58 protein-coding genes are annotated in these 53,007 nt (G+C 69.1%); 31 read left to right on the top strand and 27 right to left on the bottom strand.

The features are described 5' to 3' along the window. Positions 1-183: 183 nt before the first annotated feature. Entirely contained in the window at positions 184-1,650 is a 1,467-nt protein-coding gene (locus ACFWMR_RS22895; protein WP_378379801.1) for a neutral zinc metallopeptidase, read from the bottom strand. Positions 1,651-1,796: 146 nt separating this feature from the next. Here ACFWMR_RS22895 and glgP point away from each other — a divergent pair, with 146 nt between their 5' ends. Both glgP and ACFWMR_RS22885 read left to right on the top strand, forming a co-directional pair. Then, complete coding sequence (glgP, locus tag ACFWMR_RS22890) at positions 1,797-4,337, top strand: alpha-glucan family phosphorylase (RefSeq protein WP_378379800.1); 2,541 nt, start codon at positions 1,797-1,799, stop codon at positions 4,335-4,337. A gap of 115 nt (positions 4,338-4,452) precedes the next feature. Further along, positions 4,453-5,286, top strand: a complete 834-nt coding sequence (locus tag ACFWMR_RS22885) for a hypothetical protein (protein ID WP_378379799.1) — start codon at positions 4,453-4,455, stop codon at positions 5,284-5,286. Here the strand turns inward: ACFWMR_RS22885 and ACFWMR_RS22880 are convergent. Both ACFWMR_RS22880 and ACFWMR_RS22875 read right to left on the bottom strand, forming a co-directional pair. Then, positions 5,283-5,678, bottom strand: coding sequence for a rhodanese-like domain-containing protein (locus tag ACFWMR_RS22880; RefSeq protein ID WP_093935492.1), 396 nt, complete (start codon positions 5,676-5,678; stop codon positions 5,283-5,285). The two genes, ACFWMR_RS22885 and ACFWMR_RS22880, sit on opposite strands and share 4 nt — an antisense overlap. Continuing rightward, positions 5,675-6,223 (bottom strand): cysteine dioxygenase, encoded by a 549-nt coding sequence (locus ACFWMR_RS22875; RefSeq protein ID WP_378379798.1) that lies wholly within the window; start codon positions 6,221-6,223, stop codon positions 5,675-5,677. The genes ACFWMR_RS22880 and ACFWMR_RS22875 overlap by 4 nt, the downstream gene beginning before the upstream one ends. Before the next feature lie 341 nt (positions 6,224-6,564). Here ACFWMR_RS22875 and ACFWMR_RS22870 point away from each other — a divergent pair, with 341 nt between their 5' ends. From ACFWMR_RS22870 to ACFWMR_RS22845, 6 genes are all read left to right on the top strand, one after another. Then, positions 6,565-7,377 carry an ABC transporter ATP-binding protein gene (locus tag ACFWMR_RS22870; protein WP_093935494.1) on the top strand — a complete coding sequence of 271 codons (813 nt, stop codon included), beginning with the start codon at positions 6,565-6,567 and terminating at the stop codon, positions 7,375-7,377. A gap of 55 nt (positions 7,378-7,432) precedes the next feature. Continuing rightward, the gene (locus tag ACFWMR_RS22865; protein ID WP_005167845.1) at positions 7,433-8,212 is read left to right on the top strand and encodes an enoyl-CoA hydratase/isomerase family protein; all 780 of its coding nucleotides are present in this window, start codon (positions 7,433-7,435) and stop codon (positions 8,210-8,212) included. A gap of 5 nt (positions 8,213-8,217) precedes the next feature. Next, positions 8,218-9,180, top strand: coding sequence for a class I SAM-dependent methyltransferase (locus ACFWMR_RS22860; RefSeq protein ID WP_378379797.1), 963 nt, complete (start codon positions 8,218-8,220; stop codon positions 9,178-9,180). Further along, positions 9,181-10,350, top strand: coding sequence for a class I SAM-dependent methyltransferase (locus tag ACFWMR_RS22855; protein WP_378379796.1), 1,170 nt, complete (start codon positions 9,181-9,183; stop codon positions 10,348-10,350). 11 nt (positions 10,351-10,361) lie between these two features. Then, positions 10,362-11,123 (top strand): HAD family acid phosphatase, encoded by a 762-nt coding sequence (locus ACFWMR_RS22850; RefSeq protein ID WP_378379795.1) that lies wholly within the window; start codon positions 10,362-10,364, stop codon positions 11,121-11,123. Positions 11,124-11,243: 120 nt separating this feature from the next. Next, positions 11,244-11,462 carry a DUF427 domain-containing protein gene (locus ACFWMR_RS22845; protein WP_378379803.1) on the top strand — a complete coding sequence of 73 codons (219 nt, stop codon included), beginning with the start codon at positions 11,244-11,246 and terminating at the stop codon, positions 11,460-11,462. A 94-nt stretch (positions 11,463-11,556) separates the two neighbouring features. Here the strand turns inward: ACFWMR_RS22845 and ACFWMR_RS22840 are convergent, their stop codons facing one another. Further along, on the bottom strand, positions 11,557-12,276 hold the full coding sequence (locus ACFWMR_RS22840; protein ID WP_378379794.1) for a hypothetical protein: 720 nt from the start codon (positions 12,274-12,276) through the stop codon (positions 11,557-11,559). A gap of 76 nt (positions 12,277-12,352) precedes the next feature. On the opposite strand from ACFWMR_RS22840, the gene ACFWMR_RS22835 reads away from it, so the two are divergent. Both ACFWMR_RS22835 and ACFWMR_RS22830 read left to right on the top strand, forming a co-directional pair. Then, positions 12,353-13,129 carry a helix-turn-helix domain-containing protein gene (locus ACFWMR_RS22835; RefSeq protein WP_378379793.1) on the top strand — a complete coding sequence of 259 codons (777 nt, stop codon included), beginning with the start codon at positions 12,353-12,355 and terminating at the stop codon, positions 13,127-13,129. Between the two features lie 28 nt (positions 13,130-13,157). Beyond that, a complete protein-coding gene (locus ACFWMR_RS22830) occupies positions 13,158-13,583 on the top strand; it encodes an acyl-CoA thioesterase (RefSeq protein ID WP_378379792.1) in 426 nt (141 codons plus the stop codon). On the opposite strand, the gene ACFWMR_RS22825 is transcribed toward ACFWMR_RS22830, so the two are convergent. Continuing rightward, on the bottom strand, positions 13,584-14,105 hold the full coding sequence (locus tag ACFWMR_RS22825; RefSeq protein WP_378379791.1) for a GNAT family N-acetyltransferase: 522 nt from the start codon (positions 14,103-14,105) through the stop codon (positions 13,584-13,586). Between the two features lie 47 nt (positions 14,106-14,152). On the opposite strand from ACFWMR_RS22825, the gene ACFWMR_RS22820 reads away from it, so the two are divergent. The 4 genes from ACFWMR_RS22820 to ACFWMR_RS22805 are packed head-to-tail and all read left to right on the top strand — an operon-like array spanning position 14,153 to position 15,777. Continuing rightward, positions 14,153-15,022, top strand: coding sequence for an aminoglycoside phosphotransferase family protein (locus tag ACFWMR_RS22820; protein ID WP_378379790.1), 870 nt, complete (start codon positions 14,153-14,155; stop codon positions 15,020-15,022). A 21-nt stretch (positions 15,023-15,043) separates the two neighbouring features. Continuing rightward, the gene (locus tag ACFWMR_RS22815; RefSeq protein WP_378379789.1) at positions 15,044-15,514 is read left to right on the top strand and encodes a GNAT family N-acetyltransferase; all 471 of its coding nucleotides are present in this window, start codon (positions 15,044-15,046) and stop codon (positions 15,512-15,514) included. Beyond that, positions 15,480-15,683, top strand: coding sequence for a transglutaminase domain-containing protein (locus ACFWMR_RS22810; protein ID WP_378379788.1), 204 nt, complete (start codon positions 15,480-15,482; stop codon positions 15,681-15,683). The genes ACFWMR_RS22815 and ACFWMR_RS22810 overlap by 35 nt, the downstream gene beginning before the upstream one ends. Further along, positions 15,649-15,777, top strand: a complete 129-nt coding sequence (locus tag ACFWMR_RS22805) for a hypothetical protein (protein WP_378379804.1) — start codon at positions 15,649-15,651, stop codon at positions 15,775-15,777. The genes ACFWMR_RS22810 and ACFWMR_RS22805 overlap by 35 nt, the downstream gene beginning before the upstream one ends. A gap of 46 nt (positions 15,778-15,823) precedes the next feature. Here the strand turns inward: ACFWMR_RS22805 and ACFWMR_RS22800 are convergent, their stop codons facing one another. After that, the gene (locus tag ACFWMR_RS22800; protein ID WP_378379802.1) at positions 15,824-17,089 is read right to left on the bottom strand and encodes an HNH endonuclease signature motif containing protein; all 1,266 of its coding nucleotides are present in this window, start codon (positions 17,087-17,089) and stop codon (positions 15,824-15,826) included. Between the two features lie 479 nt (positions 17,090-17,568). Between ACFWMR_RS22800 and ACFWMR_RS22795 the strand changes: the two genes are divergently transcribed. Together ACFWMR_RS22795 and ACFWMR_RS22790 are read left to right on the top strand one after the other, a co-directional pair. Then, positions 17,569-18,420, top strand: coding sequence for a nitroreductase/quinone reductase family protein (locus tag ACFWMR_RS22795; protein WP_378379787.1), 852 nt, complete (start codon positions 17,569-17,571; stop codon positions 18,418-18,420). 448 nt (positions 18,421-18,868) lie between these two features. Then, positions 18,869-19,846 (top strand): acyl-CoA desaturase, encoded by a 978-nt coding sequence (locus ACFWMR_RS22790; RefSeq protein ID WP_378379786.1) that lies wholly within the window; start codon positions 18,869-18,871, stop codon positions 19,844-19,846. Here ACFWMR_RS22790 and ACFWMR_RS22785 read toward each other — a convergent pair. Genes ACFWMR_RS22785 through ACFWMR_RS22765 form a run of 5 tightly spaced genes read right to left on the bottom strand, consistent with a single transcriptional unit; the run spans position 19,826 to position 23,869 of the window. Beyond that, positions 19,826-20,632: an alpha/beta hydrolase gene (locus tag ACFWMR_RS22785; protein WP_378379785.1), complete on the bottom strand. Its 807-nt coding sequence runs from the start codon at positions 20,630-20,632 to the stop codon at positions 19,826-19,828. The genes ACFWMR_RS22790 and ACFWMR_RS22785 overlap by 21 nt on opposite strands. A gap of 16 nt (positions 20,633-20,648) precedes the next feature. Further along, the gene (locus ACFWMR_RS22780) at positions 20,649-21,497 is read right to left on the bottom strand and encodes a DUF4436 family protein (RefSeq protein ID WP_378275650.1); all 849 of its coding nucleotides are present in this window, start codon (positions 21,495-21,497) and stop codon (positions 20,649-20,651) included. A 58-nt stretch (positions 21,498-21,555) separates the two neighbouring features. After that, entirely contained in the window at positions 21,556-22,584 is a 1,029-nt protein-coding gene (locus tag ACFWMR_RS22775) for a sigma-70 family RNA polymerase sigma factor (RefSeq protein WP_378379784.1), read from the bottom strand. Between the two features lie 17 nt (positions 22,585-22,601). Then, positions 22,602-23,258 carry an enoyl-CoA hydratase-related protein gene (locus ACFWMR_RS22770; RefSeq protein ID WP_378379783.1) on the bottom strand — a complete coding sequence of 219 codons (657 nt, stop codon included), beginning with the start codon at positions 23,256-23,258 and terminating at the stop codon, positions 22,602-22,604. Positions 23,259-23,260: 2 nt separating this feature from the next. Further along, positions 23,261-23,869, bottom strand: a complete 609-nt coding sequence (locus tag ACFWMR_RS22765; protein WP_378379782.1) for a TetR family transcriptional regulator — start codon at positions 23,867-23,869, stop codon at positions 23,261-23,263. A 157-nt stretch (positions 23,870-24,026) separates the two neighbouring features. On the opposite strand from ACFWMR_RS22765, the gene ACFWMR_RS22760 reads away from it, so the two are divergent. Then, positions 24,027-24,374, top strand: a complete 348-nt coding sequence (locus tag ACFWMR_RS22760) for a DoxX family protein (RefSeq protein WP_378379781.1) — start codon at positions 24,027-24,029, stop codon at positions 24,372-24,374. A 2-nt stretch (positions 24,375-24,376) separates the two neighbouring features. On the opposite strand, the gene lexA is transcribed toward ACFWMR_RS22760, so the two are convergent. Further along, a complete protein-coding gene (gene lexA / locus ACFWMR_RS22755; protein WP_093935513.1) occupies positions 24,377-25,033 on the bottom strand; it encodes a transcriptional repressor LexA in 657 nt (218 codons plus the stop codon). After that, positions 25,011-25,472: a nuclear transport factor 2 family protein gene (locus tag ACFWMR_RS22750; protein ID WP_378379780.1), complete on the bottom strand. Its 462-nt coding sequence runs from the start codon at positions 25,470-25,472 to the stop codon at positions 25,011-25,013. Before ACFWMR_RS22750 ends, lexA begins: the two co-directional genes overlap by 23 nt. Before the next feature lie 128 nt (positions 25,473-25,600). Between ACFWMR_RS22750 and ACFWMR_RS22745 the strand changes: the two genes are divergently transcribed. Next, the gene (locus ACFWMR_RS22745) at positions 25,601-26,035 is read left to right on the top strand and encodes a hypothetical protein (RefSeq protein ID WP_093935514.1); all 435 of its coding nucleotides are present in this window, start codon (positions 25,601-25,603) and stop codon (positions 26,033-26,035) included. A 1-nt stretch (position 26,036) separates the two neighbouring features. On the opposite strand, the gene ACFWMR_RS22740 is transcribed toward ACFWMR_RS22745, so the two are convergent. After that, positions 26,037-26,486 (bottom strand): MarR family winged helix-turn-helix transcriptional regulator, encoded by a 450-nt coding sequence (locus ACFWMR_RS22740; protein WP_378379779.1) that lies wholly within the window; start codon positions 26,484-26,486, stop codon positions 26,037-26,039. A 53-nt stretch (positions 26,487-26,539) separates the two neighbouring features. Between ACFWMR_RS22740 and ACFWMR_RS22735 the strand changes: the two genes are divergently transcribed. Together ACFWMR_RS22735 and ACFWMR_RS22730 are read left to right on the top strand one after the other, a co-directional pair. Further along, positions 26,540-26,911, top strand: a complete 372-nt coding sequence (locus ACFWMR_RS22735) for a VOC family protein (protein WP_093935675.1) — start codon at positions 26,540-26,542, stop codon at positions 26,909-26,911. 167 nt (positions 26,912-27,078) lie between these two features. Then, complete coding sequence (locus ACFWMR_RS22730) at positions 27,079-28,206, top strand: FAD-dependent oxidoreductase (protein ID WP_378379778.1); 1,128 nt, start codon at positions 27,079-27,081, stop codon at positions 28,204-28,206. A 1-nt stretch (position 28,207) separates the two neighbouring features. On the opposite strand, the gene ACFWMR_RS22725 is transcribed toward ACFWMR_RS22730, so the two are convergent. From ACFWMR_RS22725 to ACFWMR_RS22715, 3 genes are read right to left on the bottom strand one after another with little or no spacing between them, the layout of a single operon-like run. After that, on the bottom strand, positions 28,208-28,738 hold the full coding sequence (locus ACFWMR_RS22725) for a hypothetical protein (protein WP_378379777.1): 531 nt from the start codon (positions 28,736-28,738) through the stop codon (positions 28,208-28,210). Positions 28,739-28,747: 9 nt separating this feature from the next. Next, the gene (locus ACFWMR_RS22720) at positions 28,748-29,881 is read right to left on the bottom strand and encodes a C40 family peptidase (protein WP_378379776.1); all 1,134 of its coding nucleotides are present in this window, start codon (positions 29,879-29,881) and stop codon (positions 28,748-28,750) included. Beyond that, entirely contained in the window at positions 29,881-30,840 is a 960-nt protein-coding gene (locus ACFWMR_RS22715) for a nucleoside hydrolase (protein WP_378379775.1), read from the bottom strand. Before ACFWMR_RS22715 ends, ACFWMR_RS22720 begins: the two co-directional genes overlap by 1 nt. Positions 30,841-30,893: 53 nt before the next feature. Between ACFWMR_RS22715 and ACFWMR_RS22710 the strand changes: the two genes are divergently transcribed. Then, the gene (locus ACFWMR_RS22710) at positions 30,894-31,652 is read left to right on the top strand and encodes an acyltransferase (RefSeq protein WP_093935520.1); all 759 of its coding nucleotides are present in this window, start codon (positions 30,894-30,896) and stop codon (positions 31,650-31,652) included. Positions 31,653-31,810: 158 nt separating this feature from the next. On the opposite strand, the gene ACFWMR_RS22705 is transcribed toward ACFWMR_RS22710, so the two are convergent. Then, on the bottom strand, positions 31,811-32,377 hold the full coding sequence (locus tag ACFWMR_RS22705) for an NADAR family protein (protein WP_378278476.1): 567 nt from the start codon (positions 32,375-32,377) through the stop codon (positions 31,811-31,813). 95 nt (positions 32,378-32,472) lie between these two features. Between ACFWMR_RS22705 and ilvA the strand changes: the two genes are divergently transcribed. Next, positions 32,473-33,729 carry a threonine ammonia-lyase IlvA gene (gene ilvA, locus ACFWMR_RS22700; protein WP_378379774.1) on the top strand — a complete coding sequence of 419 codons (1,257 nt, stop codon included), beginning with the start codon at positions 32,473-32,475 and terminating at the stop codon, positions 33,727-33,729. Between the two features lie 72 nt (positions 33,730-33,801). Here ilvA and ACFWMR_RS22695 read toward each other — a convergent pair whose 3' ends face one another. Together ACFWMR_RS22695 and ACFWMR_RS22690 are read right to left on the bottom strand one after the other, a co-directional pair. Continuing rightward, on the bottom strand, positions 33,802-34,626 hold the full coding sequence (locus ACFWMR_RS22695; RefSeq protein ID WP_378379773.1) for an NAD(P)H-binding protein: 825 nt from the start codon (positions 34,624-34,626) through the stop codon (positions 33,802-33,804). A gap of 77 nt (positions 34,627-34,703) precedes the next feature. Continuing rightward, a complete protein-coding gene (locus tag ACFWMR_RS22690) occupies positions 34,704-36,131 on the bottom strand; it encodes a short-chain fatty acyl-CoA regulator family protein (RefSeq protein WP_093935523.1) in 1,428 nt (475 codons plus the stop codon). 229 nt (positions 36,132-36,360) lie between these two features. Here ACFWMR_RS22690 and aceA point away from each other — a divergent pair, with 229 nt between their 5' ends. From aceA to ACFWMR_RS22675, 3 genes are all read left to right on the top strand, one after another. Next, positions 36,361-37,647 (top strand): isocitrate lyase, encoded by a 1,287-nt coding sequence (gene aceA / locus ACFWMR_RS22685; protein ID WP_007031644.1) that lies wholly within the window; start codon positions 36,361-36,363, stop codon positions 37,645-37,647. A gap of 105 nt (positions 37,648-37,752) precedes the next feature. Beyond that, a complete protein-coding gene (aceB, locus tag ACFWMR_RS22680) occupies positions 37,753-39,357 on the top strand; it encodes a malate synthase A (RefSeq protein WP_378379772.1) in 1,605 nt (534 codons plus the stop codon). 383 nt (positions 39,358-39,740) lie between these two features. Continuing rightward, positions 39,741-39,872: a hypothetical protein gene (locus tag ACFWMR_RS22675; RefSeq protein ID WP_378379771.1), complete on the top strand. Its 132-nt coding sequence runs from the start codon at positions 39,741-39,743 to the stop codon at positions 39,870-39,872. 304 nt (positions 39,873-40,176) lie between these two features. Here the strand turns inward: ACFWMR_RS22675 and ACFWMR_RS22670 are convergent, their stop codons facing one another. Continuing rightward, positions 40,177-41,430: a glycosyltransferase family 4 protein gene (locus ACFWMR_RS22670; RefSeq protein ID WP_093935525.1), complete on the bottom strand. Its 1,254-nt coding sequence runs from the start codon at positions 41,428-41,430 to the stop codon at positions 40,177-40,179. 107 nt (positions 41,431-41,537) lie between these two features. On the opposite strand from ACFWMR_RS22670, the gene ACFWMR_RS22665 reads away from it, so the two are divergent. Next, positions 41,538-43,304 (top strand): glycoside hydrolase family 2 protein, encoded by a 1,767-nt coding sequence (locus tag ACFWMR_RS22665; protein WP_378379770.1) that lies wholly within the window; start codon positions 41,538-41,540, stop codon positions 43,302-43,304. On the opposite strand, the gene ACFWMR_RS22660 is transcribed toward ACFWMR_RS22665, so the two are convergent. From ACFWMR_RS22660 to ACFWMR_RS22640, 5 genes are all read right to left on the bottom strand, one after another. Next, entirely contained in the window at positions 43,292-43,516 is a 225-nt protein-coding gene (locus ACFWMR_RS22660; RefSeq protein ID WP_378279605.1) for a hypothetical protein, read from the bottom strand. The genes ACFWMR_RS22665 and ACFWMR_RS22660 overlap by 13 nt on opposite strands. Continuing rightward, entirely contained in the window at positions 43,516-44,580 is a 1,065-nt protein-coding gene (locus tag ACFWMR_RS22655; RefSeq protein WP_378379769.1) for a serine protease, read from the bottom strand. The genes ACFWMR_RS22660 and ACFWMR_RS22655 overlap by 1 nt, the downstream gene beginning before the upstream one ends. Positions 44,581-44,857: 277 nt before the next feature. Further along, entirely contained in the window at positions 44,858-45,346 is a 489-nt protein-coding gene (locus ACFWMR_RS22650; protein ID WP_378379768.1) for a glutathione peroxidase, read from the bottom strand. Between the two features lie 14 nt (positions 45,347-45,360). Then, positions 45,361-46,872 (bottom strand): 1,4-alpha-glucan branching protein domain-containing protein, encoded by a 1,512-nt coding sequence (locus tag ACFWMR_RS22645; RefSeq protein ID WP_378379767.1) that lies wholly within the window; start codon positions 46,870-46,872, stop codon positions 45,361-45,363. After that, positions 46,869-47,642 (bottom strand): class I SAM-dependent methyltransferase, encoded by a 774-nt coding sequence (locus ACFWMR_RS22640; RefSeq protein WP_378379766.1) that lies wholly within the window; start codon positions 47,640-47,642, stop codon positions 46,869-46,871. Before ACFWMR_RS22640 ends, ACFWMR_RS22645 begins: the two co-directional genes overlap by 4 nt. Before the next feature lie 136 nt (positions 47,643-47,778). On the opposite strand from ACFWMR_RS22640, the gene ACFWMR_RS22635 reads away from it, so the two are divergent. After that, positions 47,779-48,201, top strand: coding sequence for a hypothetical protein (locus tag ACFWMR_RS22635; protein ID WP_378379765.1), 423 nt, complete (start codon positions 47,779-47,781; stop codon positions 48,199-48,201). On the opposite strand, the gene ACFWMR_RS22630 is transcribed toward ACFWMR_RS22635, so the two are convergent. Then, entirely contained in the window at positions 48,182-49,033 is an 852-nt protein-coding gene (locus ACFWMR_RS22630; protein WP_378379764.1) for a DegV family protein, read from the bottom strand. The genes ACFWMR_RS22635 and ACFWMR_RS22630 overlap by 20 nt on opposite strands. A gap of 243 nt (positions 49,034-49,276) precedes the next feature. On the opposite strand from ACFWMR_RS22630, the gene ACFWMR_RS22625 reads away from it, so the two are divergent. From ACFWMR_RS22625 to ACFWMR_RS22610, 4 genes are all read left to right on the top strand, one after another. Beyond that, on the top strand, positions 49,277-50,062 hold the full coding sequence (locus ACFWMR_RS22625) for an electron transfer flavoprotein subunit beta/FixA family protein (protein WP_093935532.1): 786 nt from the start codon (positions 49,277-49,279) through the stop codon (positions 50,060-50,062). A gap of 26 nt (positions 50,063-50,088) precedes the next feature. Further along, the gene (locus ACFWMR_RS22620; RefSeq protein WP_093935533.1) at positions 50,089-51,048 is read left to right on the top strand and encodes an electron transfer flavoprotein subunit alpha/FixB family protein; all 960 of its coding nucleotides are present in this window, start codon (positions 50,089-50,091) and stop codon (positions 51,046-51,048) included. 175 nt (positions 51,049-51,223) lie between these two features. Then, positions 51,224-52,006 (top strand): GNAT family N-acetyltransferase, encoded by a 783-nt coding sequence (locus ACFWMR_RS22615; protein ID WP_378379763.1) that lies wholly within the window; start codon positions 51,224-51,226, stop codon positions 52,004-52,006. Beyond that, the gene (locus tag ACFWMR_RS22610) at positions 52,003-52,908 is read left to right on the top strand and encodes a lysophospholipid acyltransferase family protein (protein ID WP_378379762.1); all 906 of its coding nucleotides are present in this window, start codon (positions 52,003-52,005) and stop codon (positions 52,906-52,908) included. The genes ACFWMR_RS22615 and ACFWMR_RS22610 overlap by 4 nt, the downstream gene beginning before the upstream one ends. The last annotated feature ends 99 nt before the right edge of the window (positions 52,909-53,007 follow it).

Raw genomic sequence — 53,007 nt, 5'->3', positions numbered from 1 at the left:
GATCCCGGGTGCCCCGAATGTGGCATTGGGGACACTCAATGTCCCCAATGCCACATTCGGCGCACGCCCCAACGACACGACCCCTTGCGCCCGGCCCGCCGAGTGTCATGAAAGGGGCGTTCAGGACGAAAAGTGTCCTGAACGCCCCTTTCATAGCACTTCAGGGAGCAGTGACCGGGCCGATCAGCCGTACTGGGTCGAGCACACCGACGAGCTCTCCAGGTAGCCCTTTCGCAGTGCCTCGATCCGCTCGAAACCGTTGTCCACGCGCTTGCCGTTGACGTCGGCCGAGACCAGGCTCTCCGGGCTCAGCAGGTCCGAAATGGCCTCGTCGAGGTCACCGGCGGAAAGCCGCAGCGTCGCGCCGGGCACCGAGCTGGCCTTCGCCCACGCACCGACCAGGCAGGCGGTGCGCAGTCCCGCGTTCGCGTTGTCGATCGACGCGCCGACACCCTTCTGGATGCCCATCGCGTAGCGGGACGCGATTTCGGAGAACGCGGCGAAGTCGCCCTTGCCCTCGCTGTGCCCGCTCTTCCACTCGGCTTCCTGGTCGACCGGCTGGGCGAGTTCGCGCAGTTTGGCCATGTCGATGCTGACCGTGTTGTTCGACGGGCAGTACGACGCGGGCGGGGTGCTGGGGCCGCCGGAGCAGCTGCCGTTGCCGTCCTCGGTGATCTCCGGGCCCGGGACACCGGCGCCCTTGAAGGCGTCGTCGAGGCTCTTCTTCAGGATCCCGATGATCTCCGCGTCGAGCTTCGAGTCGCCCTTGCCCTTGTCACCCTTGTCGAACGGGCGCTCGGTGATGCGCGCCTTGATGTTCTCCTCGTTCATCGCGGCGCATTCCTTCGGGCCCTTCTCGAACCCGACCTGAAACGCGTACGTGCGGTCGAACGCGGTGCCGTGCGCGCCCTGCTTCGTCGCGCTGGTGCCCGCCTGGTCGCGGATCAGGAACAGCGACGCCATGACCTGGTTCAGGCCCTCGGAGGTGGAGAGCCGGTAGAACTTGCTCTTCTCCTCGGCGACCCAGCGGAAGTAGCCGCCGGCGAAGCAGTCGGCCTGCTGCTCCTTGACGATCGACGGGGTGTTCTTCTTGATGTTGGCCTTCTCGCCGAGCCGGTACTGCACGGCGTGCCCGAGTTCGTGCGCGAGCACGACGGCGCTCGCCATCTTCCCGAAGCGCTCGCGCAGCATCGGCAGCAGCACGCCGCGGTCCCACGCCACCGAGTCGTCCGGCGGGCAGTAGAAGGCGTTGACCAGGCCCTTGACGCTGCCGCACTTGGTGTCTTCGTCGTCGGAGCGCGCGCTGTAGGACAGCAGCGACTTCAGCGGCTCGTACTGCTGGCCGAAGTCGCGCGGCATGACCTCGGTCCAGTAGGTCTGCGCGTCGGCGATCGCGGCGATGGCGAGCTGGTCGTCTTCGGAGCCGTCCTCGTTGCGGACCTGCAGGTCCGGCTTGGGGGCGTCCGGCTTCAGCCCGCTCTCGAAGTGGGTGACCGGCAGACCGGCGATGTCACCGGCTCCCGGCTGGCTGCCCTGCCGGCCCCCGGCGGTGCCGCCCTTGTCGTTGCAGGCGCCGAGCCCGAGAGCCATCACCGCCACGATCGCGATCAGAGCCGGGCGGCGAAAGCCCCGCAATCCCCCTTGGATCATCTTCACTCGCTTGTCGTCAGGGCCCCGACCGGGCCGCGCGTACACCGGCAAGCAGGGACCCTACCCAGCGCTTATGGCCCGCGTGCAGGTAATCCCCGAAGTGGGTCTTGAGCGGGGTGGGGGCGGTCCCGATATGGTCGCTCCTCATGAGAGCAGTCCGCCGGTTCACCGTCCGCGCGAGCCTGCCGGAGTCGCTCTCCGGCCTCGGTGACCTCGCCACGAATCTGCGCTGGACCTGGCATCCGCCCACCCGCGACCTGTTCGCGTCGATGGACGCGGAGCTGTTCAACCGGGTCCGCGATCCGCTGCGGATGCTCACCGCCCTGCCGCCTGCCAGGCTCGACGAGCTGGCCGTCGACGAAGCCTTCCTCGCCCACGCGCGCGAAGCGGTCGCCGACCTGGACCGGTATCTCGCCGAGCCGCGCTGGTACCAGAAGCAGGAAGACGCCGATCTCCCGCCGGCCGTCGCGTACTTCTCGATGGAGTTCGGCGTCACCGAAGCGCTGCCGAACTACTCCGGCGGCCTCGGCGTGCTCGCCGGGGACCACCTCAAGGCCGCGTCGGACCTCGGCGTGCCGATGATCGGCGTCGGGCTGCTCTACCGCGCCGGGTACTTCCGGCAGGCGCTGTCGCTCGACGGCTGGCAGGTCGAGCACTACCCGGTGATCGACCCCAACGCCTTCCCGCTGGAGCTGCTGACCGACGGCGGCGAACCGGTGGTGGTCGACGTCGCCATGCCCGCCGGGCGGACCCTGCACGCGCAGATCTGGAAGGCCCGCGTCGGCCGGATCCCGCTGCTGCTGCTCGACACCGACACCGAAGCCAACGACGAGGATCTGCGCGCTGTCACCGACAGGCTCTACGGCGGCGACGCGGACCACCGCATCCGGCAGGAGATCCTGTCCGGGATCGGCGGTTTCCGCGCCGTGCGGCGGTACTGCGAGCTGACCGGGCATCCGCAGCCGAAGGTGTTCCACACCAACGAAGGTCACGCCGGGTTCCTCGGGCTGGAACGCGCCCGCGAGATCATCCAGACCGACGGGCTGGCGTTCGACGAGGCGCTGCCCGCCGTCCGCGCCGGCACCGTGTTCACCACGCACACGCCGGTCAGCGCGGGGATCGACCGGTTCCCCGTCGACCTCGTCCAGCGGTACTTCACCGACGGCAGGCTGGTCCCGGACGTCGACCCGCGCCGCGTGCTCGCGCTCGGCGCGGAGGACAACCCCGGCCTGTTCAACATGGCGCACATGGGTTTGCGGCTCGCCCAGCGCGCGAACGGCGTCTCGGCGCTGCACGGCCGGGTGTCGCGGAGGATGTTCTCCCGGCTGTGGCCGGGGTTCGACTTCGACGAGGTGCCCGTCTCGTCGGTCACCAACGGCGTCCACGGCCCGACGTGGGTGGCGCGCGAACTGAGCGCGCTGCTCGGGCGCAACCACGAGGAACTCGGTCTCGACGGCGCGCAGGGGAAGCCGCTGCGGGACGGCGTCAGCGACGAGCAGCTGTGGGCGCTGCGGCGTGAACTGCGGGAGAAACTGGTCGCCGAGGTGCGGCGCCGGGTGCGGGCCGCGTGGATGCAGCGCGGCGCGTCCGCGCTCGAACTCGGGTGGACCGACACGGTCTTCGACCCGGACGTGCTGACCGTCGGTTTCGCGCGCCGCGTGCCGACGTACAAACGGCTGACACTGATGCTGCGCGACCCGGAGCGCCTGCGCGCGCTGCTGCTCGACGAGCGGCGGCCGATCCAGCTCGTCGTCGCGGGCAAGTCGCATCCGGCCGACGAGGGCGGCAAGCAGCTCATCCAGCAGATCGTCCGGTTCGTCGACGACCCCGAGGTGCGGCGCCGCATCGTCTTCCTGCCGGACTACGACATGTCCATGGCGCGCTACCTCTACCGCGGCTGCGACGTCTGGCTGAACACGCCGGTGCGGCAACTGGAGGCGTGCGGGACCTCGGGGATGAAGTCCGCGCTCAACGGCGGCCTCAACCTGTCCATCCGCGACGGCTGGTGGGACGAGTGCTACGACGGCAGCAACGGCTGGGCGATCCCGACCGCGGACGGCGTCACCGACCCGCTGCGCCGGGACGAGCTGGAAGCAGCGGCGCTCTACGACCTGCTGGGCCACCAGATCGCGCCGCTGTTCTACGACCGCGACGCCGGCGGTGTGCCCGGCGGCTGGCTGTCGATGGTGTGGCACACGCTGGAGACGCTCGGGCCGCGCGTGCAGGCCGCGCGGATGGTGCGGGAGTACGTCGAGTCCGGTTACCTGCCCGCCTCGCGGATGGTCGCGGAGGCGACGGGTGACGGGTATCGCGGCGCGCTTTCGCTGGCCGACTACCGGACCAAACTCGACGTCTCCTGGCCGCGGGTGCGGATCTTCGACACCGAACTGCTCGTCGAGGACGCCGCCCCGCTGGTCACCGGGACCGAGGTGACCATCCGGGCCCGGATCGACCTCGCCGGCCTCGAACCGTCCGAAGTGGACGTTCAGGCCGTCGTCGGGAAGGTGGGCGACGGGGACGAGCTGACCGAGCCGCTCACCGTGCCGATGTCCGGTGACGGGATCGGCGCGTTCGCCGCGCGGCTGAAACTGCCGCATCCGGGCTCGATCGGCTACACCGTCCGGGTGCTGCCGAAACACCGCCTGCTCGCCACACCGGCCGAACTCGCCCGGGTCGTCCACGCGTAAGCCTTCGTCAAGCCGGTACCGAACAAAAGAAACCGCCGATTCTCGATTTCCGCCGAACAATGCGGAACAGGCAGGTGAAATACACTTTGCCGGGCCGATCCTGAATCGCGGAGGAATGGTGGCTTCGGCGAAGGAAACGAAAACATCGCGCAGGGCCAAGGACCGGCTGCACCACATTCACGCCCGGGCCGGGATCCAGCAGGACGGGTTGCGCCGCGCGCTGGGGCCGGAACTGCGGGCGATCTGGGGAGTCGCCGACGACGCCGAACCCGGCCGGGTGCGCGAGATCGTGCTTTTACGGCTGAACCGCGTGCTCGAACGGTTCGCCGATCCGCTCATGCCCGAGATCGTCTGGACCGCCTACAACCTCGGCGTGGATCCGGTGAACGGCGGCGCGGGCATGGTCGGCCGGATCAGGACCATGGTCGGGCGCGGCCGGGTGGCGGTCTCCGAGCGGACCTGCACCCGCCGGTTCTACGACTTCCTGGGGACCGTCAAGAACAGCTTGGACGGTTTTCAGGAAGACCTCACCGGAGAGGACTTCAGGCTCGCGTCGCGGTGGATCGCCGGGAACGTCCGCCCGGAGCGGGAGGAGACCGACGGCGGTCTGCGCGATCCCGTTCCCTCGGTCATGCGGATGTTCCTCGACGGCACGGTGTGGGGCCCCGCGGACGAGGCAGGCGCGCCGGTCCCGGCCCGGCTCGGCGCGCACGGCGACTGGCTCTGCGTCTTCACCGACGAGCGCCTGCTGGCCGAGTACCGCGCGCTCACCGGCGCCGGCTGGGCGCGGATCCGTCCCCGGACAGGCCGCGAGGTCGTACTCGCGGCCGCCAGGCGTGAGGTGGCGACGGGCGTCCTGGTCAACCCCAGGCCGTCGCGGGGCGCCGGGATCCACGCGGCGCTCCCGCTCTCGCCGGACTCGATCGCCCGGCTGGCGGTCCGCCGCTAGGGAACCGCGGGGGTGCCGCCCTCTCGGACCGGCAAGCCCGCCGAACGCCAGGCGCGGAACCCGCCTTCGAGATCGGTGGCGCCCGGCAGCCCGAGCCGCCGCAGATCGGCGGCGGCCAGGCTCGACGAGTACCCCTCGTTGCACACGACGATCACCGTCGAGTCCGGTTTCACCTCCGGCAGCCGCCATTCGCTGTCCGGCGCGAGCCGCCACTCGAGGTGGATCCGCTCGACGACCACCGAACCCGGGATCTCACCCTCTTCGAGCCGGTTGACGTGCGGGCGGATGTCCACGATCAGGGCGCCGTCACGCTGCAGCCGTTGTGCCTGCTCGGGCTCCGCCCGGTTCAGTCCGGACCGGGCGGCGGCCAGCAGGTCGTCGATCGCGCTCATGCGCCCAGTATCGGGGCCAGCGAGGGGATCTCGGCGGGAACTTCGGCGAGCGTGCCGTATTCACGGGTCGCGACCAGCGGCGGCGAGTAGGCGTGGACGCTGGCGGCCGGCTCGGTGCCGATGCCGGTCACCTGGTGCGCGCGCCCCGCGCCGAAGCCGATGCCCTCGCCGGCGACGTGCGTGCGACGCCGGATCGGGCCGCCCGGGTAGCGGTACTCCTCGCCGAGCTCACCCTGGAGCACGGTGAACGAGCCGGACGCGCCGCCGTGGTCGTGCGGTTTGGTCTGCTGGCCGGGCAGCCAGGACAGCAGCCACAGTTCGACGCCGTCGGTCAGCGCGAGCCGCGCCCACCATCGGCGCTCCTCGTCGAACCGCAGCAGGCCGCGCAGGCCCCCGGTCAGTTCGGTGGTGACGGTGGAGGTCAGATCGGCCAGCTCCCGGGGTGTCCAGAGCAGGCGCTCGGGGTGCAGCAGCTCGGGCAGCAGCGGATCGGTCAGCTGCGGGTGGATCTCGAAGTCCTGGCGGGACGAGACGGACGTGGTCACGGTGAGGCTCCTCGTGAAGGTTCGCGGGCAGGGCCGAACGCGGCGCGACACGGGTCTTCCCGGCACTCGGGGTGCCGGGCAAGAGCGGGAAATCAGCCGTGTCGCGCGGTGGTACACCCGGACGAGGCGACGAGGAGCAGGTCGATGGTGCGACGGCGCCAGAAAGAGCCCCCGATGACGGGGAAGGCGGCGGCCACGGACCTGATCACGTCTTCGATGTTGCCACAGGCGCCACCGCGGCGGTTACTCCGGAGAGCTCTGTCTCACTCCCTGGACCTGCCGCTTTCCGCCGACCGGCGGCCCGGTGCACACGCGCGCGCGTGTCCGGACACAATGGGCGCGTGAGCGAGCCGATCCAGCCCAGCGAACTTGACGACCTCGTGGTGAGGATGACCGGTGTCGGGGTCCGCCGAACAGGCAACGACCTCCTCGCCGACCTCGACTGGACCGTGGAACTGGACGAGCGCTGGGTGGTGCTCGGCCCGAACGGCGCGGGCAAGACCACCCTGCTCCGGCTGGCCGCGGCCGAACTCCACCCGACCTCGGGAACGGTCGACCTGCTCGGCGACCGGATCGGCAAGGTCAACATCTTCGAGCTGCGCCCGCGGATCGGGTTCACCTCGGCCGCGATCGCCCAGCGGGTGCCCGCCGAGGAACGCGTCCTCGACGTCGTGGTGAGCGCCGGGTACGCCGTCGTCGGCCGCTGGCGTGAGGAATACGACAGCCTCGACACCGACCGCGCCCGCGAGCTGCTGGCCGCGCTCGGCATCCCGCACCTGGCCGAACGCACCTTCGGCACGCTGTCGGAGGGCGAGCGCAAGCGGACGCTGATCGCGCGTTCGCTGATGACCGACCCGGAGATGCTGCTGCTCGACGAGCCCGCCGCCGGCCTCGACCTCGGCGGCCGCGAGGACCTCGTCGCCCGCCTGTCCGAGCTGGCCCTCGATCCCGAGGCCCCGGCCATGGTGCTCGTCACCCATCACGTGGAAGAAATCCCGCCGGGATTCACCCACGCGCTGCTGCTGCGTGACGGCCGCGCGGTCGCGTCCGGTCTCGTCGACGACGTCGTGACCAGCGAAAACCTGTCCAAGACGTTCGACCAGGATCTCCTGCTCGAACGGTCCGGTGATCGCTTCTTCGCCCGTCGCCGCTGACGGGTCGTACTGACCGGTAGCCTGCAATCTGTCTTGGACGGTTAAGGAGGACGGCGTGGGAGAGTTCGTAAGTCTCGAGGTCGAAGGCGGGGTCGGGACGATCCGGCTGGACCGCCCGCCGGTCAACGCGCTGAACAACCAGGTGCAGGCCGAGCTGGCCGAAGCGGCCCGTGAGGCGTCCGAGCGCGACGACGTGCGCGCGGTGATCCTCTACGGCGGCGAGAAGACCTTCGCGGGCGGCGCGGACATCAAGGAGATGGCCGAGCGCACCTACCCCGAGATCGCGAAGTTCGGCGCGGCGCTGACGGCGTCGCTGGCCACCATCGCGAACATCCCGAAGCCGGTCGTCGCGGCCATCACCGGCTACGCGCTGGGCGGCGGGCTCGAACTCGCGCTGACCGCGGACCGCCGGATCGCCGGCGACAACGTCAAGGTCGGCCAGCCGGAGATCCAGCTCGGCGTCATCCCCGGCGCCGGTGGCACGCAGCGCCTCGCGCGGCTCATCGGCCCGAGCAAGACCAAGGACCTCGTGTTCACCGGCCGCTTCGTGAAGGCCGAAGAGGCGCTGGCGCTGGGCATCCTCGACGAGGTCGTGGCGCCGGACGACGTCTACGCCGCCGCGCACAAGTGGGCCTCGCAGTTCGCGAACGGCCCGGCTGTCGCACTTCGTGCCGCGAAGGCCGCCATCGACGGCGGTCTCGACACCGACCTCGCGAGCGGTCTCAAGCTCGAATCCCACCTCTTCGCCGCGCTGTGGGCGACCGAGGACCAGCGCAACGGCATGAAGTCGTTCATCGAAAACGGCCCTGGCAAGGCCACCTTCGAGGGGAAGTAAGCACGATGACCCAGGTGAACGACCCGGCGCCGAACCCCCACGCCACCGCCGAAGAGGTCAAGGCCGCCTTCGACGACCCCAAGCTCGCCAACGTGCTCTACCACGACTGGGAAGCCGGGACCTACGACGAGAAGTGGTCCATCTCCTACGACGAGCGCTGCATCACCTACGCGACGGACGTTTTCAACGCTGTCGCCGGTGAAGACGGCCAGCCGTACCCGACCGCGATGGAACTGGGCAGCGGCACCGGTTTCTTCCTGCTGAACCTGATGCAGGGCGGGGTGATCAAGAAGGGGTCGGTCACCGACCTCTCGCCCGGCATGGTCCAGGTCGCGCTGCGCAACGCCGAGAACCTCGGCCTCGACGTCGACGGCCGGGTCGCCGACGCGGAGCGGATCCCTTACGAGGACAACAGTTTCGACCTCGTCGTCGGGCACGCGGTGCTGCACCACATCCCGGACGTCCGCGCGGCGTTCGCCGAGGTGCTGCGGGTGCTGAAGCCGGGCGGCCGGTTCGTCTTCGCGGGCGAGCCGACGAAGGTGGGCGACTTCTACGCGCGCAAGCTCGGCCAGATCACGTGGTACCTCACCACGAACCTGACCAAGATCCCGGTGCTGAACAGCTGGCGCCGTCCGCAGGAGGAACTCGACGAGTCCTCCCGCGCGGCCGCGCTGGAGGCCGTGGTCGACATCCACACCTTCGACCCGTCCGACCTCGAGTCGATGGCCCGCGGCGCGGGCGCACAGGACGTCCGCGCGGTCACCGAGGAGTTCGCCGCCGCGCTCGCGGGCTGGCCGATCCGGACCTTCGAAGCCGCCGTGCCGCAGGAGAAACTGACCCTGCGCTGGCGTCTGTTCGCGTACCGGCTGTGGCTGCGACTGTCCGCTTTGGACAAGAAGCTGCTCGCGAAGGTGCTGCCGCGCGAACTGTTCTACAACGTGATGATCACCGGCACCAAGCGTTCCTAGGTGCCTTACGCGTTCACCCTCGACGACGTCGCCTTCCTGCGCTCCGGCGCGGGAAGCGCGGCGCTCGCCGAATGCTCGTCCCTGCCGCTGACCGACAAGACCCGCATCGCCGACGTCGCCGCCGTCCGCCGGATCGCCCCGGAGCACGCGGCCGCGGTACTGGAAACGGTGGTGCTGCGGCGGAAGTCGTCGGCAAAACTGGACTCCGCGGACTCGTGGCTGTTCACCGGCGACGCCCTCCAGCAGGCCAGCGCCACCCTCGTCGCCCGGCACCGGGCGTCGCGACTGGCGGGCCGCGACGTCCACGACGTGACGTGTTCCGTCGGCGCGGACCTGATCGAGATCGCCCGGGTCGCTTCCCGGGCGATGGGCTCGGATCTGGACGAGGTCCGCCTGGCGATGGCGCGTCACAACGCTTCCGAGGCCGGGGTTTCGCCGGTTCTGGCGCGTGCCGACGCGTTGCGGCCGGTCAGCCGGTCTTCGGTCGTCGTCGCCGATCCCGCCCGCCGCGACTCCGCCGGGCGCCGGGCGTGGAAGCCCGCCGATTTCCTGCCGCCGCTGGACGGCCTTGTCGAGGCGTACGCGGGCCGCGAGCTTTCGGTCAAATGCGCGCCGGGCCTGGATTTCTCCATCGCGCCCTGGGCGGACGAGGTCGAACTGGTCTCTTTGGACGGTCAGGTCCGCGAGGCGTGCCTGTGGCGCGGGGTGGGCTCGACGGTTTCCCGCCGCGCGACGGTGTTGCGTTCGGACGGTGCACAGTGGACGATCACCGACGCCGATCCCGACGAGATTCCCTCGCGTGAGCCGGGGGAATGGATCGTCGACCCCGACGGCGCCGTCGTCCGGGCCGGGCTCGTGCGGCATTACGCGGCGCGGCATGGCTTGTGGCAGCTCGACGAACGTATCGCGTATCTGACCGGGGACGTACCGCCTCCGGGAATCCGGGCGTTCCGGGTGTTCGAGTACGGACCGTACAGTGAGAAGAATCTTCGTGTACTGCTGAAAAAACACGATATCGGTCGGCTGGAGATCCTGGTCCGCGGTCTCGACATAGACCCGGATGCCTTGCGGCGCAAGCTGAAACCTCGCGGTGGTGAAGAAGCTACTTTGGTTCTGACCAGAATCGGCCGTTCTGGAGTAGCGTTCCTTTGCCGCGCACAGCTGACGTGAGGAGCACTTCCATGAGCCGGTTCACCGGTCTGCTGAAACTGGCCGCCGCGGCGGCCGCCGGAGCCGTCCTCGCGGGCGGTGCCACCGCCATCGCGAACCAGGACGACGCGGCCTGGCGGCGCGGGCACGAGCCCGCCAACATCGGCCAGGTCAAGCTCGACGTGAAGGCCTACTACGGCGACGTCGTCGTCGACGGCAAGCACCAGTACTCGGACGGCAGCCGGTTCGTCTCCGACACCAAACGCCAGGTCGCCGACGCCAAGCGCTATCTGCAGCGGAGGCTGGATCGCGGCGTGAAGAACCCCGCCGTCGTGTTCGACGTCGACGACACCGCCGAAGTCACTTATGGCTGGGAGGTCGACAACGACTTCGGTTTCGACCCGGTGAAGCAGCAGGAAGCGATCGACAAGGGCACGTTCGTCGCGAACAAGCCGGTGCTCGAACTGGCGAACTGGGCGGCGCAGCGCGGCGTGAAGATCTACTTCCTGACCGGCCGCAACGAGTTCCAGGGCCCGCAGTCGCTCAAGAACCTCGCGAACGAGGGCTACCCGGCGCCGGCGGGGGCGTTCTTCAAGCCGAAGACCACCGCGCCGGACTACCTGCCGTGCGGCCTGACCTGCACCACCGTCCAGTACAAGTCGGGCACGCGGAAGCACATCGCCTCGACCGGCGCGACCATCGTGGCCAACTTCGGCGACCAGTTCAGCGACCTCGAAGGCGGTTACGCCGAGTTCCCGGTGAAGCTGCCGAACCCGATGTACTACCTGCCCTGAGGGGAATATCCGCGCGGGCCGCGTCGCTGTGACGGGTAGCGGAGAAACCCCCGAGGGAGCTGATCCATGCCTGACAAGAAGGTGCTGAAGCCCAGCGCGAGCCACCCGCCGGCGTAGTACATCCCGCGTGCCGACGTCGACTTCGGCGTGTTGGAGCGGACGGAACACTCGACGTATTGCCCGTTCAAGGGCGACGCGTCGTACTACAGCATCCGCACCGGCGACGGCGTCGCCGAAAACGCCGTCTGGACCTACGAGGCGCCGCACGACGCTGTTGCCGAGATCAAGGACCACGTCGCGTTCTACCCGACGAAGGTGGACGCGATCGAAGAGCGCTGACCGCCGCCTCGCGCGTGCAATGAAGGGGCCTTTCATAGCAAAATTTGCTATGAAAGGCCCCTTCATTGCACGGGGGAGCTCTTCCGGAGCGCGGTCACACGAGGTGATTGATCCGGTCTCCGTCGGCGGCGAGAGAGGTGTCGGGCTCGATTCGCCAGGCGTCGAGGCCGGGAGTGTCGAGGAGCGCGTCGATCAGGGCCTCTTCGCCCGCGACCAGCGTCGAATCGAAGTCGACCTCGGTGGCCACGCACCACGCGCGGTCGTCCGGCCAGAACAGGTTGGGCGACTGCGCCTCGAACCAGCTCGGCCGCGGCCGCCAGCCGAGTTCCGTCGCCGAGGCCAGCGGCCCGGTGAACAGCAGGTAGTCGCGGCCGGGATGCCGCAGGCGCGGCGCGTCGAGGTGCTCGCGGGACAACGTCTTCTCGTCGGCCCAGCCGTAGCCCTCCCAGAGGCAGAACCAGGCGTCCGAGGCGGAAGTGTGGTCGCCCAGGACGGCCAGCAGGGCGATGAGGCTGTGCGACGGCAGCGTGCCGCGTCCCGGCGGTGAACCCCGCCAGAGCGATCCGGTGAGGTTCACCGGATCCGGGGAGCCGACGAGCGTGTGCCACTGCATGGCGCCGTGGGCGCGCCGTCCCGTTTCGGCCGCGGCGTCGCGCCAGCTCGCCCAGCCGCCGCGGTCGCGTTCGGCGGGGTGGCAGAGCCGGGCGTAGGCGGCGTAACCACGTGGGACGGTGCGGCAAGCAGCGCCGAACGCCCCGCCGAGCCTGGGGGAGATCCACTCGGCGGGGGACGGGTCGAGCACCGGCCGCAGCACGACGGCAAGTCTTCAGGAAGATCAAGTGACGCGCATCTTGTCGTTCTTGTCGGTGGGCGGGGGCATACTGCCGGGCGTGGGTGTTCCGCTGCGCCGCCGTTCGGGCCGTTCGGTGTACCGCGAAAGCACGCCGGTCGCGGAGGTGGCCGGCGTGGTCGAGAGCGCCTGGACGGGCTGGGTGGGGTGCCGTCGTCCGCTGCGGGTGTTCCCGGACGGTTGTGTGGACCTCGTCTGGGACGGGCGAGGGCTCGCCGCGGTCACCACGGTGCGCGGCGTGCTGAGACACGAGCTGCCGTCGGCGGAGTGGACCGTCGGGCTTCGTCTGAGGTGCGGTGTCGGCGGCGCGATGCTGGGGCTGCCGATGACGGACCTGACGGCGGAGGCCACTCCGCTGCGCGACCTGTGGGCGGGAAGGGCCCGTCGCGCCGAAGCCAGGCTGGCCGAGTGCGAGGCACCGGGCGAGGCGCGGTCGGTGCTGGAGGAGCTGGTCGCCGAAAGGCTGCGGGACGTCGAGCTGGACGGTCTCTCGATCGCGGCCGCTCGCGCGCTGCGTTCGCCGGGTGCCCGCGCCGATCGGGTGGCGGCGGCGCTGGGCGTGAGCGAGCGTGGCCTTCGGCGGCACGTGCGGCACGAAATCGGCGTCGGTCCCAAGGAATTGCAACGGGTGCTGCGGTTCCGCCGGTTCCTCAACCGGGTCGAGGCCGTCGCACGGGACCGTTCGTCACTCGCCGACGTCGCCGCCGAAGTGGGCTACGCGGACCAGTCCCACCTCGGGCGCGAATGCCGTCGGCTGTCGGACTCGTCGCCCGGCGCCCTCGTGCGATCGTGGACTGGCCGAAACGTTCCAGACTGAGCCGGGCCGCCGAGGCGAAGATCGGGAAGTGCCCGAACCTTTCCGCGTCACCATCGACATCCGGACCGACGATCTCGACATCAATGGGCACGTACGCGGCCCCGCCTATCTCGCGTACGCCGATCACGCGCGCTGGGAAAGCGTCTGGGCGGCCGGGGTGGACCCGCTGGCGCTCAAGGCCGCGAATCTCGGTCCGGTCAACCTCGAAACGACCATCCGGTTCCGCCGGGAACTCCGGGCCCGCGCGCGGATCGACGTCCTGACCCGGTTCGTCTGGGAACCGGGCAAGATCTCGCTGGTGGTCCAGGAGTTCGTCACACCGGACGGCACCGTGGTGGCCGAAGTCGAAAGCCTCTCCGGGCTGCTGGATCTCGAACGCCGCCGCCTGGTCCAGGATCCCGCGCTGCACTGGCGGAAGTACGCGGCGCGGCCGGAGATCCTCGGCCTGACGTGATCACCCGCCAGTTCTCCGCTGGTAAAGGCTGGTCGGCCAAGTCAGCTCGGGCGGATCCGCCACGTGCTCGAATCCCGCGCGTACGTAGAGCGCGCGCAAGGCGGGGTTGTCGCGCGTGGTCGCCACCCGGACGAAGGATTTGCCCCGCGCCGCCGCCCGCTCCCCGGCCCAGTCGATGATCCGGACCCCGAGCCCGGCTCCGGCCGCTTCCCGCGCCACCGCGAGGCGTCCCAGGTAGTAGGCCGGTTCCGTGTTTTCGCCCCAGAGGTCCGGCTCCGCTTTGGTGACCACGCAAGTCGCGATCGGCTTGTCGTGCCTGGTGATCAGCAGCGCTTCGCCCAGTGCGATCTGGCGATTCACCGATTCCCGGGGAAAACGTCGCGGCCATTGACGGATTCCGCGTCCGGTCAGCCACGCGGCGGCTTCGGCGAGGAGGTCGAGCACCGCGTCCTCCTCGCCGGGGCGGGCCGGGCGGATGGTGGCGTCCGGGGTGAGCGGCTCGGGGCCGGCGATGATCGGCATGGCTCGATAATGCCTCGTGGCCGGGCCGTGGTGGTTGGATATCTGTCATGGGGGATGTCATCGACGAGAACCTCGTACGGAAGTTGATCGCCGCGCAGTTTCCTCGGTGGGATGGGGCGCCGGTCGAACGATGGCCGTCCGGGGGCACGGTCAACGCTATGTTCCGGCTGGGCGACGACCTGGTCGTGCGGTTGCCGCTGACGGAAAGCGGCGCGGAGGACGTGGTGCTGGAGCGGACGTGGCTGCCCCGCATCGCGCCCCGGTTGCCCACGCGCATCCCGGAGTCGCTCGGGGCGGGGCAACCGGGCGAGGGCTACCCGTGGCCGTGGTCGGTCTATCGCTGGCTGCCGGGCGAGAATCCGCGGCCGGACGGCCCTTCGCCGTTGGCCGAAGATCTGGCCGAGTTCGTGCTGGCGATGCGGAGCATCCCTCTGGCAGGAGCGCCGAGGGCGTACCGCGGCGGGCCGCTCCCGGCGCTGGACACGGCCACCCGGTCGGCGATCGAGAGCCTGCGCGCCATCCCGGAGGAGAACGTCGACTGCGACGCTGTCCTTCGGCTCTGGGAGAACACGTTGCGAGCCGCAGACAGTGACGACGCGCGGGTATGGCTGCACGCCGATCTGATGCCGGGAAACCTGCTGGTGGACGGCGAAAGGCTTTCCGCGGTGATCGACTTCGGCTGTATGGGAGCGGGTGATCCGGCCTGCGATCTGTTCCCGGCGTGGAACCTGCTGTCCGACGAAGCGAGAGAAGTCTTCCGGGAAGCGCTGAAGGTGGACGAAGCCACCTGGAGCCGAGGCCGCGCGCGGACGCTTTCGCAGGCCCTGATCGCGTTGCCGTACTACCGGAACACGAACCCGGCGATGGCCGGCAACGCACGGCACGTGATCCGGACGGTGCTCCGGGAAATCACTTGATGCGCTGCTTACGGTTGCGGCATGACGAGGACGTTCCGGCTGGCCGAGGTCACCGCGGCCAACTTCGATGACGCGATCGGTGTGCGGGTTCGTCCTGACCAGAACCATCTGGTCGCGCCGGTCGTGAAGTCGCTCGCCGAGGCATACGTGTACCCCGGCACGGCCTGGCCCCGGCTCATTCTCGACGGTGACCGGCCGGTCGGTTTCCTCATGGCCTTCCTCGACATCGACTTCGCAGGTGACGGAACGGGCACCGATCTCCGTTCGGGTCTCTGGCGGCTCAACATCGCGGCCGGCGAGCAGGGCCGTGGCTGCGGCCGCTTCGCGGTCGAGGCTGTGGCCGCCGAGATCCGGCGTAGGGGCGGTAGCCGCATGACCACCACCTGGCATCCGGGCGCGGACGGGCCTGAAGGGTTCTATCTGAGGCTCGGTTTCGTCCCGACTGGAGAGACGAGCGGTGATCAGATGGTCGGTGAGTTGGCGCTGGACTAGCTTGCTCGCACCGGACCCGGCGCCGTTGACCGCCGCCCTCGAAGCGGACAAGCGCGTGGTGGGGGCCTGTCGGCACTTCGCCGTGCTTGGTTGCGCGCTGCTGCGCTATCGCGGAATCGCCGCTCGAGTCCACTGTGACCGGTGCGGACTACTATGCCCTGCTCGATGAGCTCGCGGGCGCGTGTGCCACCGACGATCCTGAGAACGTCACCGCGCTTTACGGTCATCAGGATCTACGCGTGCCGGAGAGCCTGATCCGCTGACGGAGTCGGATCAGATCACTTTGCGGGAGGGCTGGCGGGGTTCGGCCTATGTCCTGAGGTGCATCGTGTTGCGCCTCGGTTCTCCGGTGGGGTCGAGGTAGGCGGGAGCGGTGAATTCGGGGAGTCCGTCTTGGGCGATCTGGACTTTCCATTCGCTGTGGTGGATCAGCCGGTGGTGTTTGGCGCAGAGCAGGACGAGGTTGTCGATCTTCGTTTCGCCGTGGTGCCGCCAGAAAACAATGTGATGTGCGGTGCAGCGGGGTACGGGCATGTCGCAGCCCGGGAAGGCGCAGCCGCCGTCGCGGATCGTCAACGCATACTTCTGCGCTAACGACACTGTCCGTTTCGACCGCCCGATATCCAGAGGCTCGCCCGCTGTACCGAGAACACCCGGCCTCACCCGAGCATCACAGGCGAGGATCCGGGCGTCGGTCGCGCTGATCGGGCCCACGAGATCGAGGTGAGCTTCGCCGAGATCCCGGATCAGGTCCTCATAGGACATGGTGACCAGGATGTGGGTGGCCTCCCCTGCCTGGCCGGGCAGGTTCCGGCTGGTCGTCTTCAACCGCACGTAGTCGGTGAAAGCATCCCCGTAGCGTTCGTCCTGGGTGCGGGAGTCCCGGACCCCGTCGATCGCCTTGTGTGGTTTGGCCATCGGGTCGAGGTCGGACTTCAACCGCGCGTAGGTTTCCAGGTCAAGGGTGGCTTTCAAACCGAGCGTCCCGTCGCGGTGTTTGACGAACCGCAACTCCGGCCGCACATCCTTCGGGTCCTCATCGCGCGGCTCTTTCCCATCAGGATCGAACTTGTCTAGCAAACGCCGCCCGGCCCGGGCGATCGCACGAGGACCGGCACGGCGGGCGAGGTCGACCAGGATTTTCTCCCCGCCCCGCACCTCCTCCTCCGGAACGCTCGACGGGATCCGCGCCAGGGTGCGGATGATCGCGTCGATCTGTGACCCACCGATCGCGCCTTCCGCGGCGGCTTGAGCGGTCAATGGTGCCAACGGAGGCTCAGGATCCCCGCCGATCGACGGACCGGGATACAACGCCAGCACCCGATCCGCACGATCCTTGGCTTCCTTGTCCGACACCAGGAAATCCTCGAAAATCATCGCCGCCAACGTCGAATGACCACTGCATCCCCGCACCCCGCGAGCATTGATCTCCGCCAGGATCGCGTTCTGCTCCGCATCCGCCTGACGCTTGAGGACTTCCAACTCCTGTTTGCGGGCATGCAACGCAGCCGTGTCGACGCGCCACCACTCGGTGCGCGTCGTCTCGGGTCTCTCGCTGCCGGCCACGAAATCAATGATACTCCTGTTCGAACACCTGTGCTATCAAATATTAGGGGTAACTGTTCGAGTCCATTGTTTTTCGTTGGTGCGCCTTGGAATAATCTTGTTGTGGGAGAAGGGGGCGGCTGTCATATGGCAGGCTTGCGGCGTTGATTGCCGCGTAGGCGGTGGAACTCGCTCGTGCTCGTGAAGAAATCACTCGGCTGTAGGGCGAGGTTGCTCAGCTGAGGCGTCGGCTGAGGATGACGGCGCTGCCTGAACGGTCGACCCTGTGCTAACCTCGACCCCGAGCCCCGTATGGGCCTACGCATGGAGGTAGCGGCTACTCGGCCACCAGAGATCGGCACACACCGTCTCTTGTCTTCGCTCATCCCCTCGTCAGTGGGATGACGTCTCCATGCGTGCGCTCAGAACCCGGGCGTACCAAGACTTGTGCCCTTTTCCGGTGATCGTTCCGCGTCCTCCTGTCGATACAGCGATGGGAAAGGACCGCATTGACCGGCTTCAACGACCAAGTGATCAGTGAATTCAGGCAGAACAAGGGAAAACTCGGCGGCATGTTCGAGGGGTGGCGGCTGATCCTGCTGACCACCACCGGTGCCAAGAGTGGTGAGCGGCGCACGAATCCGTTGGGGTACCTCGAAATCGACGGCAAGACCGTCGTCGTCGCTTCGAACATGGGAGCGCCGAGGCATCCCGGCTGGTATCACAACATCCGGCACGATCATCGCGTCACGATCGAAACCGGGACCGAAAGCTACGAGGCGATCGCTGCCATCCCGCCCGCGGCGGAACGCGACACGTTGTTCGCGAAGGTTGTCGCCGAGGATCCCGGATTCGCCGAGTATCAAGCGAAAACGACGCGTGAACTGCCCGTCGTGATCCTGCACCGGATCGACGACCGGGTGCGGGGATTGGGGGACTTCCTGGTGGAGGTCCACGAGTGGCTGAGGGAGGAACTCAAGACAGTGCGCGCCGGGGTCGAAGACCTGGTGGCGGGCCGTGCCGATTCGCTCACCCTGGGGAAATCCTTGCGGGCACACTGTGTTTCGTTCTGCGAGGCGCTGACCAAACATCACACCGGTGAGGACATGGGCGCGTTTCCGATGCTGGCGCAACGGTTTCCCGCGCTCGCGCCGGTGTTGACGAAGCTTGGGGAGGACCACGTCCTCGTCGCGACGTCGCAGAAGCGGATCCGTGAGCTCGTCGAGGGTTACGTCCACGGCGAGAGCGACCCGATCCGGTTGCGCGACGACTTCGACGAGCTCGCAGGCAAGCTGGAAGCCCATTTCGCCTATGAAGAACGAACCGTCGTGACAGCACTCAACGTGACGGCACACGGCTGATCGGGTGGATGCCCCGGGGGCCGGCCCCGGGGCGTGTACCGTGGTAAACGGCGGCGCCCTCGGGCGCGACGCCGCGAGACGGTGGAATTCGCCCCTGGTCTCGCTGAAGACCGCGCGACAGCGGTCCCCTTTCGAAAGGTTTCATCGTCAGTACTCACAACACGAACAGTGCGCTGTTCAGTCATCCGCTCGAAGCCCAGGCCGAGCGATACGACCACAAGACCGCCCAGGGTGAGCGATACATGGATCTTTTTCGCGAACCCTCTTATCCCGCAACGGAACCTTCGGCCGACGCCGTTCGTTGAACAACCTGGTCCAACGTTTTGGGTGTCGTGTTGTCCAAGCACGCTCGCGCAGAATTCGTCGCGGGCATGCCTTTTCGTGCGCCGCGTCGTGCTCAGGCTCTCGTAGCTGACACAAGCCTCGGCCCTCGACAAGAAACGGCGACATGACCTCAGTTTTGAGACCCTCGGACACCGAAGAGCGGCGGACGCCGCAACCCTTGATGTCCGGGGAACAGTCCCGCACCGAAAACCTCCTCGTCAAGCTGTTCGCGGTGGTCCCTCTGCTGGCGCTGGCCGCCTCCGTCCCCTTCGCGTGGGGCTGGGGACTCGGCTGGGTGGACCTCGGCCTGGCCGTCGGGTTCTACTTCCTGACCGGTCTCGGCGTGACCGTCGGTTACCACCGCTACTTCACCCACGGCGCCTTCAAGGCCAACCGCGGCCTGAAGATCGCCCTCGCGGTCGCAGGCAGCATGGCCATGCAGGGCCCGGTCATCGGCTGGGTGGCCGACCACCGGCGCCACCACGCGTTCGCCGACCGAGAAGGCGACCCGCATTCCCCGTGGCGGTTCGGCACCACCCCGGCCGCGCTCGCCCGCGGCTTCTGGCACGCCCACATGGGCTGGCTGTTCGAACGCGAGAAGACCAACGCTCGAAGGTTCGCCCCGGACCTGCTCGCCGACCGTGACCTCGCGCGCGTCGACAGGCTGTTCCCGCTGCTCACCGTCGCGACCCTGCTCGCGCCCGCCGTCCTCGGCGGCGTGATCACCTTGTCGTGGTGGGGCGCGGTCACCGCGTTCTTCTGGGCGAGCCTCGTCCGGGTGGCGCTGCTGCACCACGTCACCTGGTCGGTGAACTCGCTGTGTCACCTGATCGGCGACCGCCCGTTCGCCGCCCGCGACAAGTCCGCGAACTTCTGGCCGCTCGCCATCGCCTCGATGGGCGAGTCGTGGCACAACTCCCACCACGCCGACCCGACCGGCGCCCGGCACGGCGTCCGCCGCGGCCAGCTCGACATCTCCGCGCGGCTGATCCGGCTGTTCGAGAAGGCGGGCTGGGCGACAGACGTCCGCTGGCCAAAGGCCGATCGTCTCGGCCGCAAGCTCAACCCCGGCCACACTCTGTCACTGCGGCGGAGCACCTGAGCCGTTCACGATGGCGTCGATCAGCTCCGGCCCGTCGGAGAACGCCGGGTCGTTGTGATCGGCGCCGGGAACCTCGACCACCGTGGCACTCGCCGCCCGCGCCACTTCGCGGCTCTGCTCGGCCGGGACGACCGAGTCCGCGGAGCCGAAGACGACGGTGACCGGCGCCTCGACCCGCGCGACGTCGCCCCGGGTCGGGAACTCGTCCCGCAGCAGCAACCGGACCGGCAGGAACGGGTAGTGCCGCTGCCCGACCGAGGCGAGGTCGACGAAGGGCGAGCGCAGCACCAGAGCGGACGGCGGACGTTCGACGGCCAGCTCGGCGACCACCGCCGAGCCGAGGCTTTCGCCGAAGTACACCAACGGCGCGCCGGCTTCGCGCGCCAAGAACTCCTGGGCGGCGCGGACGTCCAGCGCTAGCCCGTCCTCGGACGGGTCACCGGGATTACCCCCGTACCCGCGATAGTCCACGAGCAGCACCGACAGGCCGCGTGCGGTCAGCGCGCGGGCCAGCGGCGCCCGGTACGACCTGTTGCCGGCGTTGCCCGGCGCCACCAGGACGGCCGCCTTCGCGGAGACGACCGGGAAGTACCAGCTCGCGAGGTGTAGCCCGTCCGAGGTGGCGAGCGTGACGTCCCTTCCGCCGGGTAGCACGTCGGCCGCGCCGGGAAGCGGGCCGCCCTCGGGGAGATAGATCAGCTCGCGCTGAAACGCGAACGCGCCGCCGAAGACCACGCCGACGATGCTGACCGCCACCGCCGTCCCGATCGACACCCGCCTGCGCATACCTCCATCATGCTCGTCACGAGTCCGGTTTGCCCTGTTCGGTGATCGCGCCGGTCACCACCGAGACCACGACGCACAGCGCGATGACGACCTCGGCCCAGAGGAAGGCCGTGTAGTCCAGCAGCGACCCGATCGGTGGCGAACCCGGGGCCAGATTGCGGAATCCGGCGAGCGCGAACAGGGTCGCGGCCATGAACCCGAACGACGGCCAGACCAGGCCGCGCCGTCGCGCGATCAGATGCCGGGCGCCGAAGAACACCGCGATGGCGAGACCCCACATGGTGATCATCATGAACAAGGCGAAGACCAGCACACTGGTGGAGCGGCTGAACCGGACGTCGAGGCCGCCTTGGTCCTCCGTCGCGCGATAGTCCTTGACGGAGAAGGAGAACAGACTGTCCACTTTGTCCAAGGTGAACAGCACCGGCGCGGGTTCCCCGTTGTGGACGGCCGCGAACTCGATCCGCGCCTCGTAGCCGTCGAACGGGTAGTCCGTGACGGCTCCGCCGGTCAGCGCGATCGGGATGTCGAGACTGGAGATCCGCTGGTGCGCCGGGAAGACGCGGTCGTCGCGAAGGCTGGACGAAGACAGCAGACGCAGTTCGCCGGTCGGCGCCACCCCGTCGTCTTCCCCGAACCGCCCGAGCGGGACGACCAGCACGCGCAGCACGGCCTCCCGCGCGGCGGCGTCCACCTTGAGGACGGAGGCGTTGACCTCGACCCGGTCCGGCGCGTGCGACCCGGCCCAGTGCCCGGTGTCGCCCGCGGTCCGGTCCGCGCTGTACAGCCACAGGCCGAGAGCGGCGGCGATCACCACGGCGGGCACGACGGCGATGGCCTTGACCGCCGGAGTGATCTTTCGCATGGCGGCCATCGTGGCAGTCCGGAGCCGGTTCGGCCGCGATTGTCATGCCGAAGGGTGATCAGGGCTTCGTCATGGCGAGACCGAACCGGGCGAACAAGGCCGGGTCGATGAAGGAGGTGATTTCGCGGATCCTGTCGTCCCGCAGGGACAGCACGTTGATCGACCAGGCGTGGTGGACGGCGTCCGCCGATTCGCCGACGTAGCAGGCGAAAGCCGGCTGGCCGTTGGCGGTGATGATCTCGTTGCGCCAGCTCGGGCATCGCCCGAGTGGGACCTCGGCGGCGAAGTCGGAGACAGCCTCGATGCCGCGATACCAGTGCGCGAGCGGCGGCATGGACCAGGTGACGTCCTCGGTCAGCAACGCCACGAGCGCGTCGGCGTCGCCGCGTTCCAGCGCGGAGGCGAAGTCCGCGGCGATCTCGCGGATCCGCGCGTCTTCGAGCTTCCGCGGCGTCCGCTGCCTGCCCCGTGACGGGGCCTTCTCGGCCACGATCGCCCGTGCGCGTTGCAGCGCGCTGTTCACCGCCGCGGCCGACGTGTCCATTATGGACGCGATTTCGGCGGCGGAGAAGCCGAGGACGTCGAAGAGCAGCAGCGCCGCCCGCTGGTTCCCCGGCAGATGCTGGAGCGCGGCGACGAACGCCAGCTCGACGGCCTCACGCTGCTCGTACCGGGTGTCCGGCCCGGCCGGGCCCCAGCCGAGGCTCCCGTCGGGGTACGGGCCGAGCCACGCGACCTCGGTCACCGGGGCGTGTTCGAGCACCGCCCGTTCGCTCGACGGGCCGAGGTCCATCGGCAGGGCGCGCCTGCCGCGTGCGGCGGCGGTGTCGAGGCAGGTGCGGGTGGCGACGGTGTAGAGCCAGGTCCGCATCGAGCTCCGGCCCTCGAAGCGTTCCAGGCCCTGCCAGGCCCGCAGGAGCGCGTCCTGCAAGGCGTCGTCGGCGTCGTGGGCCGAGCCCAGCATGCGGTAGCAGTGGGTGTGCAATTCGCGGCGCAGCGGCTCTACCAGACGGTCGAACGCCGCGCCGTTTCCGTTGCGGGCTTCGGTGACGTCCGGGTCCTCGGCGCGCGGGAAATCTTCACTCACAGTCGACGATTGTGCTCTTACTTGGCGCGGAGCGCGGTGACCGCAGGGGTGAACATCGTCGTCTTGATCGCGGCCAGCGTGCCCCGGTCCTTGCCCGCCAGCGGGCGGACGAGGTCGGCCGCGTACTCCAGCAGCGCGGACTTCTCGGCGACGGCGTCCACGAGTCCCAGGTCCCGCGCGTCCGTGCCGCCGAAACGCCGTCCCGTGGTCATCGACGCGATCGCGGCGGCGGGGGTGATCTTGCTCTGGATGAGCCCGGCCATCCCCGGCGTGAACGGGATGTTGATGTCGGCTTCGGGGAAGCAGAAGAAGCCGCGGTCGGCGCGCATCACGCGGAAGTCGTGCGCCATCGCCAGCATGGCCCCGGCGCCGAAGGCGTGCCCGTTGATCGCGGCGACCGTGTGCACGCCGAGGGTGAGCACCCGGGCCAGCAGTTCGTGGACGTCGGCGACGTACTGCGCGGCCTGGGCGGGGTTGCCGGTGAGCCATTCGAGGTCGAGGCCGTTGGAGTAGAACTTCCCGGATCCGACCGTGACCAGTACCGCGGGATCCGGATAGGCGACGACGGTGTCGAGCTGGGAATGGACGGTCTCCAGCCAGGACGGCGAGAAGCGGTTCTCGTCGTCCCCGAGGTCCAGCAGGAACACCGGGGCGTCGTGGCGAAGGGTCGGCATGGTCAGTCCTTTCGTGGGGGTGGGAGCAGGAGTATGGCGTGGACCGCGGCGGCGAGGCGGACGCGGGAGTCTTCAGGGATCGGCTCACCCGAGGTGAAGGCGCGGCGGAACAGGGCCGTCGGCAGATCGACCACGCAGGTGGTCAGTACCTCGACCGCTTGCGCGTCCCGCCGGCCCCAGAGCCGTTCGGCGAGCCTGACCAGCAGTGCGACCAGGCGTTTGTCGAGCGCCAGGAGATCTCCGGCGAGGTCTTCGGGGACCTGCGGGCCGAGCAGGTGCTCCTTCTTGACGGTGATGAGCAGACGGGCGGCCTCCGGCCTGCGGCCGGCGAAAGCGGCCGGCGCGTCCGCCGCTGCGGCGACCGCGGCGGCCGGGTCTTCGGCCTGGTCCGCCAGTTCGGTCTGAAGGTCGAGGAATCCGCTCGCCGCCCGGAGCCAGACGTGGGCCAGCAGGGCGCCGAGGGAGCCGAAAGCGTGGTAGATCGTGCCGTTCGGGACTTCCGCGGCGGTCGCGAGCGACCGGACGGTGACGCCTTGGGCGCCGCGCTCGACGACGAGGCGCTCGGCCGCGTCGAGCAGCCGGTCCAGGTCGTGCACGCGGGGGCGGGCCATGGCGCGAGAATAACAGAGCGCTTGCTCTAAAACCGGGGAACGACGCCCGCGAACGAGCTTTCCGAGGGTGTGACGTGCTTCACGCGCCGCGCTGTCACATCGGTCCGGAGGCAGGGGTCAACCCGACGAACCACCGAGACCCCAAGGAGAAACCGAAATGACCACCGCCTACGTCATCGTCACCCTCTTCGGAGCGTTCATGGCCGCCTTCTCGGCCGCCTCGATCTTCTTCCGCGCCAAGTGGGTCGTGCAGCCGCTCGCCGATTACGGCGTTCCGCGCACCTGGTGGGCCCCGCTCGGCGTCGCCAAGGCGGCGGGCGCGCTCGGCCTGGTCGCCGGCCTGTGGGTGCCCGCGCTCGGTGTCGCCGCCGGGATCGGCCTGGTGCTCTACTTCGCCGGTGCCGTGATCACGGTGCTCCGCGCGCACTGGCCGTCGCACGTCGCGTTCCCGCTGATGTACCTGGCGCCCGTCGCCGCTTCGCTGGTGCTCGGCTTCGTCGCCTGAAGTCAGACGCTGCGCAGCACCGAGACCACGACACCCAGCACTGCCGCACGATCCCCGTCTATGACCTCGTAGGCGGGGTTGCGCGGTTCGAGGTACACGTGACCGTCGCGGCGGCGGTACACCTTCACCGTGGCCTCTTCGTCGATCATCGCGGCGACGATCTGCCCGGAGTGCGCCTCCTGCTGTTGCTTCACCACGACGATGTCGCCGTCGCAGATCGCCGCGTCGATCATCGAGTCACCGCGCACCCGCAGCCCGAAGACGTTGCCCCGCCCGGTGAGTTCACGCGGAAGGGTCATCACGTCGTCGACGTGCTCGACGGCCGAGATCGGCGTTCCCGCGGCGATGTCACCGACGACGGGAACCGGCACGGAGTCCTCTGTGGATTCCCGGGAGGTGGTCCCGTGCAGGAAGGCGCGGACGTCGATGGGGCGGGAAATGGAGCTGCTGCGGCGGAGGAAACCCTTCTCCTCCAAGGCCGCCAGATGCTTCGACACCGAGGACGTCGAACGCAGTCCGACCGCTTCGCCGATCTCGCGCGTGCTCGGCGAGTACCCGTGCTCCACCACCCATTCGCGGATGGTCAGCAGGATCTTCTGCTGGCGCTCCGGCAGCGAAGCGGCTTCCTCGAACACGTCAAGATCGTGGTAGGCGGTCATCAACGGAATGGTAGTTCGTGCAGGCCGCCGCGATCGTCGCGGTGTCCCAGTAGAACGGCCGTACCTCGGTGATGTATCCGTCCTCGACGGTGATGGTCTGCAGGATCGGGAAGTCCAGTTCGCGGCCGGTGGCCCTCGACCGGACGTGCACGTGAGTCAGGACGACCAAGGGACTGGTCTCGCTCAGGAAGCTCTGCTCCACCAGATCGAAGACCTCCCAGGTGGCGCTCATGGCGGCGAAGAAGCGTTCCATGTCTTCGTGGCCGCGCCAGATCCCGCCGTACGGCAGGCCGTCCGCCTGGTGCAGCACCACATCGGGGGAGAAGAACGGGGCGAGCGGCGCGAACGTCGTGTTGCCGGGGCCGCCCGCGGCGAAGTAGGCGGATTCCGCCGCGTACATGCCTTTGAGTACGGAGAGGGCGTCTGTCGTCGAGGTCACGACGACCACTGTGGTGCGTGGCCCGGAAGAACACCGGCGGATATCGGCCGTGAAGATCGGCCGGATGGCCGCCCGCCCGGGCCGAAAGTCCGATTCCTCGAACGCCTTCGCGAGGTTGACTCGATGGTATGAACACGAAGATCACCGCCGCCGTCCTCGCCGCCGCGACGGCCACCGTCGCCCTGTCCGGATGCGGCCTCAGGGAAGGCTTGACCGAAAAGGCCAACGGGCACGTCAAGACGGTCGGCTACACGACCGGCGCGGCGGGCAAACGCGACAAGGACGCCCGGCTGCCGGAGTGGGTGCCGGACCGGGCGCGAGCGGTCACGGAGGTCATCCGGACGACGGGTTCGGAGCGGATCCTGCGGTTCACCGGCGGGACACTGCCCGCCGACTGCGCCCCGGGGGCGGCCTCGACCCAGCCGGCCACGCTCGCGGCCCAGTGGTGGCCGCAGGGGCAGGAGAGCCGGACGGACAAGGTCTGCGGTGACTGGCACGTGCTCGTGCAAGGTGACGACGTGTTCGCGTTCAAGCCGGAGACGCTGGTGAGCACGAGGTCTTGAGTCACTCCGGCGGGGACAGCGCGTCGACGCACGCGGCGAGGTCGTGCAGCAGTCTGTCCCGCTGGGCCGCGGCAAGCGGTTCGAGCATCCGTTTCTCCACCTCGCGCACGAGACCGCTGGCGGCGCGGAGCTGAGCGCGCCCGGCGGGGGTGAGCGTGCTGGGCAGGGCGCGGCCTTGCGGCGCCGTCGTCGGACGGGTGACCAGCCCACGGTCCTGTAATCCGCGCAGCACCAGGTTCATCGACTGCCGGGTGACGAACACGGCCCGCGCCAGTTCCGCGTTGGACAGCCCCGGCCGCTGTGACAGCACTTCGAGGCAGGAGTACTGCGGCACCGTGAGGTCGAGGGGGCGCAAAGCGACGTCCATGGCCGTGCGAAGCGCCGTCGCCGCTCGTTTCAGCAGGTACCCCACCGACTGGTCCAGCGGGCCGACCGTCTCGCCTTGACTCATGTCAGCATCATGACATACCTTGGCCATGTCAACACCCTGACATGGAGGACGACATGACCGTGACCGGACCCGATTTCTTCTCACTGCAAGTACGCGACCTCGACCGCGCCGCCGCGTTCTACGAGACCCACCTCGGACTGAGCAGACTGCCCGTCGCGCCGCCCCACGCGGTCGTGTTCGGCACCAAGACGATCCCGTTCGCGGTGCGGGAACCCGTGCCGGGCACCGACCTCGACGCCATCTCCCCGCGGCCGGGGTCGGGCGTGGCGCTGTGGCTGCACGCCGACGACACCCAGGCGCTGCACGACAGGCTGGTCGACGCGGGCGTCACCATCCTCACGGAGCCTTTCGACGGGCCGTTCGGCCGCACGTTCGCCTTCGCCGACCCGGACGGCTACGCGATCACCGTGCACGACAAGGCCTGAGCTGACCTGCCGGAGTAGCGCGAGGGCCCGCGCGTCGGAGGAGCCTGCGGGGCCCTTCTTCGGCTGACAGGGTGTGCCAGGCCGGTGCCAGCGTCGTGTGCGTGACCTGCCAGCGGACCGCGACAGTCTCTGGAATGTCATTCCAGTCGCGAATCCGAGGAGTCACCATGAACACCCCTGTCACGATCATCGGCGCCGGTCTCGGCGGCCTCACCCTGGCCCGCGTCCTGCACGTCCACGGCATCCCGTCGGAGGTCTACGAGGCGGAAGCGTCCCCGACCGCGCGGCTGCAGGGCGGGATGCTCGACATCCACGACTACAACGGTCAGCTCGCCCTCGCCGCGGCGGGACTGATGGACGAGTTCCGCGGCATCGTCCTGGAGGGCCGTCAGGCGCTGCGGGTCCTCAATGTCGACGGGACCGTCCTGTTCGAGCGTGAGGACGACGGCACGGGCGGCCGTCCCGAGGCGCAGCGCGGCGACCTGCGGAAGATGCTGCTCGACTCGCTCCCCGAGGGCACCGTCCGCTGGGGGCACAAGGTCGCCGCCGTCCGGACGCTCGACGACGGCCGTCACGAGGTGACGTTCGAAAACGGCACCCTCGTCGTCGCCGGGCTCCTGGTCGGCGCGGACGGCGCGTGGTCGCGCGTCCGGCCGCTGCTCACCGGCGCCGTCCCCGAGTACAGCGGCACGTCGATCGTCGAGACCTATCTGTACGACGCCGACACCCGGCACGCCGCCGTGGCGGAAACGGTCGGCGGCGGGTCGATGTTCGGGAACGGGAGCACGCCGGGCATGGGGATCAACGCCCACCGGGAAACCGGCGACACCTTGCACGCCTACGTGGAGCTCGTCCGGCCGCTGGAGTGGTTCGACGCCATCGACTTCTCCGACGCCGAGGCGGCCAAGGCGCGGATCGCCGCCGAGTTCGAGGGCTGGTCGCCCGAGCTCACCGCGCTGATCACCGACAGCGACATCGCGCCGATCCACCGTCCCGCCTACGCCCTGCCGTCCGGGCTGCGGTGGGATCGCGTCCCGGGCGTGACCCTGCTCGGCGACGCCGCCCATCTCGCGCTGGCGAACGGGGAAGGCGCCAACCTGGCCATGCTCGACGGCGCCGAGCTCGGCAAGGCCCTCGCGGCGCGTCCCGGCGACGTCGAGGCCGCGCTCGGCGAGTACGAGCAGGCCATGTACGTCCGGTGCGAAACGCCCATCGAGGAGGACTTCCTGCTCGAAAGCATCTTCGGCGACGAGGTCCCTCAGCAGCTGCTCGACATCTTCGAGCGGCGGGACTGAGTCAGGCCCAGCCGAGCTTTTCGTAGAACGGGGTGATCCACGCCCGGAACCGCTCCCCGTGGATCTCCTGGGCGGCGGCGATCAGGGCGTCCGGGTCCTCGGCCGGTGTCAGGCCGCGTTCCCGGAGCCACTCGGCGAACATCTCGTGCGAGCCGCTGTGGTCGTCGTCTTCCTCGCGGTAGTAGTAGGCGGAGTCGTGGTCGACCGTGATCTCGGTGTCGAATCCCAGCAGCCGCAGGAAATCCCGGAAATCGCGGGCGACGACGTACTCACCGCCCTCGTCGCCGAAGACCACGATCGGCAGCAGGGCGAGGTCCGTCTCGTCATCGGCGCGCCAGATCGCGTAGGTCGAGCCGCTCCCGTTCGCCTGGGCGAAGGGAATCACCCGCGAAAGGAACGCGGGGTCGTCCAGCTCCTGGGGGAAGCTGCTCTTGCGGTCGTAGTCGTGCAGCTCGAAGCCGTCGGCGAGGTAGTCGCGGGTCGAGTCGTAAAGGTCCTTCAGTTCGTTCAGGACCGGGATCGGTGAATACACGCGGTCACTCTAGGCGGATCCGGACGTCGGGCGGCCCGCTCCGGCGTAATCGTCGCCCTGCTTCCGGTAGGTGTGCACCTGCACCGCCTGTCCGGTCTGCGGGGCGTCGATCATCTGCTGGTTCCCGATGTACAGCCCGACGTGGTGGATCTTCGTGTTCGGCTCGCCGTAGAAGATCAGGTCGCCCAGCTGGGGATCGACCACCTTGCTGACGCTGTGGTACTGCGTGTGGGCAGTGCGCATGAGCTTCACCCCGGCGCTCGCGTACGCGGCCGTCGTCAGGCCGGAGCAGTCGAAACCGGGGTCGCCGCCGCCGGTGCCGTTGCCGCCCCAGACGTACGGCAGGCCGATCTTGTCGATGGCGAAGTTGACCGCGCTCAGCGCCGCCGCGTTCGGTGGCTGCGGGCTCTGGCCGACGGTGCCGTAGACGTTCACGGTGGCGAGGGTGCGGTGCATCAGCAGCGGCGCGGGCTGCAAGGTGCTCACCGCGCTCCACCACGTCTGGCCCTGGCCGAGGTCGCGCCCGCCCGCGCACAGGGCGCGGCCGGCGGTCAGCGTGGCGTCGTCGATGTTCTGCGGGTTCGGTTTCCCGCCGCTCGCCGAGGCCTGGAACTGGCTCCACACCGACGGCGTCAGCTGGAGCGGTCCGCTGGCGTTCGCGGACGAGACGACCTTGTTGTAGAAGTCGCGGACCTCGACCGCGCCGAGCGGGACGGTCATCACGCCGTCGTCCTTCAGGCTCGAGCCGGTGGCGCGGCCGTGATCCGAGCCGATCTTCCCGAGCGCCGCCAGCGTCACCCAGGACAGCCTGCAGCCCGGCGTCTCCTTGCTCAGCGTCACGGTGGTCTTCGCGTAGCCGGTCATCGCGCGCAGCGGGATGTCGAGCCAGCCACTGGTCTTCGACACCCAGGCGTCGAACTCCTGCCCCATCTGCTGCGGGACCTTCGGCTGTTCCTTCGGCATCTCCGCGGGGGCGGACGACGTCGGCGGAGCGGGCGGGGCCGACGCCGGCGCGGCGACGGCCTCCGGCTTCGGCTCGTCCTTCGGCGCGAAGGTGACCGCGGCGATCAAAGCGGCGCCCGCGACGACCACCGCGGCGATGATCACCGGAAGTCTGCGGCGGCGGGAGGTTCCCTGCTCCATCACCGGCCTCCGGTGAGCCGGCCGAGGACGAACTCGCGGAAGGCGTCGACGTCGGTGGTCAGCGCGACGTCGATGGTGCGGCCGGGCACGGCCTGCGGATCGGTGCTTCGCAGCCTTCGCCGGTCTACGAGCGTCGCCCCGCGCGCGGGGCCGAAGCCGCACTCGACGTCCACGGGGTACGACTCGGTGTGGAGGATGCCCGGCCGGATCGCTTCGGCCACCGCGACCGCGTCGTGCATGACCATCCCGGGGATGCCGAGGATCGGGGTGTAGTGCCGGACGTAGGTCGGGGTCAGCGCTTCGAGCGCCGCGCCGAGCGGGCCGGACGCGGCGAGTTTGCCGAGCCAATCCGTGTCGACCGAGCACTGGTGCGTGATGTCGAGCGGGACCAGCACGGTCGGGACGTCCCCGTCGACCAGCACCCGGCGCGCGGCCTCGGGGTCGCTCCAGATGTTGAACTCGGCGGCCGTGGTGGAGTTCCCCTTGGTCACCCCGCCGCCCATGATGACGATCCGGCCGATCTTCTCGCGGATCTCCGGATGCGCCGCCAGCAGCAGCGCGATGTTCGTGAGCGGGCCGATCGGGGCGATGGTCACCGGCTCGTCGGCGGCCTCCAGCAGATCCACCAGGAGGCGGACGGCGCCGCGTCCGTCGAGCGGGCGCTTCGCCTCCGGCAGCGTGCCGGCGTGGCCGGACAGCCCGTCCTCGCCGTGGACGAACCCGGCGGGCTTGGCGTTGTCGTAGACCAGCGGCCGCGAGGCACCGGCGGCGACGGGGACGTCTTCGCGGCCGAAGAGCTGAAGCAGGCGGCGCGCGTTGGCCGTGGTGTGGCTCAGCGGGACGTTGCCGAACACCGTGGTCACACCGAGCAGGTCCACGTCCTCGGATTGCGTGGCCAGCGCCAGCGCGAAGGCGTCGTCGACCCCCGGGTCGGTGTCGATGATCAGCTTGGTGCCCATGCGCTTGCTCCCCTTTGCGGTCGGCGGCCTGATCACAGGTTACGGTCACCGGTATGACGTCCATGTGGGGTGCGCCCGCGCTGACGCGGCTCCGTGCCTGGGGCCAGGCCCGCCGTGATCCGCGGCAGGCGAAGTTCCTGACCAAGGATTCGCTGCGCTGGGTGCTGCGGAACCGCGCGTACACGCCTTGGTACCTGGTCCGGTACTGGCGGCTGCTGAAGTTCCGGATCGCGAACCCGCACATCATCCTGCGGGGGATGGTCTTCCTCGGCAAGGACGTCGAGATCCACTGCCGTCCCGGCTACGGACGGCTGGAGATCGGCCGCTGGGTGCACATCGGCGACGGAAACGCCATCCGCTGCCACGAGGGTTCACTGCGCATCGGCGACAAGGCGGTGTTCGGCCGCCAGAACGTGCTCAACGGCTACCTCGACATCGAGCTCGGCGCGGCCACGCTCGTCGCGGACTGGGTGTACATCTGCGACTTCGACCACGTCACCACTGACATCACCGTCCCGATCAAGGACCAGGGCATCGTGAAGTCGCCGGTCCGGATCGGGCCGGACACCTGGATCGGCACCAAGGTCTCCGTGCTCAAGGGCACCCGGGTCGGCCGCGGCTGCGTCCTCGGCGCGCACGCCGTGGTGCGGGGCGACATCCCGGACTACTCGATCGCCGTCGGTTCGCCGGCACGCGTCGTCCGGAACCGGCAGGACGACTACGCGGCCGACGCCGCGCGCCGCGAGGCTGTCGCGGACATGGCGCGTAAGGCGAACAAGGCACTCCAGAAAACCCTGGGCGTGGACTCGTAACTCGCGTGCTTGAACACGTGACTCGCGTGCTTGAAGACGTAACTCGCGTGTTCAGAGACGGATCTCGTGTGTTCCGCCTTCAAGCACGTGAGATCCGCCTCCAAGCACGCGAGTGCGGTTTCTGAGCACGCGAGTCACGTGCTCGTGCACACCGGGAACTAGCCGCGCAGCTGCTCGCGGACCTCCATGAGCGCGAAGCCCAGGAGGTTCTGCCCGCGCCAGTAGTCGGGGCGGGTGGCGTTCTTGTCGTCGCGGGCGACGCCGCTGCCCCAGACCAGGTCCATCTTGGACGCCTCGACGATCACCTTGTCGCCGGTGCCCAGCAGGAACTCCCGCTCCTCGTCGTGCTGGCGGAACTTCTCCAGGTTGCCGTCGATCACGATGTCGAAGCGGTGCCGCTCCCACACCTCGGCGTCGAAGCCGGAGACCTCGCGGCCGAGGATCTTGGCGGTCTTAGGGTCCGGCGCCTGACGGATGGCCACCGCGGCCTCGTGATCGCCGAACAGTTCCGCCTTGCTCGCCATCATGTAGTGCTCGGCCGTCGGGTACCGCTCGCCGTCCGCGACGAACGGCGCGAGCCACCACTGGCTCAGGCAGGCCGCGTTGACCCGGCCGCTCTTGAGCGGCGTGTGGCCGTAGAAGAGCTGGTACTCGGGCTCCGCGCCGCTGTGGACCAGCTCGCGCAACGCATCGAGACTCCGGACTCCGTCGACCTTGCTCACCATGGCGACCAGTGGACCACAGACCACCGACAACCTCGTGAACCACCCACTGGACCACTCTCCGCCGTGGTCCGAGGCGGTCAGTACATTCAGCATTCGTGCAAGGGATCGAAACGGTGAGCGCCCGAACGGTCGAAGAGGCCGCCAAGCGATTGGCCGGGGTGGTGACCCGCACGCCGCTCGAACCGAACGAGCGGCTCTCGGCGCGGGTCGACGCCCGGGTCTGGCTCAAACGCGAAGACCTCCAGACCGTGCGCTCGTACAAGATCCGCGGTGCCTACAACTTCATCGTCCAGCTCGACGCGGAGCACCGGGAGCGCGGCGTCGTCTGCGCGAGCGCGGGCAACCACGCGCAGGGTGTCGCGTACGCGTGCCGACGTCTCGGCGCGGACGGCCGCGTCTACGTCCCGGGCACGACTCCCCGGCAGAAGCGCGAGCGGATCGCGACGCTAGGTGGTTCGCACATCGAGGTCATCGTCGTCGGCGAGACCTACGAAGACGCCTTCACCGCCGCGAAGCAGGACGCGGAGAAGACCGGCGCGACGCTGGTCCCCGCGTTCGACGCGCCGGAGACGGTCGCCGGGCAGGGGACGGTCGCTATGGAGGTCGTCGCGCAGCTCGGGTTCGTCCCGGACGTCATGGTGGTGCCGGTCGGCGGGGGCGGCCTGCTCGCGGGGATCGCCGCATGGGCCGCGGAACGGGCGCCGGAGATGCGGATCGTCGGGGTCGAACCGGCGGGCGCGGCCTGCATGGCGGCCGCGCTGGCGGCCGGTGAGCCGGTGCGGCTCGAAGCCGTCGACACGTTCGTGGACGGCGCCGCTGTCGCGCTGGCCGGATCGGTCACGTATCCGCTGGTCCGCGACGGCGGCGTCGAACTCACCGACGTCGCCGAGGGCGCGATCTGCACGGAGATGCTCTCGATGTACCAGTCCGACGGCGTGATCGCCGAACCCGCCGGCGCGCTCGCGACCGCCGCGCTGGGCAAGACGGTGAAGATCGACCCCGGGCAGATCGTGGTGTGCGTCGTCTCCGGCGGCAACAACGACGTCAGCCGCTACGGCGAAGTGCTCGAACGGTCGCTGATCCACGAAGGCCTGAAGCACTACTTCCTGGTGGGGTTCCCGCAGGAGCCCGGCGCGCTGCGGCGATTCCTCGACGAGGTCCTCGGACCGGACGACGACATCACGCGGTTCGAATACGTGAAGCGCAACAGCCGGGAGACGGGCCCGGCGCTGATCGGCGTCGAACTCGCGCGCCCCGGTGACCTCGAAGGGCTGCTGCACCGGCTGGAGGCGAGCCCGTTGCAGGTGGAGCGGGTGGAACCGGGCAGCCCGCTCTTCCACTTCCTGGTGTGACCCGCCCGCGTTTCGTCCTCTGGATGCTGTCCTTGCACGCGCAAGTACCGCATCCAGAGGACGAAACGCGATCTAGCGGAAAGCGGCGAGGTGGGTCCGGGCCCAGGTCGCGAACGGCCGCGGCTCCCGGCCGGTGAGGTCCTGGACGGCACCCGTGACCGCGGAATCGTCGAACTCGCCCTCGGCGAAGAAGCGGAAGAAGGCGTCGACGTACTTCTCCGGCATTTCCGCGCTCATCGTCGTCCGGGCCTCGTTGTCCGGCAACGGTTCCAGCCGTAGTTCCCGCCCGAGCAGTTCGCTCAGCACGCGGAGCCGGTCGGCGGGCCGGAGCGAACCCGGACCCGTGATGGCGTAAGCCCGGCCCTCGTGTCCCGGCGTGGTCAGGGATTCGGCGGCGACGGCGGCGATGTCGTACGGATCGATCGTCGCCACCGGCACGTTCGCGAACGGCTCGCGGACGACGTCCCCGGCCTGCAGCTGCGGGATCCATTGCAGCGTGTTGGACATGAACCCGCTCGGCCGCAGGAAGGTCCAAGCCAGCTTCGACGCGCGTACCGCCGCCTCGGCCGCCATGTGCGTTCCGGCGACGGCGTTGTCCGGCTGCCCGCCGACGACCGAACGCGACGACAGCAGTGTCACCTGCTCGACGCCCGCGCCGCGCATCACCGCGAGCGCGCCGGGCATGTCGTCGTAGCCGCCGAGCAGGAAGACCGCCCGGACGCCTTCCATCGCGGTCTTCAGGCTCGTCGGTTCGTTGAGATCGCCTATCACTCCTTCGACGCCGTCGGGCAGCGGCCGCGGCGTGCGGACCAGCGCTCTGACGGAATGTCCGCCGTTCGCCAGGATTCCGGTCAGTTCCGAGCCGACGTTCCCGCCTGCCCCGGTCACCAAGATCATGCAGTTCTCCCCAGTGCGGTGGCCGCCGTCACACCGGCGGCCGTCGTCGGCAACCCTGCCAGGGAGATCAAGACGGCTCAAGGCGCCTTCGGCACCGCCGGGTACGGGACGAAGGTGCTCGTGTTCTCGTCGACGGTCAGCTGCTTGCCGATCGTGGGGAACGCGCGCTGCGAACAGGCCGGACGTTCGCAGACTTTGCAACCCATGCCGATCGGGGTGGCCGCGGCGCGATCGTCGAGGTCGAGCCCGGTCGAATAGATCAGCCGTTTCGCGTGCCGGAGTTCGCAGCCGAGGCCGACGGTGAACGTCTTGCCGGGGCTGCCGTAGCCGCCGATGTTGCGCGAGACGGTCCGCGCGATCCAGAAGTAGCTCTTGCCGTCGGGCAGGGTCGCGATCTGGGTGAGGATCTTGCCCGGCTGGGTGAACGCTTCGTAGATGTTCCACAGTGGACACGCGCCGCCGACACGGGAGAAGTGGAAACCGGCGGCGGACTGGCGTTTCGACATGTTCCCGGCCCGGTCGACGCGCACGAACGAGAACGGCACCCCGCGGTTCTTCGGCCGTTGCAACGTCGAGAGCCGGTGGCAGACCGTCTCGAAGCCGACGCCGAAGTGGTCGCACAGCCGCTCGATGTCGTAGCGGAAGCGTTCCGCGCAGGCCACGAACGGTCCGTAGGGGAGGATCAGCGCGCCCGCGAAGTAGTTCGCGAGCCCGACGCGCGCCAGTGACCGCGCGGCGGGCCCGGAGAACGCCCAGGAGTCGGCGAGTTCGGTGATCAGGTCGTCGTATTCGAGCAGGGCGATCTGCGAGGCCATCCGGAACGCCTGCTGCCCGACGCGCAGGCTCGGCGCCAGCCGCAGCACCCGCGGCCCCGGCTCGTACCGGTGCTGCTGGCCGTTGGCCTCGTCGATGCCTTCGTTCGTGACGTCGACGCCGTAGCGCTGGATCAGCGTCTCCTTCAGCGACGCGAGCACCTGGCCGCGGTGCAGCGGGATGTCCCGTGCCATCCGTTCGGCGCGTTCGTCCAGCTCGGCGACGTAGTTCTCCCGCTCGTAGAAGAAGTCGCGGACCTCTTCGTGCGGCAGCGCGGTGGCGGCGCTGCCGTGCAGGCCGAGGCCGTTCTCCATGGTCAGCGCGGCGGTGTTCTCGACGGCGTTGCGGTAGCTGCGATGCAGTTTGACCAGGGCCTGGGCGATCGTCGGGAGGTTCGTGGCGAGGTCGTTGAGCTCGCTGTTCGTGACGTCCACGCCGAGCACCTCGTCGAGCAGCGCTTCCTTCACATCGGCCACCAGCCGCGCGGTGTCGTTGTTCGCGAAGAACTCGGTGTCCACTCCGAACGCCTGCGTGATGCGAAGGAGCACCGGGACGGTCAGCGGACGCGAGTTGTGCTCGATCTGATTGAGGTAACTGGGTGAGATCTCCAGCACACGAGCGAGATCAGCCTGGCTCATGGACCGGCTTTCGCGCAGATGCCGCAGCTTCGCTCCGGCGAAGGTTTTGTCCACTGAGGCCTCTCTGTCCGCAAGGTTTCCGGGCCTGAACGATTCAGTGAACGGTCAAGCCCGTGGATTTTCGCTCCGCTTGCGAACGCGAGATTCGCAACCTTTGCAAGATGCTACGGAAGCTTCGCAGAAATTGGCAAATTGGAGCCCTGGATCGGATTTCCCCTGTCATGTCAGGGTCGAGTCAGGAAAGGCGATCACTCGCAAACTTCGCAACACCCGGGAGAATCCGATGACTCAGCACGCGCAGCAGCTGGAGCAGGCGGCCGCCGAACTGGCCAAGCAGTGGGAGACCGACCCCCGCTGGGCGGGCGTGAAGCGTTCGTACTCCGCGGCTGACGTGGTCAAGCTGCGCGGCAGCGTGGTCGAAGAGCACACGCTCGCCCGCCGCGGTGCGGAGAAGCTGTGGGACCTCCTGCACAACGAGGACTACGTCCACTCGCTGGGCGCCCTGACCGGTAACCAGGCCGTGCAGCAGGTCCGCGCCGGCCTCAAGGCCATCTACCTGTCCGGCTGGCAGGTCGCCGCCGACGCGAACCTCTCCGGCCAGACCTACCCGGACCAGAGCCTCTACCCGGCCAACTCGGTGCCCGCCGTCGTCCGCCGCATCAACAACGCGCTGGGCCGCGCCGACCAGATCAACTGGGCCGAGGGCAACACCGACATCGACTGGTACGCCCCGATCGTCGCCGACGCCGAGGCCGGCTTCGGTGGCCCGCTCAACGCCTTCGAGCTGATGAAGGGCATGATCGCCGCCGGCGCCGCGGGTGTGCACTGGGAGGACCAGCTCGCTTCCGAGAAGAAGTGTGGTCACCTCGGCGGCAAGGTGCTGATCCCGACCAAGCAGCACGAGCGCACGCTGAACGCCGCCCGCCTCGCCGCGGACGTGCTGAACGTGCCGTCGCTGATCGTCGCCCGCACCGACGCCCAGGCCGCCACGCTGATCACCAGCGACGTCGACGAGCGTGACCGCAAGTACGTCACCGGCGAGCGCACCGCCGAGGGCTTCTACAACGTCACCAACGGCATCGACCCCTGCATCGACCGCGGTCTCGCCTACGCCGAGTACGCCGACCTGCTGTGGATGGAGACCTCCAAGCCGGACCTCGAGGTCGCCCGCCAGTTCGCCGAGGCGATCAAGGCGAAGTACCCGAACCAGATGCTGGCTTACAACTGCTCGCCGTCGTTCAACTGGAAGAAGCACCTGGACGACGCGACGATCGCGAAGTTCCAGCGCGAGCTCGGCCACATGGGCTACAAGTTCCAGTTCATCACCCTGGCCGGCTTCCACGCCCTGAACTACTCGATGTTCGACCTGGCGCACGGTTACGCCCGCGAAGGCATGACCGCCTACGTCGACCTGCAGGAGCGCGAGTTCGCTTCGGAGGACCGCGGGTACACCGCCACGAAGCACCAGCGCGAGGTCGGCACCGGCTGGTTCGACAACGTCGCGACCGCGCTGAACCCGGAGAGCTCGACCACCGCGCTCGCCGGTTCCACCGAGGCCGAGCAGTTCTGATCCCTCGCAAGTAGGTGCCAGGTGGCGGTCTCCCACCCTCCCCCCAAGGGAGACCGCCACCGCCCTTCCCCTTCTATCTCTCGCGAAGCCCAGCGGAGGCACACCATGGTTGAGAAGCTGAACTACCGGATCGACGTCTGCGGACCTGCCGGTGACCGGTTCGACGAGATCCTCACCCCGGCCGCACTGGACTTCGTGGCCAAACTGGACAACGCCTTCGCCGGCCGCCGCCGCGAGCTGCTCGACGCCCGCCGTCTGCGCCGCGAAGAGCTGCAGTCCGGCGAGAAGCCGCTGGGCTTCCTGCCCGAGACGCACGCCGTCCGCGACGACAGCAGCTGGTCGGTCGCCCCGGCCGCGCCCGGTCTCGAAGACCGCCGCGTCGAGATCACCGGCCCGACCGACCGCAAGATGACGGTCAACGCGCTCAACTCCGGTGCGAAGGTCTGGCTCGCCGACTTCGAGGACGCGACGTCGCCGACCTGGCACAACGTCATCGACGGCCAGCTCAACCTGTTCGACGCGATCCGCCGCAACATCGACTTCACCACCGAGGCGGGCAAGCGCTACACGATCGGCGACGAGCCCGCGACGATCGTCGCCCGCCCCCGCGGCTGGCACCTGGTGGAGAAGCACATCCGCATCGACGGCCGCCCGGTTTCGGCGAGCCTGGTCGACTTCGGCCTCTACTTCTTCCACAACGCGCGCCAGCTCCTGGCCCGCGGCAGCGGCCCGTACTTCTACCTGCCGAAGCTCGAGAACCACCTCGAAGCGCGGCTGTGGAACGACGTCTTCCTGCTGGCGCAACGGGAACTCGGCATCCCGCGCGGCACGATCCGGGCGACCGTGCTGATCGAGACGATCACCGCCGCGTTCGAGATGGAGGAGATCCTCTACGAACTGCGCGAGCACATCGCCGGGCTGAACGCCGGCCGCTGGGACTACATCTTCAGCGTCATCAAGAACTTTTCCTCGCACGGCGCGGACTTCGTGCTCCCGGACCGCGCGCAGGTGACGATGACCGTCCCGTTCATGCGGGCCTACACCGAACTGCTGGTGAGCACCTGCCACAAGCGCGGGGCGCACGCCATCGGCGGCATGGCGGCGTTCATCCCGAGCAAGGACCCGGAGATCAACGCGACCGCGTTGCAGAAGGTGCGCCAGGACAAGGAACGCGAGGCGAACGACGGCTTCGACGGCTCGTGGGTCGCGCACCCCGGCCTCGTCCCGGTCTGCCGCGAGGTGTTCGACGAGGCGCTCGGCGGCTGGCCGAACCAGCTCGGCAAGCTCCGCGAGGACGTCGTCGTCACCGCCGAGGACCTGCTCGACGTCGCGAGCGCCGGTGGCGAGGTCACCGAAGCCGGTGTCCGCGCCAACATCAACGTCGCGCTGCGTTACGTCGACGCCTGGCTGCGCGGCACCGGCGCGGCGGCGATCCACAACCTGATGGAGGACGCCGCCACCGCCGAGATCGCCCGCTGCCAGGTGTGGCAGTGGATCCGCAACGGCACGAAGCTCGAAGACGGCACCGCGCTCACCCGCGAACTCGCCGTGTCCTATTTGGACGAAGAGCTGGCGTCGGTGCGGTCCGAACTGGGCGAGGACAACCGTCTCGGCGACGCCTACGAGATCTTCACCGAGACGGCGCTGGGCGAGAAGCTGCCGAGCTTCCTCACCACCGGCGCGTACGCGCGGTACCTGACCACGCATTGATCAGGCTCCGGCCGCTCCTACCTGACGCGGGGCGGCCGGGTTCCACACCGGTTTGGGACGGTGTGGCCCAACGGGTCCGGTGGCGGAGGCTCCCCGCCACCGGACCCGCTTCACGCGCACGCTCTTCCGGTAGCGCTGTCGGGCGTGCGTCCGTAGGTGTCATGAGGGGTCCCCATGAGACGTTTTTCGTCCCATGGGGACCCCTCATGACGTGCGGGTGGGGGACGCTTTCCCGCGCCCCACCTCACCAGCGGAACGGGATGAACCGGTCACGGATGGCGAATAGGTAGCGGTACCTAGTGATACCCCCGTTGTTTCGGCGGCGGGTCGCGCGGATGCTCGGCGCCGGGTGGGAATTCCGCCTGTTTCCCCGAGGAGCCACCATGAAGAAGCAGTTGAGAAGCGTCTTGGCCGCGGCCTTCGCGATCCTCGCCGTCGTCCTCGCCGCGCCGGCCGTGTCCGCCTCCGCGACGATCTCGATGCGGCCGGACTGCGTCCGCCCCTGCCACTTCTGATCTTCGCCACCTAGAGCAGCCCCGGGGGTCGTGCCCCTCGCGACCCGCGACACTCGTGGAGGGGGGATCCGGTTCCCCCGACGTACCGGGTTCCCCCTCCGCCCCAGCGCCGCGTGGGTTGTGAAGGGCCCCTTTCCTACCCTGAAGGTAGTGAAGGAGGCCTTCACGGACGCCGTGATCGCCACATTCGCTCCAGGTGCACCAGCAGTCACAGCGGTAGCGCGTGAAGGCCCCCTTCCTTGCGTCTAGCGCAAGGAAGGGGGCCTTCATGTACAAGCGCCGCGTTTAGTCCTCTGAACGCGGTTTACGGCTCGAAGGCGTTGCCCGTCGCGATCTTCGGGCGGCCCAGTTCCACCGGCTCGCCGACGCGAGCCCGCCGGTAGACCGCGACGGTCGCCTCCGCGATACGCCCCCAGTCGAAGTCCGCCGCCAGGCGCGACTGCGCGGTCAGCGCCCGCCGCGCCGCGGCGACCTCGTCGTCCAGCACCGCCTCGACGGCGTCCCCGAGCGCGTCGACGTCGCCGGGGCTGAAGGCCAGGCCGGTCTCGCCGTCGACGACGACCTCGCCGAGCCCGCCCGCGGTGGACGCCACGAGAGGAGCCTTCGCGGCGGCCGCCTCGAGCGCGACGATCCCGAACGGCTCGTAGCGGCTGGGCAGCACGACGGCGTCGGCCGCGGCCAGGATGGCGCGCAGTTCGCGGTCGGACAGGTGCCCGACGAAGTCCACGGCGCGGCGAACGCGCAGCTTGCGCGCCTGGTCGACCAGTTCCTCCAGATGCCTGCCCTTGCCGGCGACGACCAGCCGGGTCCCCGGTTTGGCGCGGCGGATCCGGGGGAGCGCGGCGAGCAGGTCCTGCACCCCCTTCTCCCATTCCAGCCGTCCGAAGTACAGCAGCAGCGGCGCGCCGGAGGGGCTGTAGACCTCGCGCGCGTGCGCGACCTCTTCGGCGGGCACCTGCCAGGTGCGCTCCTCGATGCCGTTGTGGATCACGGTGACCGCGTCGCCGTCGACCTCGAACAGATGCGCCACCTCGCGGCGCATGGCCTGCGAACAGGTGATCAGCGCGTCCGAGCGGTTCGCGAGCCACCATTCGACCGAGTGAACCTGCTGGTTCAGCGGATGCGAGAGCCAGCCGGAGTGCCGTCCGGCCTCGGTGGCGTGGATCGTGCCGACCAGCGGGACCCGCGCGGCCTCGGCGATCGCGATCGCCGGGTGGGTGACCAGCCAGTCGTGCGCGTGCACGACGTCCGGCTGCCAGCCGCGCAGCAGGTCGGTCGCGGCGCGGACCATCGCGTGCCCCATGGCCAGCGTCCACGCGACGAGGTCCCGTTCGAAGGTCACGTGCAGCGGATCCTCGGCGACCCGGATGATCCGCACGCCCTCGACCACGCGATCGGTCCTCGGATGGGTCTCGGCGTCGGTGCCCGCCGTGTGACGGCACAGGACGACCACGTCGTGCCCCTGCCGGGCGAGGTGCCGGGCCAGGGCGTGGACGTGCCGTGCGAGTCCGCCGACGACCACGGGTGGGTACTCCCACGACAACATCAGCACGCGCATGGGTGGAGGTTACTCGTGAGTCGGTGGTCACCGGGACGGGGCGATCACCCATCGGTGAAAGCCGGGCGAGGGCGACAGGGGCGGCGATCTTTGCCACCATCGGGCCGATGACGTCTTCGGTGAACGCGGCCGAACCGGCCTTCAAGCCCGTCGAACCGGTCCTGTCGACCCCGTGGTCCGCGCAGGTCGGGCCCGGCAACGCGCTGCCCGGGTACCCGCGCCCGCGACTCGTCCGCGAACGCTGGCTGAACCTCAACGGCGTCTGGGAGTACGCGGGGGACCGCTCGCCCGGCCGGAACGGGTACGGCGAGCGGATCCTGGTGCCGTTCCCGCCGGAGTCCGCGCTTTCCGGGATCGGGCGGCACGACGAAACCCTGTGGTACCGCAAGGTTTTCCAGGTCCCGTCCGAGTGGGACGGACAGCGGGTGATGCTCCGCTTCGGCGCCGTCGACCAGTCCGCGACGGTCCGGGTCAACAACCAGGAGGTCGCCGTCCACAAAGGTGGGTACACGGCCTTCAGCGCGGACATCACCGACGTGCTGCGGCCGTCGGGATCGCAGGAACTGACCGTCCGCGCGATCGATCGGACCGACGCCTCGACGCATCCCGTCGGCAAGCAGCGCAACGCCCCGGAAGGGATCTTCTACACCTCCGCGTCGGGCATCTGGCAGACCGTCTGGCTGGAGCCGGTGCCGTCCGCGCACGTCGCGGATCTGCCGCTGACCCCGGACCTCACCGGGGTGACGGTTGTGCCCAAGGTCACAGGCGGCGCCCGCGTCGAAGCGATCGTCAGCGAGCCCGGCGGCCCGGAGGTGGCACGCGTCGCGGGGGACGCGGGACGGCCGTTGCGCGCGGAGGTGCCTTCGCCGCGTCTGTGGACACCGGACGACCCCTACCTCTACGACCTCGAAGTCCGCTTGCTCGACGAGAGCGGCACCGTGCTCGACGTCGTCGAGTCCTACACCGGGCTGCGCACGATCGGGACGGTCGCCGACGCCGAGGGCAGGCCGCGGATCGCGCTCAACGGCCGGATCACCTTCCTCCACGGCCCGCTCGACCAGGGCTACTGGCCGGACGGGATCCACACCGCCCCCACCGACGAGGCGCTGCGGTTCGATCTGGAGAAGACCAAGGAACTCGGCTTCAACTTCGTCCGCAAGCACGTCAAGGTCGAGCCGGAGCGCTGGTATCACTGGGCGGACAGACTGGGCCTGCTCGTCTGGCAGGACATGCCCTCGCTCACCGTCTCCTTCGACGGTCCACCCGGGATCGCGCCAGACCCGGTGCCCGAGGCGAAGGCACGGTTCGAAGCCGAACTGATCGAGATGGTCGAGCAGTTGCGCGGGGTGACCTCGATCGTCGGCTGGGTGCCGTTCAACGAGGGCTGGGGCGAATTCGACACCGCGCGGATCGCGAAGCTGGTGAAGGACCTCGACCCGACCAGGCTCGTCGTCGCGAACAGCGGGGTGAACTGCTGCTTCTCGCGGCCGGACGACGGCGCGGGCGACGTCTACGACGACCACACCTACGTCGGACCGGGGAAACCCGCGGTGAAGGACCACCGGGTGATCGTCGACGGCGAGTACGGCGGCCTCGGCCTGGTGCTCGACGAGCACCGCTGGCCGGGGAAACCGCGGGCCTACGAGATGACGCCGACCTCGGCACGGCTGACCGAACGCTATGCCGAGGTCAGCGAACACCTCGAACGGATCGTCGCCGGAACCGGGCTTTCCGGCGCGATCTACACCCAGACCACCGACGTCGAGAACGAGGTCAACGGCCTGCTCACCTACGACCGCCGCGTGGTGAAGGCGGATCCGTCCGCGGTCTCCGCCCGCAACCGCGCGGTGATCGAGGCGGGTCAGTCCGGCTGAGGCTCGATCGGACCGCCGGAGTCACGGACCCTGACGGGCACCCCGAGCAGCTGAGAAGGCAGCTGCCCGGGGTCGTGACCGGGGGTCATCCAGACGTCGATGGTGGGTGCGCCCTCGGCCTCGCCTTGCCCGACCCCGACCACTCCGGGGACGTCGTCGAGCCACCGCGACGCCGTGACGAGCGCGGCATCCACATCGGACACTTCGGCCACTACGGGTACACCCTGATCCCGAGCGCGGCCTCGACCAGCGTGATCCGGTTGACCACGGTGACCGCGGGCGAACCCGCGAACAGCAGGCCGACGGCGAAGTCGTTGTCCAGCTCCGCCACGATGCTGCCCGAGTCGCCACCGGCCGACATGTTGGTGGTGAGCAGCTGGTTCGCGAACCTGGCCACCCGGCCGCCGCCGTAGTTGACGTCCACCGTGGCGTTGATGTTCGTGATCCGCCCTGTCGTCCAGTTGGTGGTCCGGCCGGCCTTCTGCACCGCTAGACCGACGGTCGGTGCCGGGTTCACGCCCCGGAGGTCGCCGACCCAGAAGATCCGCCGGTCGAGGTCGTGGAACTGGCCTTCGGCGACGGCCGCGTCGACGAAGTTCAGCGGGACCGGCTGCCCGGGGGTGATGAACTTGATCGGCACGTACCGGCTCAGCCTGGCGATGATGTCGCTGGGGATGACGCCGCCGTCGAACGGGCCCGGCTGCAGGATCGGGTCGCCGATGGCCGCCGCGTTGGTGTTGGCCAGCACGTGGTTGTTGCTCAGGATGTAGAACCTCGGCGGTATGCCGGGCAGCGCGGCCGCGTCGTAGACGGCGGTGCCGTACGTGCCGGCGGTGATCTGGAAGTGGCCGACGCTCACCCCGCCGAACGCCGGGCGGAAACGCCGGGCCAGCGTCAGCGGATCGACGGCCTCACGGGGAGTTTCGACCTGGCGGACCGGCGGCGCCGCCGGTGCCTCGGCCAGCGACGGGGAAGCGCCGTTGACCTTCGGCGCCGCCACGGTCCGGCCCGCTTGCAGCACGCCGACCTGCTGGACGTCGGTGGGCACACCGGAAAGCGTCGCCGGGATGAGGTCGTCGTCACGGAGCAGCTCGCTCGGCAGCTTGGTGTCGACCAGGACCGTGATCGCCTTTTCCCCGGTGTCGGTTCCGCCCGACCACTTGGTGCCGAGCGCCACACCCACGACGTTCTGCCTGTCGAGGAGAGCGTTCTCTTCGGACGCCTGCACTGTCGCCAGTGAGAGGAATTCCTTGGGCAGCATGTTCTTTTCGATCATTTCGGCCACACTTTTCTGGTTGTCGGCGTTGACGAAGTGCGGGAGCCCCGACGAAGGAGTCTTCCCCTGTCCGCGGGGCCGCGCCATAGTGCAATCGGGTAGACCGATTCACCTCTCTGTCGACGACAATTCCCTTGTGTGGCAAGGGTTTGTGAACGATAAACCAGCCATCGCGCGAGTGTCGCGGGTATTCGGGGACTTTGGTCACCGGTTCGCCGGAAAAGGAAACGGGCGGCTTTCCGGAGTGATCCGGAAAGCCGCCCGTGGAAGAGCGGAGTCAGCCGCTGATCGCGGCGTCGATGGCCTTGGTGATCGTCTCGTCCTCGGGTTCGGTGCGCGGACGGAATCGCCCCACCACTTCACCGGAAGGGGCGACGAGGAACTTCTCGAAGTTCCACTGCACGTCGCCGGCGGCGCCTTCCGCGTCGGCCGCCTTGGTGAGTTCGGTGTAGAGCGGGTGCCGGGTCTCCCCGTTGACGTCCAGCTTTTCGAAGAGCGGGAACGAAACACCGTACGTCGTCGAGCAGAAGGTCTGGATCTCCTCGGCGGTGCCCGGTTCCTGGCCCGCGAACTGGTTGCACGGGAACCCGACGACGGAGAAACCCTTGTCCGCGTAGCGTTCCTGCAACTTCTCCAGGCCGGTGTACTGCGGCGTCAGGCCGCACTTCGACGCCACGTTCACCACCAGCAGCGTCTTGCCTTCGAGCGTGCCGAGGGTGGTGTCCTCGCCCGCCAGCGTCTTCAGCGGGATGTCGTGGATCCCCATGGTTTCCCCTTTCGTCATTTCTTCAGCAGGTCACGCGCGTCGACGTGGCCGAACGGCCCGTCGTCGCGCCGGAACGCGGCCGCCGTGTCCCGGGCCCGATCGTGCGCGCCGTCGCGGAGCAGCCCGGCGAGCGTGTCGAACCGGTCGGTGTGGACCTTCGCCCGCCGCCGCGCGTAGTCGGCGGCGGAATCCTTGGTGACCATGAACGCCCAGTCGCTCGAAAGCGCGAGCATCGCCTCGGCGACGGCCTGATCCCGGACGGCGTCGCGGGTCGTGGTGTCCATTCCGGCGACGAGGTCGAGCATCCGGTGCTGCAAGGCGGTGTTGTCCCGCACCATGTCGGCGACCTGCTCGCCGTCCCAGACCCGCCAGTCCTTGCCGGAACCCCACGACGACGCCGGGAGGTCGACCTTCCCGCCGAGGTGGCCCGCTTCGAGCGCGCCCTTGAGCGTGGTCACGCGGACGCCCGCCTCGGGCAGCGCGCGCAGGACGCCTTCGAGCCACGCCGGTCCCTCGTGCCACCAGTGCCCGAACAGTTCCGTGTCGTACGCGGCGACGACGAGCGATTCGCGGCCGTGCTCGGCCTTGAGCGAGCGCAGCCGGGAGACGACGGTGTCGACGAAGTCCTGGACGTGGCCGCCGAGCGTGGCCGCCGCCATCGCCGGGTCGTACGGTGCCTTGTCCGGTGGCTCGATGGTCTTGCCGGTCACCCGCGACGGCTTGAGGCCGACCTCGTGCGCCCAGGTGTGGAAGTCGCGATAGGCGGCGTGGCCGGGGTAGCCGGCCTTCGGCGACCAGACGCGGTACGTGACTTCGAGGTCCCGGCCGAAGCAGACGACGTCGGAATCGCCGACAGTGCGGGCCGCCGACGTGTCGCCGTGCAGGGATGGCCCGTCGACCATGAACCGCTGGACGCCCGCGGCCGCGTACCCGGTCTCCATACCGGGCGCGTAGCCGCATTCGGGTGCCCAGATGCCTTCGGGGCGCCGTCCGATCCGCGACGCGGTGTCGGCGAGGCCGCCGCGCAGCATGAAGTCGCGGACCGCCGGGTCGAGCAGCGGCTGGAACGGATGCGCCAGCGGGCCGCCGAGCAGCTCGATCGTCCCGTTGTCCACAAAGGACCGGAGGATCGGCGAGAAACCGTGCCGCCAGCGGGTTTCGAGTTCCTCCGACGCCTTGGTCGCCGTCCGGTACTCGCTCGCGGCGAGGTCGCGCAGCAGCGGGTCGCCGCGCCAGAGCGTCGACGCGTGCCAGGAACGCAGCTGCCAGTGTCCGAGCCAGTCGTGGAAGGCGTCGATGCAGTACGGGTCGTCGAGCTGGGCGGCGAGGATCGGCGTCATGCCCAGGGTGAGGACGTCTTCGCGGCCCTCGTCGGCGAAGCGGCGCAGGAGGTCGACCATCGGCAGATAGGAATGTGCCCAGGCCTGGTAGAGCCATTCCTCGCCGACCGGCCAGGACCCGTGGTGCGGCAACCAGGGCAGATGGCTGTGCACGACGAGGCAGAACGTGCCTTCGTACTCGCTCATCGGCGCACCGCCACGGCGACCAGGTCGAGGCTGGTGTCCAGGCCTTCACCGTGGACGGCGAAATCCGCGGCCTGGATGCCTTCGACGTCGGCGAGCAGTTCCGCGGGCCAGGTCGCCTGGCCGGGAAGCTGTCCCATGACGACGTCGAGCTGGGCGTCGATGATCGAACCGCCGTATTTGGCGTCGAGCTTCGCGACGCCCTCGCCGTGGTGGAGGCCATGCAGGGTCTCGACCTCGAAACCGGCGTCGCGCAGCAGTTCGTCCAATTCGGACGGTGCGAGTTCCCTGGTGTGGAACGGGTTCAGCGGGGTGTCGCTGTCCGGGGTGAAGGTCAGCCGGTTGGGTGTGGTGACGATCAGCCGTCCGCTGGGGGAGAGCACGCGGCGGCATTCGGCGAGGAAGGCGCCCTGGTCCCAGAGGTGCTCGATCACCTGGAAGTTGGCGACGACGTCGACCGAGGCGTCCCGCAGCGGCAGGAACACCAGGTTCGCCCTGGCCACGCCGATGCCGGGGTAGCGGCGGGCGACGTGCTCGGTGGTGGGGACGTCGTAGTCGAGCGCGAGCACCCGTTCGGCGACGGTGGCGATGAGCCCGGCGCCGTAACCCTCACCGCAGCCGGCTTCCAGGACGGTCTTGCCCTCGCACAGCGGCAGGAGCTGTTGATACGCGGCCTCGTGGCGGCGGTACCAATAGTTTTCCTCGGCGATGCCCGGCACGGTGCGCTCACCGGTGAGGTGCAGCGCTTCGGCCCTGGTGGCTGGGGTGGTCACGCCGCGACCCTACCGGCCGGTCACTTCCCACTCCGCCGCAGTTAGTCCTCTGGATGCGGTAGTTGCACGCGCAAGGACCGCATCCAGAGGACTAAACGCGCTGTCACGTTTCGCGGCGCTGTCCAGTCCAGAAGACATGCAACGGACAATCACCCGCGTACTGCTCGTCGTCTTCGGCCTCGTCGAACTGCCAGTCGGGCTGTGGCCACTGCTCAGCCCAGAGGGCTTCTACCGGGACTTCCCCGGCTTCCGCACCGGCTGGGTCGCCATGGACGGCCCCTTCAACGAACACCTGATCACCGACTTCGGCGGCCTCAACCTGGCGCTCGCGGCGATCCTGATCGGCGCCGCCGTGATCGGGACGACCGCCGTGGCCAGGCTCGCCGCGCTGTCGACCTTCCTGTTCGGACTGCCGCACTTCCTCTATCACCTTGGCCACGTCTCGCACTTCGAGCCGGTGGACCAGGTGCTGATCGTCGTGACGACGGCGCTGGGCGCGGTCCTCCCGCTGGTCCTGGTGCTGATCCCCTCGAAGCGGGCTACACCGGCGACACCGTGATGCCGATGGCGCCGGGGCCGAGGTGGGCGCCGAGGATCATGCTGGCGTCCACCAGGGTGCTGTCGACCATCTTGGGCAGCCGCGCGCGCAACCGCCCGCCGATCTCCAGGTCGCGTTCGTCCGGGCCGAACCGGGTGATCGCGATCTCGACGTCCTGATCGCCCGCGCAGTCCACCGCGAGGTCGACGAGTTTGTTGAGCGCCCGCCGCTGGCCCGGCACCCGGGTCAGCGGGGCGACCTCGCCGTTCTTCAGTGTCAGCAGGGGTTTGATCGAGAACGCGGAACCGAGGAACGCCTGCGCGGCGCCGATCCGGCCGCCGCGGCGCAGGAACTCCAGCGTGTCGACGTAGAGGATCTCGCGGCTGCCGCGGAACCGGCGTTCGGCCGCGTCGATCACCCGGCTCGCCTGGCCACCGGCGGCGGCGACCTTGGCCGCCGACGTCGCCGCGAAACCGAGGCTCATCCCGGTGGTCCCGCTGTCGAGGACGTGCACCGGGATGTTCACCTGCTGAGCGGCTTCGCGGGCGGCGTTCACCGTCTCCGACATCCGTCCCGAGATGTGGACGCTGACGATCGCCGAGGCGCCCTTGCTCGCGGCGTCCTGGAACGCCCAGAAGAACGCGGCGACCTCGGGCGGTGCCGTCCTCACCGGCGTCCCGGCGCGCAGGTGGTCGATGATTTCTTCGCGGTCGTAGCGGTTCTCCTCGTCGAACTGCTCTCCGACCTGCAGTTGGACCTGAACGACGCCGATTCCCCAGCGTTCGGCGACCGGGGCGGGGAGACAGGCGGTGGAGTCCGTGATCACGGCGACGGGGCCGGGCATGGAACGCATGGTGGGGCAGGTTAGCCCGTCACCCTCGCGGGGAGTACCCCGGAATACGGCCGTTCGGGTTAGTCGCCCGGTTACACTCACTTCCGGGTGAAATACCTGGACGATGGTCCCACTAAAACGTGCATCCAGGTGAATGAGGTCACCTCGGCGGGCCGCGGCGGGAAAATGGCCCTAATCTACCGGCCAGTAGAGCTGTTGCCCCGTGGCCGACGCCGGCCACTAACGGGAGGTCGAAGTAGACCCATGACGAACATCGTTGTCCTGGTCAAGCAGGTACCGGACACCTACTCGGAGCGGAAGCTCTCCGGTGCCGACAACACTCTTGACCGCGAATCCGCCGACGCCGTGCTCGACGAGATCAACGAGAAGGCCGTCGAAGAAGCCCTGAAGATCAAGGAAGCCGGCGAGGGCGAGGTCACCGTCGTCTCGGTGGGTCCCGACCGCGCGACCGACGCGATCCGCAAGGCGCTGTCCATGGGTGCCGACAAGGCCATCCACGTCTCCGACGAGGCCCTTCACGGCTCCGACGCGATCGCCACCGCCAAGGTGCTGGCCGCCGCGATCTCGAAGGTCGAAGGCTTCGACCTGGTCATCACCGGTAACGAGGCCTCCGACGGCCGCGGTGGCGCCGTGCCGGCGATCATCGCCGAGCTGCTGGGCCTGCCGCAGCTGACCCACGTGAACGAGCTGACCGTCGACGGCTCCTCGATCAAGGCCGACCGCTACACCGAGGACGGCGTCACGCACCTCGAGGCGAACCTGCCCGCGGTCGTGAGCGTCGGCGAGAAGATCAACGAGCCGCGCTACCCCTCCTTCAAGGGGATCATGGCCGCCAAGAAGAAGCCGGTCGAGACGCTGACCGTCGCGGACCTCGGCCTCGACGCCGGCGAGGTCGGCCTCGGCAACGCCTGGTCGTCCGTGCTCGAAGCCTCCCCGAAGCCGCCGCGCACCGCCGGTGAGCGCGTCGAGGACGAGGGTGACGGCGGCAGCAAGGTGGCCGCCTACCTGGTCGCGCAGAAGCTCATCTGAGACAGGTTTCGAGGAGGAATAGGGAAATGGCTGAAGTACTCGTCCTCGTCGACCACGTCGACGGTGAAGTCAAGAAGGTCACGCTCGAGCTGCTGACGGCCGCTCGTGAACTGGGTGAGCCGTCCGCGGTCGTCGTCGGCCCGACCGGCACCGCCGCCAAGGCGAAGGAAGCCCTCGCCGCGCACGGCGCCGCCAAGGTGTACGTCGCCGAGGGCGACAACGCCACCGGCTTCCTGGTCACCCCGAAGGTGGATGTCCTCGCCGCGCTCGCGGAGCGGACCTCCCCGGCCGCCGTGCTCGTCGCGGCCAGCGCCGAGGGCAAGGAGGTGTCCGCTCGTGTCGCGGTCCGCCTCGGCTCCGGTCTGCTGTACGACGCCGTCGGCGTGAACGGCGACGGCAGCGTCGACCAGTCCATCTTCGGTGGCGCGTTCTCGGTGAAGTCCAAGTCCACCAAGGGTGTCCCGGTCATCTCGGTCCGCCCGGGCGCGGTCGAGGCGACCCAGGCCGACGGTGCCGCCGCCGAGGAGACCGTCGAGGTCCCCGCCGGTGACCCGGCGAAGTCCGCCAAGATCACCGGTGTCGAGCCGATCGTCGGCGGCGACCGTCCGGAGCTGACCGAGGCCTCGGTCGTCGTCTCCGGTGGCCGCGGTGTCGGCTCGGCCGACAAGTTCGACGTCGTCGAGACGCTGGCCGACTCGCTCGGCGCGGCCGTCGGTGCTTCCCGCGCCGCCGTCGACTCGGGCTACTACCCGGCGCAGTTCCAGGTCGGCCAGACCGGTAAGACGGTCTCGCCGCAGCTGTACATCGCGCTGGGCATCTCCGGTGCGATCCAGCACCGGGCCGGCATGCAGACCTCGAAGACCATCATCGCGGTCAACAAGGACGCCGAGGCGCCGATCTTCGAGATCGCCGACTTCGGTGTGGTGGGCGACCTGTTCAACGTCGCGCCGCAGCTGACCGAAGAGGTCCAGAAGCGCAAGGGCTGACGTCCTTTGTCAGTGAAGGGGTCGCCGGGATTATTTCCCCGGCGGCCCCTTTTCCGTGACCGGGAAGTGATCTCCCACCCTGAGAGAAGCCTGAGAACCCGCAATTAACTGAACGTGCACTAATCGGCCATCGGGCGCATTGTCGTTGGTACCCCTCCAGGGGTAGACCTTGGTTATGACGACGTCACAGCTCCTCGTCAGCACTGACCAGGCAGGTGTCGAACTCCCGGCCGACGCGCCGCGTTACTCCCTCCTCGTGGCCAATGGGAACGAAGAAGTCGTTGCCGCGCAACGTCTTCGCCATCAGGTTTTCGCCGAGGAAATGGGTGCGACGCTCAATTCGCCCGTACCCGGACTCGACGTCGACTACTTCGACGAGTTCTGCGATCACCTCGTGGTGCGCGACGACAACACCGGCGAGATCGTGGGTACTTACCGGATGCTGCCGCCGGATCGGGCCGCGCAGGCGGGAAAGCTGTACTCCGACAGCGAATTCGATCTCACGGCGCTCGACGCACTACGTCCCTCTCTGGTCGAGACGGGCCGTTCGTGCGTGCATCCCGACCACCGCAGCGGCGCCGTGGTGAGCCTCGTCTGGGCGGGGATCGGGCGCTACATGCTGCTGGCCGGGCACCGGTACCTCGCGGGCTGCGCGTCCGTGCCGCTGACCGACGGCGGGGCCTACGCGGCCGGTGTCTGGGATGTCCTGCGCGCCAAGCATTACGCGGACGAATCCCTTCGGGTGACCCCGCTGAACCCGTGGCGGACCGAAGGCGTCGAGCGGCCCGCCCGCGCGATCCTCCCGCCGCTCATCAAGGGCTACACGCGCCTGGGCGCGAAGACCTACGGCCCGCCCGCGCTGGACGAGGATTTCGGCGTCGCGGACTTCTTCGTCCTGCTGGATCTGCACAACGTCGACGAGCGGTATCTCAAGTTCTTCCTGGGAGTGCAGGGATGACCCACGCCTGGATGCCGAAGTCGCCGTGCGGCGACGGCTGCCTGACCGAAGGGGCGCAGACGGTGGCGTTCCCGCGGCGCGTCCTGAGGTTCACCGCGGCGATCGGCGTCATCCTCGGTGCTTTCCTGTCCGCGCCGCTGGTGCTCGTGCTGCGCGGCATGCCCCGGGAACGCTTGGTGCGCCTGCTTTTCGCGGGGATCCTTCGCTCGTTCGGGGTACGGCTGCGTGTGCTCGGTGACGAGAAGTTCCGCGCCGTTCCGGGCCGTGGGGCGCTCGTGGTCAACAACCACATCTCGTGGCTGGACATCATCGCGGTCAACGCCGTCCAGCCGATGCGGGCGCTCGCCAAGAAGGAGGTCGGCACCTGGCCGGTGCTCGGCCTGCTGGTCCGCCGCGGCGGCAGCATCTTCCTCGACCGGGAGAACCTGCGGAGCCTGCCCGCGACCATGGACGAACTCGCCGGCGCGATGCGCGGCGGATCACTCGTCAGTGTGACACCGGAGGGCACCACCTGGTGCGGCCTGGGTTCGGGCCGGTTCCGCCCGGCGACGTTCCAGGCCGCGATCGACGGCGGTGTCCCGGTGCGGCCGCTCGCGCTGCGCTTCCGGCTCGCCGACGGGCGGGAGACGACGCAACCGGCGTTCATCGGGCCGGAGTCGCTCATCGCGTCGCTGCGGCGGGTCGCGGCGCTGCGCGGTCTGGTGCTGGAGGTGCACGTGTGCCCGGAGATCGCGCCGGGCCGCGCTTCGGACCGGCGTGAACTGGCCGCGCTGGCGGAATCCGCTGTGCAGGCGGCATTGGGGCGGGTGCAGATCCCGGCGCAGCGGCGGCGTCGTGCCCCGGCCGTGACTCCCGCTTCCGCTCCGGCTCCCGCCCCGGTCGCGAAGGTGCCCGGCCCCTGAGCGAGTGGCGCGGCACCGCACTCGCGTGATCAGAGCCGTGACTCGCGTGATGGAAGCCGGAACTCGCGTGCTTGGAGCCGGAACTCGGAGTTCCGGCTC

This window comes from Amycolatopsis thailandensis (assembly GCF_042723255.1).
Taxonomy (GTDB): Bacteria; Actinomycetota; Actinomycetes; order Mycobacteriales; family Pseudonocardiaceae; genus Amycolatopsis; species Amycolatopsis thailandensis.
This window is presented reverse-complemented; position numbering and strand designations above follow the sequence as displayed.

Bases quoted from the DNA above. Each gene is read 5' to 3' on its own strand.
- ACFWMR_RS22895 (WP_378379801.1), bottom strand. From the start codon at position 1,650: ATGATCCAAGGGGGATTGCGGGGCTTTCGCCGCCCGGCTCTGATCGCG.
- ACFWMR_RS22760 (WP_378379781.1), top strand. From the start codon at position 24,027: ATGACCACCGCCTACGTCATCGTCACCCTCTTCGGAGCGTTCATGGCC.
- ACFWMR_RS22625 (WP_093935532.1), top strand. From the start codon at position 49,277: ATGACGAACATCGTTGTCCTGGTCAAGCAGGTACCGGACACCTACTCG.
- ACFWMR_RS22635 (WP_378379765.1), top strand. From the start codon at position 47,779: ATGCAACGGACAATCACCCGCGTACTGCTCGTCGTCTTCGGCCTCGTC.
- aceA (WP_007031644.1), top strand. From the start codon at position 36,361: ATGACTCAGCACGCGCAGCAGCTGGAGCAGGCGGCCGCCGAACTGGCC.
- ACFWMR_RS22665 (WP_378379770.1), top strand. From the start codon at position 41,538: ATGACGTCTTCGGTGAACGCGGCCGAACCGGCCTTCAAGCCCGTCGAA.
- ACFWMR_RS22780 (WP_378275650.1), bottom strand. From the start codon at position 21,497: ATGCGAAAGATCACTCCGGCGGTCAAGGCCATCGCCGTCGTGCCCGCC.
- ACFWMR_RS22825 (WP_378379791.1), bottom strand. From the start codon at position 14,105: ATGCCGATCATCGCCGGCCCCGAGCCGCTCACCCCGGACGCCACCATC.
- ACFWMR_RS22820 (WP_378379790.1), top strand. From the start codon at position 14,153: ATGGGGGATGTCATCGACGAGAACCTCGTACGGAAGTTGATCGCCGCG.
- ACFWMR_RS22880 (WP_093935492.1), bottom strand. From the start codon at position 5,678: ATGAGCGCGATCGACGACCTGCTGGCCGCCGCCCGGTCCGGACTGAAC.
- ACFWMR_RS22650 (WP_378379768.1), bottom strand. From the start codon at position 45,346: ATGGGGATCCACGACATCCCGCTGAAGACGCTGGCGGGCGAGGACACC.
- ACFWMR_RS22745 (WP_093935514.1), top strand. From the start codon at position 25,601: ATGAACACGAAGATCACCGCCGCCGTCCTCGCCGCCGCGACGGCCACC.
- ACFWMR_RS22655 (WP_378379769.1), bottom strand. From the start codon at position 44,580: ATGATCGAAAAGAACATGCTGCCCAAGGAATTCCTCTCACTGGCGACA.
- ACFWMR_RS22740 (WP_378379779.1), bottom strand. From the start codon at position 26,486: ATGAGTCAAGGCGAGACGGTCGGCCCGCTGGACCAGTCGGTGGGGTAC.
- ACFWMR_RS22615 (WP_378379763.1), top strand. From the start codon at position 51,224: ATGACGACGTCACAGCTCCTCGTCAGCACTGACCAGGCAGGTGTCGAA.
- aceB (WP_378379772.1), top strand. From the start codon at position 37,753: ATGGTTGAGAAGCTGAACTACCGGATCGACGTCTGCGGACCTGCCGGT.
- ACFWMR_RS22610 (WP_378379762.1), top strand. From the start codon at position 52,003: ATGACCCACGCCTGGATGCCGAAGTCGCCGTGCGGCGACGGCTGCCTG.
- ACFWMR_RS22765 (WP_378379782.1), bottom strand. From the start codon at position 23,869: ATGGCCCGCCCCCGCGTGCACGACCTGGACCGGCTGCTCGACGCGGCC.
- ACFWMR_RS22670 (WP_093935525.1), bottom strand. From the start codon at position 41,430: ATGCGCGTGCTGATGTTGTCGTGGGAGTACCCACCCGTGGTCGTCGGC.
- ACFWMR_RS22785 (WP_378379785.1), bottom strand. From the start codon at position 20,632: ATGCGCAGGCGGGTGTCGATCGGGACGGCGGTGGCGGTCAGCATCGTC.
- ACFWMR_RS22735 (WP_093935675.1), top strand. From the start codon at position 26,540: ATGACCGTGACCGGACCCGATTTCTTCTCACTGCAAGTACGCGACCTC.
- ACFWMR_RS22860 (WP_378379797.1), top strand. From the start codon at position 8,218: ATGACCCAGGTGAACGACCCGGCGCCGAACCCCCACGCCACCGCCGAA.
- ACFWMR_RS22790 (WP_378379786.1), top strand. From the start codon at position 18,869: ATGACCTCAGTTTTGAGACCCTCGGACACCGAAGAGCGGCGGACGCCG.
- ACFWMR_RS22715 (WP_378379775.1), bottom strand. From the start codon at position 30,840: ATGGGCACCAAGCTGATCATCGACACCGACCCGGGGGTCGACGACGCC.
- lexA (WP_093935513.1), bottom strand. From the start codon at position 25,033: ATGACCGCCTACCACGATCTTGACGTGTTCGAGGAAGCCGCTTCGCTG.
- ACFWMR_RS22620 (WP_093935533.1), top strand. From the start codon at position 50,089: ATGGCTGAAGTACTCGTCCTCGTCGACCACGTCGACGGTGAAGTCAAG.
- ACFWMR_RS22815 (WP_378379789.1), top strand. From the start codon at position 15,044: ATGACGAGGACGTTCCGGCTGGCCGAGGTCACCGCGGCCAACTTCGAT.
- ACFWMR_RS22730 (WP_378379778.1), top strand. From the start codon at position 27,079: ATGAACACCCCTGTCACGATCATCGGCGCCGGTCTCGGCGGCCTCACC.
- ACFWMR_RS22885 (WP_378379799.1), top strand. From the start codon at position 4,453: ATGGTGGCTTCGGCGAAGGAAACGAAAACATCGCGCAGGGCCAAGGAC.
- ACFWMR_RS22645 (WP_378379767.1), bottom strand. From the start codon at position 46,872: ATGAGCGAGTACGAAGGCACGTTCTGCCTCGTCGTGCACAGCCATCTG.
- ACFWMR_RS22675 (WP_378379771.1), top strand. From the start codon at position 39,741: ATGAAGAAGCAGTTGAGAAGCGTCTTGGCCGCGGCCTTCGCGATCCTC.
- ACFWMR_RS22720 (WP_378379776.1), bottom strand. From the start codon at position 29,881: ATGGAGCAGGGAACCTCCCGCCGCCGCAGACTTCCGGTGATCATCGCC.
- ACFWMR_RS22695 (WP_378379773.1), bottom strand. From the start codon at position 34,626: ATGATCTTGGTGACCGGGGCAGGCGGGAACGTCGGCTCGGAACTGACC.
- glgP (WP_378379800.1), top strand. From the start codon at position 1,797: ATGAGAGCAGTCCGCCGGTTCACCGTCCGCGCGAGCCTGCCGGAGTCG.
- ACFWMR_RS22630 (WP_378379764.1), bottom strand. From the start codon at position 49,033: ATGCGTTCCATGCCCGGCCCCGTCGCCGTGATCACGGACTCCACCGCC.
- ACFWMR_RS22770 (WP_378379783.1), bottom strand. From the start codon at position 23,258: ATGCCGACCCTTCGCCACGACGCCCCGGTGTTCCTGCTGGACCTCGGG.
- ACFWMR_RS22850 (WP_378379795.1), top strand. From the start codon at position 10,362: ATGAGCCGGTTCACCGGTCTGCTGAAACTGGCCGCCGCGGCGGCCGCC.
- ACFWMR_RS22705 (WP_378278476.1), bottom strand. From the start codon at position 32,377: ATGGTGAGCAAGGTCGACGGAGTCCGGAGTCTCGATGCGTTGCGCGAG.
- ACFWMR_RS22710 (WP_093935520.1), top strand. From the start codon at position 30,894: ATGACGTCCATGTGGGGTGCGCCCGCGCTGACGCGGCTCCGTGCCTGG.